Origin of the sequence: Stenotrophomonas maltophilia, assembly GCF_047497515.2 — a bacterium.
GTDB lineage: Bacteria > Pseudomonadota > Gammaproteobacteria > Xanthomonadales > Xanthomonadaceae > Stenotrophomonas.
Genome location: NZ_JAXAXL020000006.1, coordinates 128,693 through 184,393, shown reverse-complemented (window position 1 = coordinate 184,393; position 55,701 = coordinate 128,693). Strand labels below are relative to the sequence as shown.

The window sequence follows — 55,701 nt, the reverse complement described above, 5'->3', positions numbered from 1 at the left end:
GGGGGGGGGGGGGACCGTTGGTCCGCACACCCCTCACCCACGCATGGCGTGGCAGAGCATCCACGCATGGCGTGGATCTACTTCTTTGCGGCGGCCTTCTTTACCGCCTTCTTTGCCGCCTTCTTCACCGCTTTCTTGGCCGGGGCCTTCTTGGCTGCGGCTTTCTTCGGGGCCGCTTCCTTCTTCACCGCGGCCTTCTTGGCCGGTGCCTTCTTTGCGGCGGCCTTCTTGGCACCGAAGCCCTTGCGCACCGGCTTGCCGGTTTCTTCCATCAGCTGCTGTACTTCGGCCAGGGTCAGCGATGCCGGCTCGCGATCCTTGGGGATCTTGCCGTTCATCTTGCCGTCGCTGATGTAGGGGCCGAAGCGGCCGTTCAGCACCTGGATGTCGCTGCCTTCGAATTCCTTGATGATCCGGTTGCGCGCGATCTCTTCCTTCTCTTCGATCAGGAACACGGCGCGGGCCAGGTCGATGGTGTACGGGTCGTCTTCTTTTTTCAGCGACGCATAGGTGCTGCCACGCTTGGCAAACGGGCCGAAGCGGCCGATGCCGACGCTGACCGGCTCGCCCTTGTCCTCACCCAGCGCGCGCGGCATCAGGAACAGTTCCAGCGCGTCTTCCAGGGAGATGGTGTGCATCGACTGGCCGGGGCGCAGCGAAGCGAACTTCGGCTTCTCCTCGGCGTCCTCGGCCGTGCTGCCGATGGCGGCATACGGCCCGAAACGGCCCAGGCGCACGCTCACCGGCTTGCCGGTCTTGGGATCGGTGCCGAGCTCGCGCGCGCCACTGGCCTCGGCGCGGTCGACCGATTCCTTCTTGTCCTCGACCAGTTCCTTGAACGGTTCCCAGAAACGCGACATCAGCGGGATCCACTCTTCCTCGCCACGCGAGACCGCGTCGAGCTCGTCCTCAAGCTTGGCGGTGAAGTCGTAGTCCACGTACTGGGTGAAGTGGCTGGACAGGAACTTGGAGACTGCACGGCCGACGTCGGACGGGCGGAAGCTGCGGCCTTCCATTTCCACGTACTTGCGGAACAACAGGGTCTGGATGATCGAGGCGTAGGTCGAGGGACGGCCGATGCCATACTCTTCCAACGCTTTCACCAGCGCCGCTTCGGTGTAGCGCGGCGGCGGCTGGGTGAAATGCTGCTCGGCCTGGATGCGCTCCAGCGGCACGCGGTCGCCCGGCTTCATCGCCGGCAGCTTGCGGCCTTCGTCCTCGTCTTCGGCGCTCTTGTTGTCCTTGCCTTCCTCGTACACGGCCAGGAAGCCGGGCACGACCACGGTGGTGCCGCTGGCGCGGAACACGTGCTCGCTGCCGGCCGACAGATCGACGCTGACCGTGTTGAGCGTGGCCGGAATCATCTGGCAGGCCACCGCGCGCTTCCAGATCAGCTCGTACAGGCGGCGCTCGTCGTCGGTCAGGAACCGCGCGACCTGGGCCGGGGTACGCAGTGCCGAGGTCGGGCGCACCGCTTCGTGCGCTTCCTGGGCGTTCTTCGACTTGGTCTGGTAGGTGTTGGGCTGGTCCGGCAGCGAGGCGATGCCGTAATCACGGGCGATCACGTCGCGGATCTCGGCCAGCGCATCCTGCGACAGGTTCACCGAGTCGGTACGCATGTACGAGATCAGGCCGACGGTGCCTTCATCGCCGATGGCCACGCCTTCGTACAGCTTCTGCGCGACCTGCATGGTCTTGCGCGTGGTGAAACCGAGCTTGCGCGAGGCTTCCTGCTGCAGGGTGGAGGTGGTGAACGGCGGCGCCGGGCGGCGCTTGCGCTCCTTGCTGGCCACGTCGGTGACGTGCAGCGAACCCTGCGCGGCCTGCTGGATGCGCAGGCGCGCCGCTTCAGCGGTGTCGCCGTCGGTGATGGTGAACTGCTCGAACTTCTGCCCATCCAGCTTGATCAGCTTGGCGTTGAAGTGCTGCGACGGGTGCGCGCACTCGGCAGCGATCGACCAGTACTCGCGGGCGATGAAGGCTTCGATCTCTTCCTCGCGCTCGACGATCATGCGCAGCGCCGGGCTCTGCACGCGGCCGGCGGACAGGCCGCGCTGGACCTTGCGCCACAACACCGGCGACAGGTTGAAGCCGACCAGGTAGTCCAGCGCGCGGCGCGCCTGCTGGGCATCGACCAGGTCGCTGGCGATCGCGCGTGGCTGGCTGATCGCTTCCTTGATGGCGCGCGGGGTGATCTCGGTGAACACCACGCGCTGCATCGGCTTGTCCTTGACCAGCCCGCGTTCCTTCAGGATCTCGGCGATGTGCCAGCTGATCGCCTCGCCCTCGCGGTCCGGGTCGGTCGCCAGCAGGATGTCGTCGGCGCCCTTGGCGGCCTTGGCGATCGCATCGACGTGCTTCTCGTTCTTGTCGATGACGTCGTAGTGCATGGCGAACCCGTTGTCCGGGTCGACCGCGCCTTCCTTCGGAATCAGATCACGCACATGCCCATACGAGGCCAGGACCGTGTAGTCCTTGCCGAGGTATTTGTTGATCGTCTTGGCCTTGGCCGGCGATTCGACGATGAGCAGGTGCTTGGGCATGGCAGGAGGGTCTGTGGGGCGAACCGTGGGGAAGGGGCCGCTAGGGTGGAGCAAACGGCCGCATTAGTGAAGCGGCCACGCGCAAATCCATAAGCTGAACGCCCGGTAATGTGCCGGGCGTTCAGGTTTCACCTTATTAGAGGAATCACGCCCGGCCAGCCCGTGTCAAGCAGCCAGGCGTGAGGATGGCCGTTCAGGAGGCCATCTTGGCAATGAAGCCGACCGCGGCCACCAGCAGCACCAGGCCTGCCAGCGCCAGCAGCGCGGTCACCACCAGCACCAGCACGGTGACCGTGCCCAGCTCGCGGCGCTGCAGCTGCGGCTGGTCGGTGTAGGCCCAGCGATCGACCACCAGGGTGTCGCAGATCATGTCGTGCAGGCCTTGCTTGCGCTCGGTGAAGGCCGCCATCAGGAAGCCGATGCCGAGGGTGAAGCTGCTCAGCAGCATGGCCCAGTAACGTCCAAATGCGCGGCCCAGGGTCAGGCGCTCACCGTTGCTGCGCACGACCTTGATGCCGACCGCCATCTTGCCCAGCGTGGCGCCGCCGCGCGAGGCATGGAACCAGGTGTAGTAGGCCATGCCGATACCGAAGTTGATCAGTGCGCTGGTCACCTGCGCGACCACTTCGATGGCCGATTCCCCGCTGCCTGCCGCGCCCATGCCGGCGCCCAGCAGCACGCCGATGATGGCGCCGATGATGGCGCCGGGGATCACCAGCACGAAGTAGTCGATCATGTAGGCCGCCACGCGCTTCCAGAAGCCGGCGTAGACCACTTCACCGCCCACCACCGGCTGCCCATGGCCAGCGCCACCGGCCGCCGCAGGGGCGCTGTAGGGCGAGCTGCTGAGCGCGCCGGTGCCCGGCAGCGGCGCGGTGCCATTGTCGATGGCGGCATAGTCGCCTCGCAGGTCGAAACCGCCGCTGAGGGTGGCCGTGCTGGCATCGGCCAGGGTCTGCAGGCCGAGCTCGTCGACCACCTGGCGCAATGCCGCCCACTGCGCCATGCCTTCGCGCCAGACCAGGGAGTCCAGGCTCAGCTGGCCGCGCTGGAAGCGCTGGCGGATCTCCTCGACCGGCAAGGGCCCCTGGCGTTGCTGTCCTTCTGCGTAATACCACTCAGTCATCGCATATTCCCTGTTGGATCGTCCTTGGAGTTGCCCGCGTGCCTGCGGCTCAGCCGCGGCAGGCGGTGGGCAGGTACTTGTCGTCGCTTTCGCCGCTGCATTCCCAGCGACCGCTGTCGCGATCGTATTCCAGCCACAGCAGATCGCCGTCAATGCTCTTGCCCGGCATGGCCAGCGTCGCCTCGATGCCGCAGTGGCCGTTGTTGAAACGGCCGATGTTCACCGCCGAAAGGCCGACCTGGGTGAAGTCGCCAGCGGCCGGGAAGCCGGCATCGTTGGCGCCCGGGCAGCGGCCTTGCTCATCGGCGAAATGCTGCACCTGGCCCTGCAGCGGGTGCAGGGCATCGGCTGCGGCGGCGACCTTGGCGCGCACGGTGTAGTCGTTGTAGGCCGGCAGCGCGATCGCGGCAAGGATCGCCATGACCGGCACCAGCACAAGCAACAGGCCGCCGCCGATGATGGCGGTCAGCGCGCAGCCGGACAGTTTCTTCTTCGGTGCCGGCAGGGCGGCCGCCGATGGCGGGGTGGTGTAGGGCGTGGAAGCCGGCAGCACCGGCGGCTGCGGCGGTGGCGGTACCGGCTCGGGTTCCGGCTCACCCGGTGCTGCGGGCACGTCCAGCGCCGGCACGATCAGGCCCAGTTCGTCGACCACCGTGCGCAACGGCTGCCATTGCGCCAGGCCGTCGCGCCAGACCAGGGTATCCAGGGAGATCTGGTTGTTGCGGAACAACTCAACCAACTGTTCCGCCGGCAGCGGGCCTTGCTGCCGGTTGCCTTCTGCATGGAACCACTCGCTCACGGGGACGCTCCTGAATGCGCTATGCCCCCAAGTGTACGGTCAGTGCAGGGGTTCTGGCTCGTCCATGAACATCTGCGTTTCCATCCAGGCATATGCCGCTTCGGAGCCGGGCTGGTTGAACAGCACCATCAGCACGACCCACTTCAGGTCGTCCAGGTCCAGTTCGTCCTGGTCCAGGGCCATGGCCCGGTCCAGCACCAGTTCGCGCTGGTCGGCGTCGAGGATGCCGTGTTGTTCCAGATACAGCAGGAACCCGCGGCATTCCACGTCCAGCTTGTCCAGCTCGGGGCCGTGATAGATGCGCACAGGGCCATCGACCCGGGCCTGGGCCATGCTTGGCCGCTGCGCGGCCAGGGCGTCGAGCCAGTCGAACGCCTTGTTGATCTCGGTTGGGCTGAAACCGGCCTGGATCAGGCCGTTCTGGAGCGAATCGCGGTCACGGATCAGGTCCGCATCTTCGCTGAAATAGTGTTCAAACAGGTACAGCAGTACGTCCAGGATGCTCTCTTTCATTGCCCCTCGGCCTGCGTCGCGCGACGCTGTGGAGGTGAAGAAACTAGGGAGTTCGACAGTAGCGGCCGTGTACGCACACCACGATTCCCGCCAGTTCCATGGCCAGCAGCATGGAGGACACCTGTGACGTCGTCAATCCACAACGCGTGATCAGTGAATCCATACCGCTTGGGTTGTGGTCCAGGGCCCGCCACAAGCACTGGTAGTCAGGGTCGTCGGCCCAGCGCGCCGGCAGGAATGCCGGCGGTGCCTGTTCAGTGGGGGTGGACAGCCGCGATTGCAAGGCCGGCAGCTGGTGGCGCAGCGTGGGGGCCAGCAGCTCCAGCACGTCTTCGGCGCGCTCGACCAGCGCCGCACCCTCGCGGATGAGCCGGTGGCAGCCCGCCGCCCGTGGATTGAGCACCGAGCCGGGCAGGGCGCAGACCTCGCGGCCGGCCTCGGCGGCCAGCCGTGCGGTGATCAGCGCGCCGGAGCGTTGCGCGGCTTCGACCACCACCGTGGCCAGCGCCAGCCCGGCCACCAATCGGTTGCGCGCCGGGAAGTGGCCGGGCCGGGCTGGCGTGCCCGGCAGGTATTCGCTGAGCAGCACGCCCTCGGCGACGATCCGGGCCTGCAGCCGGGCATGACTGTCCGGATACACCCGGTCGGGTCCGGTGCCGATGACCGCCACGGTACAGCCGCCGGCGTCCAGCGTGGCCTGGTGGGCGGCCGCATCGATGCCGGCCGCGAGCCCGCTGGTCACGGCCAGGCCCGCTTCGACGAAGCAGCCGGCAAAGCGCGCCGCCAGCGCCCGGCCGCCCGGCGTCGGCGAGCGGCTGCCGACCAGCGCCACCGACGGCCGCCAGGCCAGGCTGGGGTCGCCGGCCACGAACAGTGCCAGCGGTGGGTTCGGAACATCCAGCAGAGGCGGCGGAAAGGCCGGGTCGGTGCAGGCCAACAGGTGATGGTGGTCGTCCTGCAGCCAGCGCAGCGCGGTTGCCCACGACGCCGGGTCGGGGCGCTGCAGTGCCGCGCACTGTTCCGGCGTACAGCCATGTGCACGCCATCCGGCGACGTCGAGCGCGATGGCCGCCTCGGCATCTTCCCCGCTCTGCAGCAGCGCACGTCGTGGCGCCAGCGCGCCGCCCGCCATCACCAGGCGCAGCAGCGCCTCATCCGCATGTCTGGTCATTCCCCACTATCGGCCGGATACAACGAAGGCGCCCTAGGGCGCCTTCGGATGTGCGTGTCAGGATTTGCCGGAGGCGTCTGCCGGCCAGCGGCCGGCACTACCTGAGGCGGCCGGGGTAGCCCGGCAACCGTTATTTCGCATCCGGATGCAGCGCGTTGTACCCCACCCGCACCGGCTTCACGCCCTGCATCACCAGCGCATAGCTGACGTTGTCGAAGGTGCGGAACACCATCGCATGCGCGGCGTACTCGTCCGGGAGCACGACCCGGCCGACGCTGCCGGCGAGCGCATCGTCGGCGCGCGACGAGGTCGGATACTTCATCCGGTCGGCCACATGGCGGCCCGGCCGCCACAGCGAGAACACGGTGCCGTTGTCCACGCCCTGGGCGCGTCCGGCCGAAATCGCGATGACGTCGCGCGGGCCGCCTGCGGTGAACATGTCGGTCACCGCCAGCACGCGGACGTCGACGCCTTCGATGCTGGCCGCCGGTACATGCGGCACGAACTGCAGGTCGTACGGCCTGGCTTCGACGGGAACCAGCCGGTCACCGACACGGACTTCGCGGCCGCCTTCACTCTTGTCCAGCACCAGGGTCGATGCCTGGACCTTGCCGCTGGTGGTCCGGGTGATGGTGCCGGTGGCGATCTGGGCCAGTTCGTAGCCGAGCACGCCGCGGCGGGCGTTGGGGGCGCTGTAGTCCCGCCACAGATTGCCGCTGCCCGGGGTGACCTCGCCGTTGGCGGTCAGGTCTTCGGTCGGCTTGGGCTGCGCGTAGCGCACGGTCGGGCGGACCACGGCCCAGCGCTGGCCCAGCTGGGCCTCGGCCAGGCGCACGTAGACGGCGTGGCCACTGGTCGCGCGCAGGCGTTCTTCTTCCAGGCCGACCACCTGGGGCAGCTGCTGGACGCTGTCGACCACGCTCAGCTGCTTCAGGAACGGCTCGACCTGGGCCAGCGGAATGGCGTCGATCGGGGCATCCTGGCGCGGGCCGGGCTTCGACGCCACGGTCACCCGGTCCAGATAGGCCAGGCTGAGCACGTCACCGGGATAGATCAGGTGCGGGTTGGCGATCTGCGGATTGGCCTGCCAGATCTCCGGCCACAGCCACGGCTTCTGCAGGAAACGTGCGGCGATATCCCACAACGTATCCCCTTTTCGGACCACATAGGTGTCCGGGTGCCCGCCATTCACTTCCACGGCGGTAGCATAGGCAGCCACGGTCAGCATCGCCGCGGCGACGACCGTACGAAAACGAAGCAACATAGGTGTGAAGCCCTGATTCCCCAACAGGTCAGCGCACTATAGTCCAGAAACCGGGGCGCAAGGCAAGCGTTGGAGCTAGAATCTGCGACGTATGCCGGCGTGCCGGCCCCCTATCCGGAAACAGCCATGGCCCTCCTCCCCATTCTCGAGTTCCCCGATCCGCGCCTGCGTACCAAGGCCGCGTTGATCGAAGCCGCCGAAGTCACCACGCCGGCCTTCCAGGAACTGATCGACAACATGTTCCTGACCATGTACGACGCCCCGGGCATCGGCCTGGCCGCCACCCAGGTGGACGTGCACAAGCGCTTCATGGTCATCGACGTCAGCGAAGGAAAGAATGAACCGCATGTGTTCATCAACCCGGAAATCGTCGCCAAGGACGGGGGCCGGGTGTACCAGGAAGGCTGCCTGTCGGTGCCGGGCATCTTCGCCGACGTGACCCGCGCCGACACCATCACCGTGAAGTACCTGGACCGCAACGGCCAGGAACAGCAGCTGGAAGCCGGCGAAGTGCTGGCGACCTGCATCCAGCACGAGATGGACCACCTGGACGGCAAGCTGTTCATCGATTATCTGTCGCCGCTCAAGCGCGAGATGGTGCGCAAGAAGCTGGCCAAGCAGCGCAAGCACGTGGCGTGATCGCCCATCCGGGCCACCCCTCGGGTGGCCCGTGCCTGCGCGACGCGCGCGGGCTGCACGGCGCCGGCCGACGGCGCCTTTTTTTTTCCTGCACGAATCCATCCTGCAAGTGGGGTAGCCATGAGGATTGTCTTTGCCGGTACGCCGGAATTCGCGGTGTCGTCGCTGCGCGCGGCCGCGCGCCACCATGAGGTTGTGGCGGTCTACACCCAGCCGGACCGCCCGGCCGGGCGAGGCCGGGGCCTGGCGCCCTCACCGGTCAAGCTCGAGGCCGTGGCCCGTGGCATCCCGGTCTTCCAGCCGGAGTCGCTGAAGGACGAAGCCGCCCAGCGGCAGCTGCGCGACCTGCAGCCGGACCTGATGGTGGTGGTGGCCTACGGCCTGATCCTGCCCAAGGCGGTGCTGGCCATTCCGACCCACGGTTGCTGGAACGTGCATGCCTCGCTGCTGCCGCGCTGGCGCGGTGCCGCGCCGATCCAGCGTGCGATCCAGGCCGGTGACGCCAAGACCGGCGTTTGCCTGATGCAGATGGAAGCGGGCCTGGATACCGGCCCGGTGCTGCTGCACCAGGAATTGCCGATTGCCGCCACCGATACCGGCGGCCAGCTGCACGACAAGCTGGCCGAACTGGGCGCGCAGGTGCTGTCCGATGGCCTGGGCCTGCTGCGCGCCGGCATCAAGCCGATCGCGCGGCCTCAGCCGGAGCAGGGCGTGACCTATGCGCACAAGCTGGACAAGGCCGAAGCGAAGCTGGACTGGGCGCAGGACGCTGCTGCGCTGGCGCGCACCGTGCGCGCGTTCAATCCGTGGCCGATCGCCGAGGCGACGCTGGCCGGCGAGCGCGTGCGCATCCATGGTGCGGTGGCGCTGGATGAGGCCCACGGCCGGGCGCCGGGCACGGTGCTGGCCGCTGGTCGCGACGGCATCGACATTGCCTGCGGCCAGGGTGTGCTGCGCCTGCGCGTACTGCAGCGCGAAGGCGGCAAGGCGATCACCGCCGCCGACTACCTCAACGCTCGCCGCGACCTGCGCGTGGGGGCATAAGCGGTGTCGAAGCAGAACGATTTCTCCATCGCCAAGGCGGCGCCGGGTGCGGCCACGCGCATGCTGGCCGCGCGCGTGCTGGCACAGGTATTCACCCGGGGCCGCTCGCTGAAGGCCGAACTGGCCTGGGCGCTGCCGAAGCTGGCCGACAGCCGCGACCGTGCGCTGCTGGAAGCACTGTGTTTCGCCGTGCTGCGTCGTCGCAGTACCTATGACGCGGCATTGCAGGGCTGGATGCAGAAGCCGCTCTCGGCGCGTGATGCCGACCTGCGCACCCTGTTGATGGTCGGCTTCGCCCAGCTGGATGTGCTGGAGCTGCCGGCGCATGCCGCACTCTCGGCCACGGTCGATGCTGCCCGCGCACTGGGCCGCGAGCGTCAGGCTGGCCTGGTCAACGCGATCCTGCGCCGCGCGCAGCGCGAAGGTTTCCCGGAGCAGCCCGCGCGTGATGCATTCCCGGAATGGTTGGCTGATGCGATTGAACGCGACTGGCCCACCCAGGCCGAGGCGATCTTCGCGGCCAGCCTGCAGCCGGCACCGCTGTGGCTGCGCGCCAGCCACCAGCACGGCGGTCGCGACAAGGCGTTGGCGACGCTGGCCGAGGCCGGCATTGCTGCCGAAGCGAGCACGCTCAGCGCCGATGCACTGCGTCTGGCCACCCCTGTCGCCGTGAACCAGCTGCCCGGTTTTGCCGAGGGCGCGCTGTCGGTGCAGGACCTGTCGGCGCAGTGCGCCGCCGATGCGCTGGCACCTGCGGCCGGGTCGCGCGTGCTGGATGCCTGTGCGGCGCCCGGAGGCAAGTCGGCGCACCTGCTGGAGCGGGATCCGAGCCTGCGCCTGCTGGCGCTGGACATCGATGCGCGCCGCCTGGCGCGCGCCCGTGACACCTATGCCCGTACCGGCGTCGGTGAACATGCGCAGACCCTGGTGGCCGATGCCAGTGACCCGGGCGCGTGGTGGGATGGTGTGCCGTTCGACGCGATCCTGCTGGATGCGCCGTGTTCGGCCACCGGCGTGATCCGCCGCCAGCCCGATGTCATGTTCCACCGCCGAGCCGAGGACATCGATGCACTGGTCGGCGTGCAGGCGCGCCTGCTGGAAGCCTGCTGGTCGATGCTGCGCCCAGGCGGCGTGCTGTTGTACGCCACCTGCTCGATCCTGCGCGCCGAGAACATCGACCAGGTGCGCGCGTTCCTGAAGTGGCATCCGGACGCCGTGGCCCAGCCCTTGGGTGACGCATTCGGCGTGGATTGCGAAGGCGTGGCACGCCAGCGACTGCCCGGTGACAACGATGCTGACGGTTTCTTCTACGCGCGTCTGCTAAAAGCAGCCTGACCCCGCTGCCGTTTCGAGCCTCATGCTGAAAACCAACGCGTCGCGCCAGACGTGGTTGTTCGTGGTGATGGCCCTGCTGGTGCTGGGGGCCGGTCTCGGTCTCCGCGATCCGTGGCCGTCTGACGAGCCACGCTTCGCGCTGGTGGCCCGGCAGATGGTCGACAGCGGTTACTGGTTGTTCCCGCATCGCGGCACCGAGCTGTATTCGGACAAGCCCCCGATGCTGATGTGGTGGCAGGCCACGCTTTATGGCGTGGTCGGCCACTGGCGCGTGGCGTTCCTGCTGCCTTCGCTGCTGGCCGCGCTGGGCACGCTGTGGTGCGTGGTCGATCTGGGCCGGCGGCTGTGGACGCGACGGGTCGGGCTCTACGCCGGATGGGCGCTGCTGTTCGCACTGCAGTTCACCTTCCAGGCGAAGAAGGCGCAGATTGATCCGCTGCTGGTGCTGTTCATCACCCTGGCCAACTATGGCCTGCTGCGCCACCTGTTGTTGGGCCCGAGCTGGCGCTGGTGGTGGCTGGGCTGGTTCTTCGCCGGCATCGGGGTGATCACCAAGGGCGTAGGCATGCTCGCCCTGCTGATGATCGTGCCGGCCGCACTGGCGTCGGCGCTGCATTGGCCGCGGGTGCGCCTGAATGTACAGGACGTGCGCTTCTGGCTGGCGCCGCTCGCGTTCCTGCTGGCCGTATCGCTGTGGCTGGTGCCGATGCTGACGGCGGGCTGGGCCACCGGTTCGGACGAGTACCGCGCCTATATGAACGACATCCTGTTCCGGCAGACGGCCCGCCGCTACACCCATTCCTGGGACCACCACCAGCCATGGTGGTATTTCCTCGGGGTCATGCCCGCGATGTGGATCCCGCCATTGCTGGCGCTGCCATGGGCGATTCCCGCCTGGCGCCGGCGCCTGCGCCGCCGCGACCCGCGCTATCTGCTGCCGCTGGCCTGGTGGTTGCTGGTCGTGCTGTTCTTCTCGATTCCGCAGGGCAAGCGCGATGTCTACATCCTGCCAGCGTTGCCGATGTTCTGCCTGGTGCTGGCACCGCTGCTGCCCGGACTGTTGAAGCGGCGCGATGTGCAGGGGCTGCTCGCCGCGCTCAGCGCCGTGCTGGCGGCCGGGTTGGCGCTGGTCGGCGGGCTGGCCCTGCTGGGCGATCCGGGGTTCGAGATCCGCCTGACTCATGGGCGCGGGCTGCTGCCCGGTGCCACCGATGCGCTGGCATGGGCGATCCTGGCGATGGGGCTCTGGGGCGGCGTGAGCCTGATCGTGGCTGGCTGGCGACGCGGCCACCTGGCACTGGTCTCGACCCTGACCATGGCGTGGGTGCTGTATGGCCTGGTCGGGTATCCGCTGCTGAATGATTCAAGCTCCGCGCGCGGCCTGATGCGCGAGGTCGGCACGCGGCTGGGGGCCGACGCCGAGCTGGGGCTGGTGGCCTGGAAGGAGCAGAACCTGCTGATGGCCGACCGCCCGGCAGCGACATTCGGCTTCGACAACCGTTGGCATGCGCAGCTGCAGGCGGCGGTGCGCTGGCAGCGCCTGGTCCCCGAACGGCGCTGGCTGCTGGTGAATGACGATGCCATGCAGGGCTGCATCGACCGTTCGCGTGCCGCGATGGCGGGCATCTCCAATCGACGCCGCTGGTGGCTGGTCCCCGCTGCGGCGGTAAGCGGGACCTGCGTACCCACGCTGGCGGAGCTGCAGCGCGAGTACCGCCTGCAGGGCCCTCCCGAAGAGGACTGAACGGACAAGCGACCACATCACCGGCCTGCACCACTCCGGGACCCGGTCTGCCCTAGAATGAGTAATGCTCCCGGCGCTGTGCCGGTATTCCACTACCGAACTGCTGACCGCACCACGTGATCCCGCTTTCCCCGCCTATCTCCCGCTTGACGGGTCTGCTGGCCGGCGCCTACGTCGTGGTGCTGGGCGCATTGCCGACGCTGCTGATGATCACCATGGAAGGCGGCAGTGCGGGCTTCTATCTGGCGATCCTGCTGTCGATCATCCTGCTGCTGATGCCGTCGGCAACGCCGCCGTTGCTGCCCGGCTCGGCCAGGCGCTATGCCTGGATGGGCGCCGGCATGGCGGTGATGCTGGTGGGCGTGCTGACCAGCCTGGCAGTGCACGGTATCTGGAAGGGATCGGAAGTTGAGAAAGCAGCCCGCCTGCTGTCGACGCTGCTGATCCTGTTCGCGGCGTTGCGGGTGCCGCGCAGGCTGCTGGGGCGCGCGTTGCTGGGCACCCTGCCGGCGGTGTGGGCGGCAGCAGTCATCATCGGCTGGCTGACGCTGGAAACCGGTGTGCGGCCCGCCACCCAGCAGTTCAACGCAGTGACCTATGGTGACCTGACCCTGCTGTTCGGCGCGCTGAGCCTGTTGTCGCTGGGACTGCCGGTGACCCGTTTCCGCCGGATCGAGGCTACGTTGAAGCTGCTGACCGGCATCCTGGGCCTGATTGCCTTCCTGTGGACGCAGACCCGCGGTGGCCTGCTGGCGATTCCCTGTTTCCTGCTGATCGGCCTGCTGGTGATGGGGCGGCGGCTGGGCCGGATGAAGATCGTACTGGGCCTGGTGCTGGCGGCCGGCGTGGGCATCATCGCCACGCACGATGGCGCGCTGCGTGATCGCATCGATGCCGGCGTGAGCGAGTACGGCGACTGCAGTGCCGACCATCTGGCCGACACGTCGGTCTGCATCCGCCTGCAGTTGTGGACGGCAGCCGGTTACATGATCCGTGAGCAGCCGTTGTTCGGTGTCGGGGGCGGCGATCGGTTCCGTCTGGAACTGGAGCGGCTGGCCCAGCAGGGCAAGGTCTCGGCGATGGTCGCGCGCGATTTCGGCGAGACCCACAACGACCTGCTGTACTTCCTGGCGACTTACGGCGTGCTGGGGGGGCTCGGCCTGGTGCTGGTGTACCTTGCCCCCGCGCTGGTGTTGCTGCCGCGGCTGTGGCAGGGCGATGAGCGATCGCGGCTGTATGCGGCGGCGGGGCTGAGCATCTGTGTGGCGTTTGCGGTGTTCGGCTTCACCGAAATGATGCTGCGTGACATGCGTACCGCCGCGTTCTACGCCGCCTGGGTCGCCCTGCTGCTGGCCCTGTCCGAGCCGCGCAGCACGGATCAGGACGCCGCCAGCGCCGCCTCGTAGCTGGCCAGGGTCGCATCGGCAAAGGTCTGCAGGCCGAACTCGGCCAGTGCATGGCGGCGTGCGGCCGCGCCCCGTTCCGGCAGCGACTGGCGTTGCGCGTAGAGGGCCTGCACCTGTGCCGCGATGGCAGGCACATCCCGGGTGGGCACCACCCAACCGTCGACGCCCTGCTCGATGTTTTCCGGCAGGCCGGCGAAATCACTGACCAGCATCGGTTTGCCGCTGGCCATCATTTCGCGGCAGGCGAAGGAAATCGTCTCGACGTCATTGGACAGCACGAAACCAACGTCACCGGCGGCGATCAGCGGCCGCGTATCGGTCAGCAGGCCGGTGAAGTGCACCTGCGCGGCGGTCTCGCCGAGTGCCTGCACCTGCTCGCGCTGCTGCGCGCTGGGCAGGTGGCCGGCCACGGCCATGTGCACATGTGGACGCACCGCATCCGGCAGCAGGGCGATGGCCTGGGCCAGGTCGATCCAGCCCTTGTAGTCGTCGGTACCGGCATTGCTGACCAGCACCAGCGCGTGTGGGTCCTGCGTCCATTGCCGGCGCATCGCCTGCCCGGCCTCGGCCGGCATCGGTGCGTAGTGGGCCAGGTCGACGCCGTTGCGGACCACATCGATCGGGCAGCGCCGGTACGGGCCCTGTTCCAGCAGGCGCCCGGTGTGCGCCGAGACCGCGATCACGCGGTCGGTGGCCCAGCGCGCGCGGAAGGCGTTGCCCAGCGTGTTGGTGGGCTTGCTGTTGTGCTTGGTGAGCACGATCGGGGGGCGACGCATGCCGAACAGGCCCTGCATCACGAAGCGGTGGTCGCGGGCACCGTTGACGTGGACCAGATCGATGCCTTCATCGCGCACCAGCCGGCGCAACGCGCGCTGTTCGGCCAGTTGTTGTGGCAGGGTCGGCAGGCCGCTGCCAAAGGCCATTGGCAGCGCGGTGGCGATCCCCTCCGCGGCAACGGTGCGCAGCAGGCGGCTGTCGGCGGGGGCGGCAACATGCAGGCTGTGCCGGCCATGCAGCGCACGTGCCAGCGAAACGATGTACGTGGTGTGGCCGCCACCGTCGCCGTAGTGGAAGTTGGTGTACAGGATTTTCATGGGGGATCTTCAGGCAACGCGCGGCCAGTGTGACACAGCAGGCTCAGGACCGTTCCGCCGGTGGCGCCGGGTCGGCGACCGCCTGGCCGTTGCCCAGCATCCACAGCATGATGGTCTTTTGCCGCACGTAGTTGGCGCGCACGTAGGCGTAGACCAGGCCGTGCCAACCATCGCGGAAGCCACCGCGGAACACGAAGCCGCGCCAGAACCGCCAGGCGGGCGCCAGCACCAGCTTGCCCAGCGTGGCCCGCTTGCCACGCGCAAACTCGTGCTCGGCCATCATCCGCGCGTACTTCTCGGTCTTGGCCAGTTGCTGCTGCAGTGAGCGGTAGGGGTAGTGGATGAGATCACCACGCAGGGTGCCGACGCTGCCATCGACGCTGGCCGCCTCGTGGATCTCGCGCTTGCCGCGCCAGCCACCCTGGCGGCGGTCGAACAGCCGCATCACCCGGTCCGGGTAGGCGTTGCCGTGGCGCAGGAACCTGCCGAAATACTCCGACAGGCGCGCAAAACGGTAGCCGGCATGGCCTCTGAAGCCACCGTCGCGGGCCTGCTCGATGGCGGTGCGCAGCTCCGGGCTGACGCGCTCGTCGGCATCCAGGCACAGCACCCAGTCGTGGCGGGCCTGCTCGACGCAGAACGCCTTCTGGCTGCGGAAGCCATCGAACGGGCGCTGCAGCACGCGCGCGCCGGCGGCCTCGGCGATGGCCACCGTGGCATCGGTGGACTGCGAATCCACCACCACGATCTCATCGCAGAAGGCCAGCGAGGCCAGGCAGTCGCCGATGCGCCCGGCCTCGTTGAACGCGATAATGCACGCCGAGATGCGAGGCCGTTCGATGGGAGCGGTCGTGGAGGACATGATGGCCGGTTACCTGTTGTTTGCGACGGAGCGTTATGCGCTGCCTATTCTCGCCCCGTTGGCGCAGGCCTTGCACGCCTCAGGGCAGGAGGTGGCCGCCTGGTTCGAAGGCGGTGCCGTCGGCGGCAGCCTGCCGGGGGTGCCCACGGTGGGCCTGAAACAGGCCCTGGCGATGCGCCCGCGGGCGGTGTTCAGCGCCGCCAACTGGGTGCCGACCTTCCTGTCCGGGGCCAAGGTGCAGCTGTTCCACGGCTTCAACGTGGAGAAGCGGGACAGCGCACGCGGCCACTTCCGGGTGCGCGGCATGTTCGACCTGTACTGCACGCAGGGACCGGCCACCACTGCGCCTTTCCGCGAGATCGCCAGGTTGCAGGGCCATTTCGCGGTGGCCGAGACCGGTTGGCCGAAGCTGGACCCGCTGTTCCGCGATGACGGCGGTGAGAGTGCCGCGCTGCGCGCGCCCGCAGGGGATCGCCCGGTAGTCCTGTTCGGTTCAACCTTCACCGAGCGGCTCAGCGCGGCCCCGCACCTGCACGCGCAGATCGCCGCCGACATCGCCGCGGGTGAACGCTACTGGCTGCTCACCCTGCACCCGAAGTGCGCACCGGAACTGTTCGAGCGTTACCGCGCGCTGGCCGGTGCCAATGCGCGCTTCATCGAGCCGGAACAGGTGATGGCCGCGCAGCGTGCCGCCGACGTGCTGGTGTCGGACACCTCGTCGATCGTTTCGGAGTTCATTGTCCAGCACAAGCCGGTGGTGACCTTCCGCAACCGCGTGCCGAAGCCGCACATGATCGATTTCGACGACCCGGCGCAGCTGCCGGCGATGCTGCAACGCGCGCTGCACCCGGATGCCGCGCTGCGGGTGGAGATCGTGCGCTACGCCGATGCCATCCACCCCTACCGTGATGGCCTGTCCAGCGAGCGGGTGATCACCGCCACCGAGGATTTCCTGTCCGGTGAAATGGGCGCGCTGCGGCGCAAACCGTTCGGCAGCTGGGTACGTGATCTGCAGATCCGCAAGGACCTGGGGTACTGGGGGCCGTCGCAACGGTGACGGGGGGGGGCGACGGCGTCGCCCGGGTAGAGTCGACTGTCAGTCGACTGCTCTTCTCTCGGGTCGCGAAAATCCCGCGCTGCGCGCGATAGTCGACTGTCAGTCGACTCTACCGTCGGGCGTCCACGCACACAGTGATGTCCGGTAGATCCACGCCATGCGTGGATGCGCGTGACATGACCGCCTCACCAGCGCAGCTTGCGCCTTGCCAGCGCGGCCGCCAGCTGCTCCATCACCTGCTGCGCCTGGGCCTGTGGCAGGTAATGCAGGGTCAGCGCCACATCGCCATGTGCGCCAGCGGTATCCAACTGCAGGCTGCTGGTGCCCAGCAGCTTGTCCAGCGGCGAACGGTGCAGGCGCAGGCCCTGCACCTTGTCCAGCTCGGCCCAGCGCCACCAGCGCTTCCACCAGCCGCCGCGTACCGCCACATAGTGCGCGTCCAGATACCAGCCCATGCGCGCCATCTGCTGGTGCGCGACCCACAGCGCCATCGGCAACCAGGCCAGCACCACAAGGCCCCACGGTCCCCAGCGCCAGTAGGCTGCAGCGGCCAGCAGTGGCGCCAGCAGCAGTGCACCCAGGCACAACCGCCACCACCCGCGCCGCGGAACGGCCTGCCACTGCGCCGGCGGCCAGTGCAGCTGCGGCAGCAGGTGCTGCACCAGCTGCGTGCAGCGCTCGCCGGTTGCCAGCGGCGCCAGTTCGCGCAGGGCGCGGTCCTCATCGCGCGAGGGGCCGCCGGCAGCGCTGTCGATGCGCAGCTGGCGCAGGCCGAACCAGCGCTGCAGGGTGCCTTCGCGTAATGTCCAAGCCTGGATGCGGCGGCGCGCCACGCTGCTGCGGGTGCGGCTGAGCAGGCCGGCCGAGACCGTCAGGCGTCGTTCCTGCTCGCTCAGGGTGAAGCCGTGGTAGCGCAGCAGGGTCAACACCACCGACAGCATGCGCAGCAGCATCCAGCCCAGCAACAGGGCCGCGGCCAGCAGCAGGGCGCCGCCGGCCACGCCCGGGTGCAGGTCGCTGGCATAGCCGAAGGCTTCGCGGCCGCCGCGCTGGATGGCATCGTCCATCACCGGCCGCGGCACGGTCTGGAACAACACACCGAACGCGGCGATCGCCAGCGCCCAGCCACGGTTGGACAGCAGGCCCATGCGCACCACGTCCCAGCTCGACAGGCGCAGCAGTACCTGTTCGCCGCCCGGGTCGGCGAGGTCGGCCGCAGCGATCGTATCGGCGGCCTGCGGTGCCTGACCGCGCTGTCGCACCAGCCGTTCAAGGGCCAGTGCCTGATCCAGTTTCAGCACCCGCATCTCGGCTTCCGGGCGCGCACCGCCGGCCGATTCCAGGCGCAGTTCGGCCACGCCGAACAGGCGGTGCAACGGGTTCTGCCGCACTTCCACGTTGTGGATGCGCGCGAATGGAATCTCGCGGCGGTTGCGTGCCAGCAGGCCGCTTCGCACCGTGATCGCATCGCTGCCGATGCGGTAGCGGTAGCTCAGGTACTGCAGCACCGAGACCACGACCAGCACGACGATCGCGGACAATGGAATGAGCTGCGCCCACAGCGGATCGCGATCGCCGCGCTGGCCGAACACCAGCAGTGCGACCAGCGGCAGCAGGTAGTGGCGCAGCTGCATCAGCAGCACGAACAGCCACGACCACGGGTGCAGGCGATGGTCCTCGCCATCGGCGGGCGCCGGTGCGGGCAGGGGCGGCGGCTGGCTCACAGGGCGTCGGCGTCCTGGTCCAACTGGTGCGCGAGCGTATCGCGCAGGCGTTCGGCGTCGGCCTGGTCCAGGCCGCTGACGGTGACTGCGCTCATGCGCGTGCCGGCGGTGTGCACGATCAGTGTGGCCAGGCCGGCGCGGCGTTCCAGCGGCCCGCGACGCAGGTCCAGGTGCTGCACGCGCGAGATCGGGATGCGCGTTTCCAGCTGCCACATCAGGTCACGGCGCAGGCCCAGGCCCTGCGCGTCCAGCCGCCAGCGGGTGCGGGTCAAGCGCCGATGGCCGAGCCATGCACCGAAGGTGATACCCAGCAGCAGCCCGGCCGCAGCGATCCACAGGCCACCGGGCAGCTCGAAGAACCATGCGGCCGCGGCCAGCGGCAGGCCCGGTACGAACAGGCCGCCAAAGGCGCCTTCCAGCGCGGCCAGGCGCGCGGCGCGTTGCGGCAGTGCCTGCCACTCGGTGGCAGGCGGTGCAGGAATCGAGGCGTCGGTCACGCGGGCTCCGTCAGGCAGCAGGGCGGGCGGTGGCGGCGGGCGCCGCACCGCGCAGACGGTAGCAGGTCGACCGCGTTACTGGGCAGCCTGGATCAGCGCGTCCACATCCAGCATGTGGCCGGCACGGTCGGCCTTGGTGCGCAGGTAGTGCTCGTTCTCGGCGGTGATCTCGCCGGTGACCGGAATGCAGTCCAGCACTTCGATGCCGGCATTGCGCAGGCGCTGCGCCTTGGTCGGGTTGTTGCTGAGCAGGGCCACGCGGGTGATGCCCAGGCCGCGCAGCATCGCCACCGCGCTGCCATAACGGCGCTCGTCGGCGCCGAAGCCCAGCTGCGCATCGGCGTCGATGGTGTCCAGGCCGTCGTGCTGGTAACCGTAGGCGCGCATCTTGGCCGCGATGCCGGTGCCGCGGCCTTCCTGGTCCAGGTACAGCAGCACGCCGCCGCCCAGTTCCTTCAGCTTGCGCAGGCCGCGCCGCAGCTGGTCGCCGCAGTCGCACTTGAGGGAACCGAACAGGTCGCCGGTCAGGCATGAAGAGTGCACGCGCACCGGCACCACCGCCGACAGGTCCGGCTCGCCGACGATGATCGCGACCTGGTCACGCTGGGCCACGCCGCCGCGGAATACCGCAAAGGTGGTCATGCCGACATCGCGCAGCGGCACGGGCGAACGTGCGACCAGTTCGTAGTCGTGGGCGGCGTGCGCCGCACCCTCGGCCAGATCGCACAGCGCCACCTCGGCGGCACCGTCGAAGGTGGCGTCGCCAGCGTCCAGGCGCACCGCCACCATCGCTGGCAGCAGCAGGCCGAGGCGGGCCAGTTCCACTGCGCCGGCATCGAAGTCGTCGCCCGCGCTCCAGCCTTCCGGCATCGGGCCCGGTTCGCGCAGGTAGCCCAGCGAGGGCAGGGCATCGAAGGCCACGCCGGCCAGCGGCAGGCGCGCACCCTCGGCGGCCTCCACGCCAAGCACGCGGGCCCGGGTGGCGGTCAGGAACAGGTAATGGCGTTCGCGTGCGGCAGCGGCAAAGGCGGCAAAGCTGCTGGCCGTGGCACTGTCCAGTGCGATCACCGCCAGGCGCTGGCCCTGGCCATCGTGGAGCAGCACCGGGCGACCGGCACGCAGTTCGGCCACCGCGCGTTCGCAGCGGATCGCGGCGGGATCGCCGAACAGGGAGGAAGCAGGCATGGCAGGACCGGGGGAGGCGGACATCGCAGTCTCTATGGGGGCGCCAGCGTCGTATTCAACGTGCTGCGGCCAGCGGTCGCAGGCGGCCGTCAGTGCGGATGTTCCTCGGTGGCGTACGGGTCTTCCTCGCCGCTGCCCGGTGGCCGCAGCGTATAGCGCTTGTAGGTCCACTGGTACTGCGCCGGATCGCGGCGGGCGATGCGCTCGATGCCGGCATTGAGCGCGGTGGCCGCTACCTGCGGGTCTGGATCGGCCACGGCCGGGTCGGTCGGCTCGATGTGCAGGGCGAACGCCATGTCTGGCCCGATGCGCTCGCACCAGCCATACAGCACGGTCGCGCCGGTGCGCTCGGCCAGGCGGTTGACCAGGGTCATGGTCAGCGCCTGCACGCCGAAGAACGGCACGAACACGCCGTCGCCGGCCTTGGGCTGCTGGTCGGGCAGGATGCCGGTGGCACCGCCGTCCTTGAGCACCTTGAACAGCTGGCGCACGGCCGGGCCTTCGGCGCGCACCTGCTGCACGTTCTGGCCGCCCCGCACCAGCTGCAGGAAGGCGTCGCTGGCCTCGTCCTCCGGCGGCTTGTAGACGATGGCGATCTGCCCGCGCGAGGCCAGCCACTGGTTCAGCAGCTCCCAGTTGCCGAAGTGCGGGGCGGCCACGATCACGCCCTTGCCGCTGGCCAGCGCCGCGTCGTACAGGGCTTCACCGTGGCGCTGCTTCAGGTGCAGGCGCAGGTTGTCGGCCGGGGTCTGGCTCCACAGCCGCAGGGTCTCGATGGCCTGCAGCGCGGTGGAGCGCAGCAGGTCGCGGTGCAGGCGGTCGCGTGCAGGGCCGTCCAGCTCGGGGTAGGCCAGCTCCAGATTGCGCCGGGTAACACGGCTTTCGCGGGCATCGAGGGCGATCCAGGCCCACGCCAAGGCGCGCGCGAACCCCCGCAGCAGCGGCCAGGGCAGGCGGGCGAAGAGGGTGGTGGCGCGGTAGACCAGCCGGGCTTTGCGGTGCGGATTCATCGCCGCCAGTTTAGCCAAGGGCGCTGCTATCGTGGCTGCCCCTGTTCATTGGAAGCCCGCGATGCTCGTCCTGATCCAGCGTGTCAGCCAGGCCGCCGTCCACGTCGATGCCGTGGCAGTGGGGCAGATCGGCCCCGGCCTGCTGGCCCTGGTCGGCATGGAGCCGGGCGACACCGAGGCCCAGCTGCGGCGGATGGCCGAGCGCCTGCTGGGCTACCGGGTGTTCGCCGACGAGGCCGGGAAAATGAACCGCTCGCTGCGCGACACCGGTGGTGGCCTGCTGCTGGTCAGCCAGTTCACCCTGGCTGCCGACACCCGTTCGGGCATGCGGCCGAGTTTCACCACGGCGGCGCCGCCGGACGAGGCTGAACGCGGGTTCAATCGATTTGTCGAGATCTGCCGTGAAAATCACGCCCCGGGGGTGGAAACGGGCCGATTTGGTGCCCATATGGTCGTCAGCCTGGTCAATGACGGTCCCGTGACCTTCCTTCTCAGGCCCTGAGCCTGCGGGACCACCGCCCGGCAGGCGGGGCCCCGGGCTGGTATAATGCTACGTTCCCTATTTCTCCCTAGCCGGTGGCGCGAGCACTACATGGCCAACGAACGTCCTGCCCAATCCGAAATCAAGCAACTGATCAGCAAGGGCCTGGAACAGGGCTACCTGACCTACGCCGAAGTCAATGACCATCTGCCGGACGACATGGTCGACCCGGAACAGATCGAAGACATCATCGGCATGATCAACGGCATGGGCATTGATGTCCATGAAGTTGCGCCGGATGTGGAAACCCTGCTTCTCAACGACGGCAACACGGGCAACCGTGAGGTCGACGACACCGCGGCCGAAGAAGCCGCCGCCGCGCTGAGCGCGCTCGACACCGAAGGTGGCCGTACCACCGACCCGGTGCGCATGTACATGCGCGAAATGGGTACCGTCGAGCTGCTGACCCGCGAAGGCGAAATCGCCATCGCCAAGCGCATCGAGGAAGGCCTTTCGCAGGTCCAGGCCGCGCTGGGCCAGTTCCCGGTCTCGGTCGAATCGCTGCTGACCGATTACGAAGCCCACAAGGAAGGCAAGAAGCGCCTGGCCGAAGTGATCGTCGGCTTCAATGACCTGACGGACGAAGCCCCGGCGCCGGCCGCGGCTGCCACTGATGACAGCGACGATGCCGACGCCGATGGCGACGAGGACGAGGACGATGATGTCGAGGGTGGCGATGAAGAAGCCGCACCGACCGGTCCGGACCCGGAGGAAGTCGCCGCGCGCATGCAGGCGCTGAGCGATGCCTTCAACGCCTTCAAGAAGGCGGCGACCAAGGGCGACAAGAAGAACCTGCCGCGCCTGCGCGAAGAGATGTCGGCGGTGTTCGTCACCCTGAAGCTGCCGCTGCCGCTGACCGACGTGCTGACCAAGCAGCTGCGCGACACCATGGCCGACATCAAGTCGCATGAGCGCCGCGTGCTGAACCTGGCCACCGTTACCGCCCGCATGCCGCGCAAGGACTTCATCCGTTCCTGGGAAGGCAACCAGACCAACCTGGAATGGGTGGAAGACGCACTGAAGCGCAAGCAGAAGTGGTCTTCGGCGCTGCGCGAAGTGAAGGACCAGATCATCGCCGAACAGCAGGCGACGATCGACATCGAGAAGCTGACCCAGCTGGACCTGGAAGAGCTGAAGGAAATCAGCCGTGCCATGGCCTACGGTGAAGCCAAGGCGCGCAAGGCCAAGAAGGAAATGGTCGAGGCCAACCTGCGCCTGGTGATCTCGATCGCCAAGAAGTACACCAACCGCGGCCTGCAGTTCCTCGACCTGATCCAGGAAGGCAACATCGGCCTGATGAAGGCCGTGGACAAGTTCGAGTACCGCCGCGGTTACAAGTTCTCGACCTATGCCACCTGGTGGATCCGCCAGGCGATCACCCGCTCGATTGCCGACCAGGCGCGCACCATCCGTATTCCGGTGCACATGATCGAGACGATCAACAAGTTGAACCGCATTTCCCGCCAGATGCTCCAGCAGTACGGCCGCGAGGCCACGCCGGAGGAGCTGGCCAAGGAAATGGACATGCCGGAAGACAAGATCCGCAAGGTGATGAAGATCGCCAAGGAGCCGATCTCGATGGAAACCCCGATCGGCGACGACGAGGATTCCCATCTGGGCGACTTCATCGAGGACACCAACGTGGAGTCCCCGATCGAGAACACCACCAACATCAACCTGTCTGAAACCGTGCGTGACGTGCTGGCCGGCCTCACCCCGAGGGAAGCCAAGGTGCTGCGCATGCGCTTCGGCATCGACATGAACACCGACCACACGCTGGAAGAGGTCGGCAAGCAGTTCGACGTGACCCGCGAGCGCATCCGCCAGATCGAAGCGAAGGCCCTGCGCAAGCTGCGTCACCCGAGCCGCTCGGAGCAGCTGCGCAGCTTCCTGGATATCGATTGATTTCCAGCGGCTGTTGAAGCGTTGAGAGAAACCCCGCCTGGTGCGGGGTTTTTCTTTGGTGGGCGCCTGTGCGTTCTGTAGCAACTGTCTTGTCAGGCGGAGGCCATCTGGGCCTCCGCTTCCCGTTTGCGGGCGTTGAGGATCACCAGCATCTTGCGCATTACCGCGACCAAAGCGACCTTGCCCGGCTTGCCTTGGTTGACGAGGGATTCAAAGAATTCCTTGAGCCGGGGCTCATAGCGTTTGGCGGTCAGCGCCGCCATGTAGAGCGCTTCGCGTACAACGGCGCGGCCACCGGTGATGCTCCGTCGTCCTTTCCAAGTGCCGCTTTCGCGGCTCATGGGGGCAACCCCCACCAAGGCCGAGATTGCTTTCCCACTGAGCTTTCCCAGCTCCGGTAGCTCGCAGGCCAGGGTTGCCAACAGCACCGGGCCAGCGCCTTTGAGCTTGGCAAAGTCACGCCATCCATCCTGCTCGGCAAGGAGCGCTGCGATGATGGAATCGAGCTGCTTGATGTTCCTCTGGATTTCGCGCAGATGCTGATTCAGCATGGAAATCAGGCTGGGTTCGCTGAACGCGCGCATGCGCTGATGCTCGCTCACGCGCATCTGCACCAGATGTCGCCGACGCTGGCAGAGCTCACCCAGACGGCGCTGCCAGGCCGCTGGCGGGACGTAACGGGTCAGTTTGAGAGCGTCGGCCATGTGAGCCAGAACCATGGCGTCCATGCGATCGGTCTTGGCCTGCTTCCCGGTGGCTGAGGCGAAGCTGCGGCCACGGCCCGGGTTGATCCGCACCATCGGCAATCCAGCTCCGTGCAAGGCGTCCAGCGCCTTCTGTTCATAGCCGCCGCTGGCCTCCAGCACGACCTGCTTGGCTGGCCACTGCTGCAGCCACCTGATCAGACTGGCCCAGCCCCGCTTGTTGTTCTTGAACTGACGGAAGGCCTGTTCATGGACGGCCACATCCAGATTCTCGCCGCTGACATCGATCCCGATCCCAAACATGAGGCAACTCCGCTAGGCTGACAGGGTCGAGAGCTCCCCCCGCTTGCCCAGTCTTATCAGTACGAGTGCCAGCTCGATCAACTGTTCGGGCGGATCAGGGAGAAACCGGCGCGGAGATCCTTGCTACAGAGCGATCGAAAAGACCTAGAGCCGAACGGTCGTCCGCGCCGGGCTCTCGGCACCTAAGGTGCCAGAGTCGGAAGAGATAAGAGCCGAGCCATGCTCGGCTGCTGTTCGCGATGACGTATCCGGAAGATCTTCTCAATGAGTGTCGGTTGCTTGCTGCACCTTGTGACGCAACTGGCCTGAGGATTGTTGAGGACTGCGCTGCGAAGCAGGAGACCATCCAGCGGAAATCCAGGTGGCTCAATGCTGTGTGCTTCCTGCTGTGTGTGACTGGCATGGCCATGTCGCATTCGCCAATTGAAACCACTACCTTCGCTTCCACACAGTCCCCCTCAGGTGCTCAACACACCTTCGTAGGCGGACTGTCTGCCGCAACAGCAGGCAATCCAAGGTCAAACCGCATCACTCGCCATCCCGGTGAGCCCAAGGGTTTCTGGCCGGGTGGCGCGCAGCCATACAAGACCCCGCAAGGGGAAAAGCTGCGGGCGGCCCTACGACCGTGTTGAAGCACCCGGTCGCCTCTCTCAACAGGAGGCGCAACAGGTTCGACAAATCGTAGGAGAGTGAGCATGGAACTGAAGATGGTTGTCGATGCGTGCGGCAGGGGTGGATCGGATGCGCAGGACTGCAACTTCCCGCCGTTGTTGGACTGGGACGACGTGATGCGCGATGAGCGCGATGACCCGCTGGGATTCGCCCGGCGAGCAACACTGGCGTTGCTGACGCAGTCGGGGGCTGGATTGCTTGCCGGCTTGAGTGGCGGCAACCAGAAGGCGCTGGAAGAGGCCAGGAGGACGGTGGGGTTGTTTCACGCCCACCTGCGGCGACAGGCGTGGCTCGCGGAAGCGGCGGAGAAGCGGTTGGGGCGTGTTGCTGAGGCTCTTGCTGCTGCCGGGTAGCCGATTAAGCGCGGCGTCCACTACACTGTGGCGCTGCGCCGGGCCTATAGCTCAACGGTTAGAGCAGGGGACTCATAATCCCTTGGTTCCAGGTTCGAATCCTGGTGGGCCCACCATTGCACTTAATGACTTACGCCATTTCAAAGGCAACGGCATCCTGTGCCTTTCACATTTGGTGCCTACTTGGTGCATACATTTCACTAGGTACCTGCGCCCGTGCCTGAGCAGGCCATTCGTTGCGCACCCACTGCTGCACTTCCGAGTTCCGCCAGCGCACGCTGCGGCCTGCGCGCTTGGCCGGCTTGGGAAAAGTTCTTCGATTCATCATCCGGCAGATGCTCGTCTTGGAGAAGCCGCACTTCTTCTCGACCTTGGCAAGCGGAATCAGGACGTCGTCAGATTGCGTGGCGCTGTCGTTGTTGGTGCTGATCTTCATGGTTAAGGGCGGAGGGCGGGATCCGCTGGAGCTGATCGCACGCATGGCGTTGGAGAGCGCCAGTCATGGATCTCCGAGGGCACCTGGTTGTGGGGCGAGTACCAGGTCTGGCTGAAAGAGCGCAACACGCCCATGCCAATCGGGCCGAGCTATGCGCGCCACGCGCCGGAGCACTTCCGCGCCATCCGCGACCAGGCGTTCTCATGGATGCGAGGCGAGGCGAGGCGAGGCGAGGCGAGGCCGTCGCCCGCGGTTATGACAGCATCGAATCGTGCGCCAGCTACTACAACAGCAGCGTCAGCTTGTATCGGCTGGAGGCACGCGCGATCGTGGCCTGGCGCCATGCCGTGAACCAGCAGCTGGAGCAGCTGGTGCTGGCTCCGCCGGCGGGCATTGGAGACCTGGGGCCAAGTGCGAGCGCTGCTGCCCCAGCCGGGGGCCTCCGCCTGGCCCGAAAAGGCCGAGCTGCCACTTGATTCAGGCGAGAAGGCAATTGTGGGTTAGGGCTCGGCCCACCAAAAGATGTGAGCCCCGCCGCCATAACGACGGAAGGGCTCAGTGCTCAGAAGGGTGCGACCGAAAGAATGAGCCCCACTGCGCAGGCGATCCAAGACAGAGTAAGCAGGGACAGCGTTCGTGGCTTATTGGTGAACCATCCCGCATTCCGCACTCTCGCTCTATAGGCAACGATGAGCGCGATGAAGACCAGGGATGGAATGATGTACGGCCAGACAAGAGCGCCCTTGGCGCCCCTTCCAATCGAAAGTCCGGCCAGCATCCAAATGGCAGAGCTCATCGTAAGGATCAAGAATGCCCGGAAGAGAATGGCGTTTCCGTGGATCGGACGCTCAGATTCTCGCTCTACGGGGCGAGGGAGTTCACTTGGCATTGTGCACCTGTAGGAGTGTAGGAACAGCCGATTCGGAAGCCGACATACACCGGCGGAGAGTTGGAGCCGATCCAGCGTACGCCCAAGTTGTTGAGGTGTCCGAGCATTTCACCACCCGGACCAGACGCAAGTGCGCCAGTCGGATAGATGTAGGCTTGGTAACCTTGATCGGGGCTCACGATATCCTTCTGCGCGTCGGGGATAACGTTTCCTGCAGCGTCTCGCCCAGATCCAGGGATGTACGTGTAGCCGTGGTCTTGGTAGGTATATTTGACGAGAATATACGAACCATCGGGGAAGGGAATTGTGCTTACGATGCTGAAGGGACTCGGAAGCTTCGCGATGTTTACGGCTTGGGAAAAGCCGGTAACTAGAACGCGAAGGGTCTCTCCTACGAATCGGATAGGCCCGAGATTGTCGTAAGACAGGGTTTTCGTAATAGCCGCCTCACGCCAGGCTGGTGTTGTCACAGCATCCATGGCATTCATCGGATAAGTCGCTGGTGGATCTGCGAGTGGAGCCGCCTGGATGGACGCTGCCGAGATCATTGCACTGAAAGAGGTGGGCGCGACGCGGCTGTCGTACACGGGCGTCCGAACTTGCACAGTCGGCGACCCGCCATTCGTGTCATAGAGCTGCATGCCGGCATTGAACATAGCCTGTTCGTCTGCGGTCAGCATGATCTCTCCGACTTTCGCGCCAGCTGCAGCAGCCACTGCGCGAAGAGGGGGGCCGCCGCCCGAGACCTTCATGTGGTACATGCGTCGGTTCTTGAAATCCCAGAAATAGTAGTCGCCGTTGCCGCGCTCTTGTGATTGCGTTTGCCGCTTTGTCAGCGTGCAGTCATTGCAAGTGATCGCCTGGACTGCGTGTGCAGACAGCGCGCTTGTGAGAAGTGAGATCCCGAGGATTGCCTGTGTGATTTTGAAACGCATCTGAGTTCCTTCCTGGAGTCATAAGATCGGCCGTGAAGATAAACGCGACGTGAACTCTCCGGCGTTCCAACTTATATCCGCTAGCTTGGCGTGGCGGTTTGCTGATTCTGGCGGGAGCAATGCTTCGATCAAACTGCATACTTCTTAGGCAAGGAGAGCATTCCCCATCGTTGCTGACTCTAGGGCTCCTCCGTGGGGGCAATGATCACCAGTGTTGCCTGATCGTGGACGAATCGTTCCCCAGTCGAGTGGTTCACGTCACTGCGATGATGGTTGGTGTCAGATCTCGACCTGTGCTACTCCGCCCAGATCACTGCCGCCTACCAGAAGCTGGTCAGGATGATCGGCGCCACCCCGTCGCTGCAGGAGTTCGCCGCGCTCTACACCCATGATGCGGGGAAGAAATGCCCCAAGATCCCGAAGGCCTTGGACGATGCCTTCCGTGCAGGCGGGAGCCCGGGTTCTCCCCCGTTTTCACGGACACGTAGGCCGGGTATGGCCGTTGGTGCCAGCGATGCTTATGGCTATATTCTGGGCAGTTCTGCTATCGACCCAGAAGCAGGCATTTGTTTCTGACGGCCGTTCTGGCCCTGAACGCCATGAAGGATGGCTCAACCACGATGGCAACGATTCACCTTGTCGAAGGACCCGTTGGTGCGGGCAAATCCACGTTTGTTGCCGAGCTGCGGAATCGTCATAACGCCGCAGGATTCATTCTGGATGCGTGGTTCGTACGGCTGTACAGCCCGGACCGTCCCGCCGCCAACCTGATGGAGTGGTATGCGGCAAGGAAGGCGCGCTGCCTGGATCAGATATGGGTCACGGCCCGCGAAGTACTCGATACGGGGCGCGACGTTGTGCTTGAGCTGGGTCTGGTGGAGAAGGCCAGCCGCGAGAATTTCTACGCGCAGGCCAGGGAGGCGGGTTGCGATCTGGTCGTGTATCTCCTGGATGCGCCGCGTGACATTCGTCGGGATCGCGTCCGCCAGCGCAATCGGGAGAAAGGCGCAACGTTCTCCATGGAGGTACCCGATGCCTTCTTTGAGCTGGCGAGCGACCACTGGGAACCCATGGACGAAACCGAATGCGAGATCTACGACGTTCAGGTCATCACCTGGAATCCAGGCTCTGCTTCTGACTGACGCCATTGCGCTGGCCGACATCGGCAATGCAGATTCCAGCATTGCCACCGTGTTTGCTGGCGGCCATCAGTCGCGCGGAACCGTAGCTGTCCGGCACGAACTTCGCCTCGGGCGCGCAGGCGTCGGATCGGCGCCTACCCGCGCCGCCCGCGCCCATCAATGCTGTAACGCCCGGCGCCGGTGCAGGCCAGCAACAGGAAGCCGCCGGCCAACCCCAGGTTCTTCAGGAACATGATCTGCTGGGTCGGGTCGGCAAGGTTGTGGTGGAAGATGAAGGCGGTGACCAGGCTGAAACCCACCAGCACGATCGACACCAGCCGGGTCTGGAAGCCGAACAGGATGCACAGGCCGCTGCCGATCTCGAAGGCGATGGTCGGCCACAGCAGGATGCCGGGCACGCCCATCGCTTCCATGTAGCCCTGGGTGCCGCTGAGATCGCCAAGCTTGCCCAGGCCGGAGACCAGGAACAGCGCCATCAGCAGGATGCGCGCAAGCAGGTAGGCAAGCGAATGCGATGAAGTGCTCACATCAACGTCCTCGGGAATGGCCAGCGAAGGCGATCGGAGCCCAGCGACGGTGAAGCCGGTGTGTAGGCCGGCCGCCGGAACCGCTTGACAGCCGCTACGCCGCAGTAGACCTTTCCCGCCATGACGATCGATATTGAATCGCTCAGCCTTCGCGAGCTGGGCGCCCTGGTGGTTGCCGCTGAACAGCGGAAACAGCTGGTTTCCAGCCGCCGTCCGGCCAGTGCGGTGCGGCGGATGCTGAAGGCTGCGGCGGCCGAAGCCGGTTACACCCTCGAAGAACTCTTCGGTGACGAAGCGTCGGAAGCACCTGCGCGGGCCCGCAAAACCGCCCGCCGTAAATCCGGCAGAGTCGCGCCCAAGTATCGCGATCCGGAGTACAAGCGCCTGACCTGGACCGGTCGCGGACGCATGCCGCGCTGGTTGGCGTCCAAGGTGTCGATGGGCCACAAGGCCACCGATTTCCTGATTCCTGGCCTGGCCAAGCCGACCGCTGGCAAGACCAGCACCATCGGCAAGCGGACCGTTATCAAGAAGGGATGAGGCCTGCCTGCGCCTGCGTCTGAATCGATCTACCATGCTCCCATCCATCCAGCACGGGAGCGCAGGGCATGGCGTTGGGCACGTGGATGATGGCCGCCTGCATGGCAGCGGCACTGGCAACGGGCGCGCAGGCCGCGCCGCCGGCCACCTCGGGTAATCCAATCCTGAAGGGGTGGTATGCCGACCCGGAAGCAGCGGTGTTCGGCAACCGCTACTGGATCTTCCCGACCACCTCGGCGGACTACGATGCGCAGATCACCTTCGATGCATTTTCCTCGCCTGATCTGCTGCATTGGACCAAGCACGCCGACGTATTGAACGCCAGGAACGTGCCCTGGGCCAGGCGCGCGATGTGGGCGCCGTCGGTGGTGGAAAACAAGGGCAAGTACTACTTCTTCTTCGCCGCCAACGACATCAAGACCAATAGCGAGCTGGGTGGTATCGGCGTGGCCGTGGCCGACCGCCCGGAAGGGCCGTACAAGGACCTGCTGGGCAAGCCGCTGGTGGGTGCCTTCCATAATGGCGCACAACCCATCGACCAGTTCGTGTTCAAGGATGACGATGGCGCCTGGTACATGATCTACGGCGGTTGGAAACACGCCAATATCGTGCGCCTGAAAGATGATTTCACCGGCGTGCTGCCGCTGGCCGACGGCACGCTGTTCAAGGAAATTACCCCGGCGCCGGAATACGTCGAGGGCCCGCTGATGTTCAAGCGTGGCGGTCGCTATTACTTCATGTGGTCCGAAGGTGGCTGGGGTGGCCCGGATTACTCGGTGGCGTATGCCATGGCCGACGCGCCGACCGGACCATTCAAGCGCGTGGGCAAGGTGCTGCAGCAGGACGCGTCCATCGCGACCAGTGCCGGCCACAACTCGGTCATCCAGGTGCCGGGTACCGATCGCTGGTACATCGTCTACCACCGTCGCCCGCACGGTGACAGCGCCCGCGACCATCGCGAAACCGCCATCGAGCGCATGGAATTCGGTGCGCAGGGCCATATCCTGCCGGTGAGGATCACCCATGAGGGCGTGTCTGCCGATCCGCTGCACTGAGCTTGCCCGGCGGGGTCACAACCGCGCTACCCTGCACCGATCGACCGGGGAGGGAGGCAGGACATGGCATACAGCGGCACCACCACCATTGCACCCAGAGTCCTGTACATCGCAGGCGCCGTGAGTGTGCTGATCAGCCTTCTGGCGTGGACAGTGGAATGGAGCGGAATGGCCTATGTCTGCCCGTACTGCCGCGTGCAGCGCAGCGTGATCGGGTTGCTGGGCGTGCTGCTGCTGTTCGCACGACCGGGACGCATCGTGGTGCCGTGGCTTGCGTATACCGCGGGTGGCTTCGCCTTCGTGGTCGCGGCGATGCAGCACTTCAACGGCTGGAAGCGCATCTCCGCCGGCGAGTTCAGCCTCAACGCGCAGTGGTATATCGATCCATGGCTGCTGTCCGGATGCGCGATGCTGATCCTGATGGCACAACTGATGCTGGTGCAGGCGGCCTGCCAGCGCCCGGCGCGGTCTCACCCGGAGACCCTGTGATGCGCAGTGCCTGCCTGCTGATGGCGCTCTTCGTCTGCCCCGCTGCCGCGGTCGCTGCGTCCGAAGGCGCCGCACAACCCAAGCGCCCGTCGGTGGAAACGCTGCAGCGCCTGATCGTGGACAAGGCCCCACAGACCCGCGTGGAAGCGCCCGAAAGCGATCGCATCACCGCGCGCCGCATCGACATCGTCGACGACAAAGGCGTGATCCGCATGACGCTGTCCGGCAAGACGCCGGCGCCGATCATCGACGGGATCCAGTACAAGCGCGCGTTCAACGTGGCCGGCATGGTGCTGTACGACGACAACGGCAGCGAGCGCGGCGGCTTTGGTACCGCCGACGTTGATGGTGGCATGGCGGTGCTGGCGCTGGATCATCCGGCGATGGATGCGATCGGTTGGCGGGTGTCGCCCGATGGGCAGGTGAGCTTTTCGATCAACCAGGCGCCGAAACTGATCCGCGAGCCGGCGCTCGACAACAAGCTGATTCCCGGTGTGCAGGCGCCTACCCGTATCGGCCTGGTCGTGGCTGCAGACGGCACGCCGGCGATCGCATTGAATGACCAGGCAGACCGCACCCGGTTGCGGTTGACGGTGACAGCGGAAGGCTACGGCGCGATCGAGTTCCTTGATGCGCAGGGAAAGGTGATCCATACCCTGGCACCTGAGGCCGAACTGCGCCGCTGACGGCGTGAAAGGGATGGTCGGCGTCCAGGCGCGCAGGGTGCGGCCACGCAGGTAGGCAAGCGATCGCGATGAGCGGCTCACGGGAGCTGCCCGTTCTGGAATACCGCCCGCTGCGCGTCGAAGGCGTGCTGGTAGGCCGGCCGCTGCGTCGCACGTGCGACGTATGCGACCAGCGTTGGTTAATCATCGACAATGCCACTGCTTTTCAGGCGCAACAGTACCGAGGCCATCATCAGGTCGCCCGCGCTGAATTCGCCATCCAACCAGTGGGCGTCCCCCAGCGCTGCCGACAACTGCGCCAGTCGCGTCCGCACCCGCTCGTCGAGCATCGGCAGCCGCTGTGCATACCAGGGCTGCCCGCGCTCCAGTACCCAGGCCATCGAGCGTTCAACAATCGGTGGCTCCACGGTGTTCAGCGCGGCGAACATCCACATGATCGCGCGCATGCGCGCATCCGCATTGCGCGGCAGCAGGCCCGGGTGCTGTTCGGCCAGGTGCAGGACGATGGCGCCGGATTCGAACAGGCCCTGGTCGCCGTCCTGCCAGGTGGGAATCTGCCCGAACGGGTTCCGCGCCAGGTGGGCGGGCTGCTTCATCTCGGCAAAGGTGAGCAGCTGCACGTCGTAGGCCACGCCCAGTTCTTCCAGCGCCCAGCGCACGCGCATGTCGCGGGCCAGCCCCTGGCCACGGTCGGGCGAGGTGGCGAAGGCAGTGAGGATGGGGGACATCGGGAGGCTCCTGCAGGCCGACAGGCCTGGCTTCCAGTGTTCCGACGAACGACAGCGCCTGGAATCGACATCGGCTCCAGCGGCATGCACGTCGCTTGCACGTGCCCTCTACGCAGGCACTGATGCAGATCCATCAGGCTGGCGGGGTCATCCGCAGAAACAGGTGTGAATCCCATGAATACTCCAGGAAAACCGAAGCCCAGCTGGCGCCAGCGGAATGTGCTGATGGGGGCGCTGGCCGCGGTACTCGTCATCGTTCTGGTCATTCTCTTCGTCCCTTGGTGAGGCCAATGCGGGAAACGCCGCGTGAACGCCTTTCCAGCGTGGCGTGAAGTGGTCAGTGCGGGTTGGGTGAGGTGATGCATGCATCAATCAATGCTCACCCGCGAAGCACGCGGCCCTGTCCACAGTGGTCTCGCAGGCAGCATCCAAGCTGCCTCTTCCCCACGGAATCGACTACACAGGAGCAATGACATGAGCACCCAGTCCACCATCGAACATCGCCTCAACGACCTGATCGAGATCGCCCGTGATGGCAAGTCGTTCTACGAAGAAGCCGCGACCAAGGTGAAGGATGCCGAGCTGTCGGCACTGTTCACCCGTATTGCCGGCGTCAAGGGCCGCATCGTCGCTGCACTGAGCGGCTCGGTTGCTGCCAGCGGTGGCAAGCCGGCCGAGCACGGTACTGTCGTCGGCTCGATGCAGCAGTTCTACGGCAAGGTGCGCGCTGCCTTCGGTGACACCAATTACGGCTACGTGGCCGAGCTGGAAGAATCCGAAGATCGCCTGCTCGGTGCGTTCAAGGATGTGCTGAAGGAGAACGATCTGCCGCCGGCCGTGCGCCAGGAAGTGACCCAGCTGCTGCCGGACGTGCAGGAATGCCACAACGTCATGCGCGCGCGCAAGCACGCGATGAAGGCGGCCTGACGCTTGAAGGCGGCCTTCTCCCCAGGGCCGCCGCGGCCGGGGCAGTGTACTGCCCCGGCCACCTGCCGCCGGCCTGAGCGGCGCAGGGCAATGTTCCTGGCCTGATTGTCGTGGTTATACTTGGCTGAGTCCAAGGAACAGGCACGGCATGACGAAGGGGGCTTCGTCCATCATCCAGCTCAACCGATAACCGGGCGCAGCCGCGTCCGGTTGTTCGCGTGCGCGCTGTTTTCCTTGAATGAGTGCGGGCCCGGTCATTCTGGCCCGATCCAGGTTGTTCCATCGTCGTCCACTGCGAACAGGCCGATTGAGTATGCGTCGAGTTGCTGCACTTTCCGCGATGATTCTGCTGGGCACCGTGGCAGGTAGCGCCAAGGCTCAGTCTTACAGCAAGACGGACGTCATCACCTATTACGATGATCTGTCGAAATGGGTGCTGGGCCAGGTACGCACGACAGTCAACCAGGACACGGGCCGTATCGAGTCGCAGATCGACTATGACCCGGCGACCGCCAAGCCGCAGCGGATCCATGCTTTCGGGGTTCTGCAGCAGACCATTTACTACAACGGCGACGGTACCGTTCGCACCGTGTTGGACGGGCGTGGCAATGCAGTGAATCTGTCCGGCTGGAAGCGGGGCATCCCCGGGAGCATCCAGTATCCAGATGGTTCATCCCAGTCTGCGGGGGTGGATGACAACGGCTGGATACGGTGGATCACCGACGGCCGGGGCAACACCACGCGCTACGACTACGATGCGGTGGGGCGCATGTCGCTGATCGACTATCCCGACGGTGACACGGTGGACTGGGCATCCACCACGACCCAGTTCGCCCAGGTGGGCAGCGCCGAGTACGGCATTCCTGCAGGCCATTGGCGGCAGACGGTCAGCACCGGCAATGCGCGCAAGGTCACCTACTACGACGCGCTGTGGCGCCCACTGCTGGTGCGCGAGTACGACGCCGCCAATGAAGCCGGCACGCAGCGGGCTTCGGTGACCGCCTATGACACGCAAGGGCGGGTCACCTTCCAGTCTTACCCCGTTGCGGGGATCGGTGCGGTCCAGGACGCCGGTACGGGCGTCCGTACGACGTACGACGCATTGGGACGGGCGGTCCAGGTCAGCCAGGACTCCGAGATCGGCGCACTGGTCAGCAGGACCGAGTACCTGGCGGGCCGGCGCGTGCGCACGACCAATGCCAGGGGCGTTCCGACCGTGGTGACCTACACCGGTGCCGATGCTGCAAAGCTCGACTGGCCGGTGCGTATCGAACTGGCGGAGGGCGCGGTGCTGGACATCCCGCGGGACGTCTTCGGCAAGCCGACGTCAATCACCCGCAGGGCCAGCAATGGCGCGGTCACCTCAACCCGACGCTACGTCTACGACGCGGCGCAGCGGCTGTGCAAGACGATCGAGCCGGAAACCGGTGCGACCGTACTTGATTACGATGCCGCATCCAATCCGGTTGGAAGCACCCAGGGCCTGGACCTGTCCGATGCTGGCAACTGCAACCAGGATGTCGCCGCCGCCAGCGGCCGCCGGGTCGTGCGTTCCTACAACGCACGCAATCGGCTGGCATCGCTGCAGTTTCCTGACGGCAATGGCAACCAGCGCTGGAGCTACTGGCCCGATGGCCTGGTCAAGCAGGTCACCACGTTGAATGCCGGGGTGGAGACGCACAACAGCTATGCGTACAACCGTCGCGGGCTGCTCATCGGTGAGGTGCAGAGCCCGGCGGACGGGGAAGCGCTGGCAATGGGCTACGCCTACGACGCACTGGGCAATCTGTCTGCCCATCGCTATCCCTCCGGAAGCGTCGTGGCGTATGCGCCGAACGCACTTGGGCAGTCCGGGCAGGCCGGTTCCTACGCCGTCGGCGTGGGGTACTACCCCAACGGCGCAATCCGCCAGTTCACTTATGGCAACGGTATCGTCCACACCATGGTGCAGAACGCGCGCCAGCTGCCGGATGTAAGCCAGGATGCGCTTGGCGCAACCCGGATCCTCAGCGATGGCTACGACTACGATGCGGTCGGCAACGTGATGGCAATCACCGACGGGGCTACGGGTCGCAACCAGCGTGGCAACCGTAATCTGGGCTATGACGCGCTGGATCGACTCGTTTCGGCCTCCTCGCCGATGTTTGGCGCGGCGAGCTACAGCTATGACGCGTTGGACAACCTCACGCGCGTGACGATTCTCGGGCGTGACCAACACTACTGCTATGACAACGCATGGCGCCTGACCAACGTGAAGGTCAACGGGTGCGGAGGGGCGACCGTGGTCGGCCTGGCCTACGATGCGCAGGGAAATCTGAGGCTGAAGAACGGACAGCCGTTCGGTTTCGACTTCGGCAATCGTCTGCGCACGGCGGCCGGTTCCGAGAGCTACCGTTACGATGCCCATGGACGCCGCACGCAGACGGATTCGCCGCTCGGCCGGATCACATCGATGTACGACCAGAGCGGCGTCCTGCGCTACCAGGCGAGCGAGCGCGAGGGCAAGCGGACCGACTACATCACGCTGGGCGGGAGCTTGGTCGCCAAGACAGCGGTTCCGATGAGCCGCTCACCGGCCGCGAAGGATTTTGTCGGCTGGTCGCCGGTGGCCTCTGCTGTCCGCTACGTTGTCGAGGAAAGCGTGGACGGAGTGACCTGGACCACGGTCTATGAAGGTGACGCAGCAAGTTGGACTTCGGGCGCACGTCCGGCGACCAGCTACTCCTACCGTGTGCTTGCCTGCAGCGCCGCGGGGAGTTGTGCCGCGGTGTCCGATGTCTCACATGTCCAGCGCCCACAGGGCGACATTGTGCCGCTGCTGTACCAGCTGCTGCTTGGCTGATCTGCGCTGAGCACCGGCTGGGCATTGGCAACAACGAACCATGAACAGGGGAATCAGGAGCATGAGCGAAGTGCGCGTTCGATCGCGTTTGCGTGCTGCCTTTGGCAGCAGGTTGTTGACCACGGCGATGGCCGTGCTTGCGACCGGATTGGCTTCAACGGTCAGCGCAGAGCCTCTCAACCTTGACGGCCTGCGGATTGTCTCCATCTCAACCGGCTGGGGTGGTGAAGGCACCTACGTGAATACCCAGGGCGCGGTTCCGTCCTCGGTGAACTGCGGTCAGGGGAATCGTTTCATCTTGAGCAACGACCATCCGATGCAAAAGGAAATGATCTCGATGCTGTTGATGGCGCTGCAGAACAAGCAGGTGGTCCACCTGCGCGTGGACGGATGCAACTCGGGGACCTTCACGCTCAAGGCTATCACACTGAACGCGCCTTGATCCGGCTTTATCTCTGCGCCACCCACTACATGAATGGAGAAACCATGCTTGCGCGAATCCGTGGCACGCTCGCTTGTGCGGTGACCTTGGCATTGGCCCTGTCCCTTTCCGCTCCTCTGAAGGCTGAACCGACCAGCGACCAGCTGACGATTCTGTCGCTACGCCCTTACATGGATGGCCCTGCGGGAATCGTGTACGTGCACGTTTCGAGTACCGCCTTCTGCAACACCGATACCTTTGCGATTGACATGTCCCGGCCCGGGGCGAAACCGATACCTTTGCGATTGACATGTCCCGGCCCGGGGCGAAGGAAGCATACGCGGCGGCGTTGGCAGCGCTGACATCGGGCAAGAACGTTCGGCTCGAGGCGTTCAACTCCACCGGGTGCAACGGGTGGGCGACGCGACTTCAATCGATCTTCATTCACGCATGAGCGACTGGCGTTCTGCAAACGGGTTAAGGATCTGTGATGCGGATGTTCACCTGGTCTCCCGGGGGCCCCGCTACGGTGGGCCGGCCTGGGCTCACCAGGCTTATCAGGGAGTGATGACGATGCGTGCATTGAAGAAGATGGTCGCCGGTGCGGTGTTCGCGCTGGCCTGCACCGGTTCGGTGGCAGTGGCAGGGCCGGTCGAGCCGTGCGACAAGCCGTGCTGGCGGGCTTACCAGATGTGCCTGGCCAGCGGTGTTGATGCCGGTGAATGCCAACAGGCGTACAACACCTGCGTAGTCGACCTGTGCATGGGCGTGTGAGTCGCGCCGTTTGAGCCGTACGTGGAGCCCCGTCATCGACGGGGCTCTTCTGTTTCAGGACGTAATGCCGGAATGGATACGGTAATCTCGACCCGTTATCGGGAGCAGTGAAGAACCATGGCCGTCAAACGCGTCGTTGCCAACATCGCCACGCCCAATCCGCAACGCGCCGCTGCGTTCTATGGCGACCTGCTCGGCATGCCGGTGGTGATGGACCACGGCTGGATCGTCACCTACGGCGGGCAGGGCAATGCCCTGGCGCAGGTCAGTTTTGCCAGTGAAGGCGGTTCCGGCACCGCCGTGCCGGACCTGTCGATCGAGGTGGACAATCTGCAGGAAGTGCTGGATCGCATGCGCGCGGCCGGCATTGCAGTGGAGTACGGACCGGCCGACGAGCCCTGGGGTGTGCGCCGCTTCTTCGTGCGCGATACGTTCGGCCGGTTGCTCAACATCCTCGCTCACGCCTGAGCGAAGTGCAGGACCTCAGCGCTTCCGCGCGCCCCGTGCCGAACTGGGCGACACACCAACCATGCGCAGGCAATCGGTCACTACGGCTGCGATGAAGCGGTCCGCATCCTGCGCCGGTGAGGCGATCAGGTCATCGGTCGCGCCATGCACGCCGGCATAGATCAGCGATGCCGTCACCTGCGGCGTGGGCAGCGTCCACAGGCCCGCACTGATGCCCGCTTCGAGGATGTCCAGCAGCTGCTGCTGGATCGCATTGCGTTCGGCATTGCCGCGCTGATGATGGTGGTGGTGGGCAAACACCACATCGTGCAGGGCATGGGTACGCACGTAGCATTCGATATTGGCGCGGATCCAGGCGCGTAGGCGCGCCACGCCGTCGGCGGCCGGCTGCCGTTGCACGGCGTCATCGACCGCATCGATGAACTGCCGGGTGTAGCGCTGCGCCAGTGCCTGCAGGATCTCGTTGCGGGAGGCGAAATAGGTATAGAAAGTGCCCTTTGCCACGTCAGCCGCCGCGACGATCTCGCTGATGGTGGTGGCTTCCACGCCCTGCGCCAGGAACAGCGCCTGTGCGGCGTCCATCAGTTCCTCCTGGCGGGTTTCAGCGGGCTTGGTGCGAGGCCTGGCGACGGCTGGGGTCTGCATGGGGCGTGATCCGGATGAGGCGGGACCATTCTAGCCAACCCGGCGTGTCGACTGACCGCCGGTCATTGACCGACGGTCAGTCAATGGCTAGGATGCGTGCACTCCTTACCCGGGGCTCTGCACATGCATCGCTTCCAACGGCCGGCGCTGGTGCTGGCGGCCTATCTGGGCACGTTCCTGGCCTCGCTTGATATCAGCATCGTCAACGTGGCCCTGCCGACCCTGCAGCAGGCACTGCAGACCGACATGGCCGGCCTGCAGTGGGTGATCAACGCCTACGCGATCGCGCTATCGGCGCTGATGCTGTCGGCCGGACCACTCGGCGACCGGCATGGCCACCGGCGGATGTGGTTGATCAGCGTCGCCACCTTCACCGGGGGCTCGCTGTTGTGCGCCTGCGCCGGCACGTTGTCGACGCTGGTGGCCGGGCGCGCGGTGCAGGGCGTGGCCGGTGCCTTGCTGATTCCCAGCGCGATGCCGATCCTGAGTCACGCCTTCCCCGATCCACGCCAACGCGCGCGCGTGATCGGTGGCTGGTCGGCGTTCAGTGCGCTGGCGCTGGTGCTGGGCCCCCTGCTGGGTGGCGTGCTGGTGCAGCGGGCCGGGTGGCCCAGCATCTTCCTGATCAACCTGCCGCTGGGGGTGATCGCTCTCGCACTCGGCGCCTGGGGAATCCCGGAGCGTCGGCATCCGCAGCATGCCGCGCTGGATCCGGCCGGGCAACTGCTCAGCATCCTCGCGCTGGGCGCGTTGAGCTACGGCCTGATTTCGATCGGCGAACGCGGCCTGCTGGCTTCGGTAACGCTGCTCGCGCTGGGCATCGCCAGCATCAGCCTGCTTCTGTTCGGCATGGTTGAACGGCGCGTGGCATGCCCTCTGCTGCCGCTGGACCTGTTCGCCGATCGCCGCTTCGGCATGCTCAACCTGGCATCGTTCGTGTTGGGCTTCACCGCGTATGCGAGCCTTTTCTTCCTGTCGATGTTCTTCCAGCAGGCCCAAGGACACAGCGCCGCGCTGGCCGGCTCGCAGCTGGTGCCGCAGTTCGTGATGATGGGCGGGGTGTCGCTGCTGTTCGGTCGCCTGGTGGCAGGCACCGGCCTGCGCCGCGCGCTGGTGCTGGGTTACGCGCTGGTCGGGGTGGCGCTGTGCGCGATGGCCACATTCACGCCGGCCACCTCGCCCGCATACGCAAGCGTGCTGCTGATGCTGCTGGGTGCTGGCATGGGATGTGCGGTGCCGGCCACCGGGATGGCGGTGATGGCATGCGCGCCCGCCGAGCGCGCCGGCATCGCGTCGGCCACCATGAACGCGTTGCGCCAGGCCGGCATGAGCCTGGGCATCGCGCTGCTGGGAAGCCTGATGAGCCTGCGTGCGGTGCAGGCATTCACCGCCACGGCGCAGGGCGCGGGGCAGGCGGGACTGGCCGCGCAGGCCCGCGCGCTGATCCTGCATCCCGCCTCGGCACACGCGGTGCCGCAGGTCGCGGGCTGGTACCGAAGTGCGATGGCCAGCGGCTTCGGGAGTGCGATGGCCATCGCCGGCCTGCTCGCGTTGCTGGCAGCCGTCGCCTTGCATCGGCTGCGCGTGGCGGCCTGATTGCGCGGGCTCAGCCCTGCTGGCGTTGCGGATCGCTGGCGGAGCCTGCGTTGTCCTGCTGCTGCTGCAGGCGAGCGTTGCTGTGGCGCGCATGGCCACCCTCGCGCCCGATCGCGGCCATGTGTTCGCGATCGCGGCTGATCGCCTCGCCCCCCTTGCGGCCCGCGACACGTGCTTCGTCCGGACTGAATTCATGCGCATTGCCGGAGGCATGTGCGGCGCGTCCGCCCTTGGCGGCGATCGCGCGCTGTTTCTCCTGGTCCATCGAAGCGAAACCGCGTTGGGAGGTGCCGCGCTGTCGGTCAGCCATATGTAGTCTCCAGTAGGGTGGGCATCGCCGTCTCCGACGACAGCGCCATGCTTGGGCATGGCGCGCTAAGCCCAGGTCGCCATCGCGGCGATTGTCTTCACATGGCCTGCGCATGCGATCGACGCCTGCGGCCATTCAGATGCGGACATGCGCAGCGGTTGGAGCCGACCGGCAATCGCGCGCTGTCCGACTCAGCCGGGATCGACCGGCGCGTCGCCGTGGCGCGCCTCGCGCAGGCGCTGCGCGAACGGTCGCTGTTCAAGCGCCCGCAGTGCGTCGCGCAGCACCTGCTCGAGCGGTTGCCCGAGGTCGGCGTCGAGGCTGCGCGCGGCGCGCGCGGTGGCCTGCCATTGCGCCTGCAATGCCGGCACGGCCTGCAACGCGTGCGGGCTCAGCTGCAGGATGCGTTCGCGGCCATCTTCGCCGACCGCGGCGTGCAGCCAGCCATCACGCGCCATCGCCGTCACCGTCTGGCTGAGCGCGGAATGGCTGAGCCCGCAGGCCAGCGCCAGGTCCTTGATCCGGCACGGTCCCTGCGTCATCAGCGTGCGTACTACCGGCGTGTAGCGCGGGCGGAAATCCAGCTGCAGCTCGCGGTAGGCCTGCTCGACGGCCGGATCAAGCTGATCCAGCAGGGCGCGCAGCAGGGTGCCGAGGGTGGCGTGTTTGAGATCCATGCGCGGATGATATATAAGCGCTTACATATCATCAACGCGAGGTGCGGTCATGGCGGTTTCGTGGATGCTGGGCGCGTTGCTGGCGGCGTCCTGTCCGGCCCAGGACGCCGTGCTGCAGGCGGCGGCCACGGCGGTGCAGGCGCAGTACCTGGACGTGGCCGAAGGCGCGCGCATTGCCGAGGCCCTGCGTGACTGGTCAAGGCGGCAGCGCTACGCGGACAGTTGCGCGGACCCGCAGGCCTTCAGCGCCCGGTTGAACCAGGATCTGGATGTGTTCGACGGCCATTTCCATGTGGAACGCGTGGACGCCGCTGCCGGCCAGGACGACTGGCTGATGGCCTGGCGTGCGGATGCACGCGGCACCGCTGCGGGCGTGCGCGAGGTACGGGTGCTGGAGGGCAACGTCGGCTATCTGCGCCTGAGCACCTTCTACCCGCTCGACCTGGCCCGGCCCAAACTGGCCGCAGCGTTCGCCCTGCTGGCCGATACCGATGCGCTGGTGCTGGACCTGCGCCAGAACGGCGGCGGAGATGATGGCAGCGCGGATCTGCTGGTGCGCACGCTGCTGGAACCCGGTGTCACCGGGGTGCAGGTGCTGGAGCAGCGCGGCCGGCGCACCCCGGTGCCATTGCCGCCGCCCAGCCTGCCGTCGTACCTGAAGCCGTTGGTGGTGCTGATCGATCGCCGCACCGGTTCCGCAGCCGAGTTCGTGGCGTACTCGCTGCAGGCGCTGGGGCGTGCGCGCATCGTCGGCGGCCGCAGTGGCGGCGCCGCGCATATGTTCGATGATCCTGTGCAACTGCCGGACGGTTATCAGATCAGCATTCCGGACCGGCGACCGATCAATCTGCGTACCGGCGGCAACTGGGAGCGCACCGGTGTTACGCCTGATGTACCGGGCGGCGATGATCCGCTGTTCATCGCGCGGCAGTTGCTGGCGACGCCAAGGTCGTCGCGATGAACGCATATTTGCAACGCCGTCCTATCGCAGACGACAGGCGGCACGCCTAGAATCGAATCATCCCGGTAGTTCCCGGGCGCTTCGAGTGAATGGACTCAATGAAGATCCTGTTGACCGGCAGTTCCGGGCGGATCGGGCGCGCGATCTTCGGCGCGCTGGCGGCTGCGCATGAAGTGGTGGGGCTGGATCGCAGCCCGTTCGCGACCACCCGCATCGTTGCCGATGTCACCGATCATCAGGCCGTGGCGCGCGCCATGCGGGGCGTCGATGCGGTGATCCATACTGCGGCGCTGCATGCGCCGCACGTCGGGCTGGTGCCGGATGCGGTGTTCCAGCAGATCAACGTGGACGCGACAGCGCAGCTGCTGCGGGCCGCGCGCGAGGCCGGTGCCCGCCGCTTCGTGCTGACCAGTACCACGGCGTTGTATGGCCATGCCGTGGTAGCAGGCGGTTGCCGCTGGATCGACGAAGACACCGAGCCGTTGCCGCGCACGATCTACCACCGCAGCAAGCTGCAGGCCGAGGCGCTGGCCGAAGCAGCGGCCAGCACGGCGTTCCAGGTGCGCGTGCTGCGCATGGGCCGTTGCTTTCCTGAGCCGCCCGAGCGGATGGCGATGTTCCGGCTGCACCGTGGCATCGACGCGCGTGACGTGGCCAGTGCGCATGCGGCGCTGCTGTACGACCAGGGCGCGGCGTTCGCGCGCTACATCGCCTGTGCGCCAACCCCGTTCCGGCGCGAGGACTGCCTGCAGCTGGCGACCCAGCCACGCAGCGTACTGGCGCGGCGCGTGCCGCAGTTGCTGGCCGAGTTCGAACGGCGCGGCTGGCCGCTGCCGTTGAGCATCGATCGCGTCTACGACAGTGCCCGCATCCGCAGCGAGCTGGGCTGGCAGCCGCGCTTCGGCCCGGACGATGTGCTGCAGCAGTACGCCGCCGGCAGCATCGAAGTGCTGCCGCGGGCGCAGTGGATCAAGGACCGGGTGGCGGAGTAGGCCGGTATCGGGGGCGGTTGCTGACCCCTCCCTGAGCAGATTCAGGAATGTGCGCGCCGGTCGCCTCAACCTCGTTGGCGGCCGGCCGCTAACCCGGTGCGCTTCCAGCGCCGGGCGTGGCCCGGCGGCCGGCGGCCTGCGCGACGGATCGCGCGCCTGCCCGGTGCCCTCGCGGTGCCGGTCGTCCTGAACTGCCTTGCGGACCCTTCCATGCCTCCTTCCCGCTCCGCCGCTGCCCACCGCCCGGGCAGCATCGCCCACAAGTTGATGCTGGGCACTGCCGTGATCGCGCTGCTGTGCTTCGGCCTGACCGCGTTCCTGATCTACCGCCAGGCCAGTGCCAGCCTGATCGATGCCTCGCGCCAGACCATGACCAGCGAAGCCAACGCCGAGGCGCGCCAGGTGGCGGCCGACCTGGGAACGGCCTTCGCCAGCAACGACGCCATGGTTGAGGCCGTGCTTGCGCAGCGTGCACGTGGCGATGCGCCAAACCGCGCCAGCCTGGCCGCCGTGCTTGGCGAGCAGCTGCGTACCCATCCCGAGTGGCTGGGCAAGAGCACCATGTGGGAAGCCGATGCCTTCGATGGCAAGGACGCCGAGTTCGTCAACACCGAGGCGCACGACGCCACCGGCCGCTACATGAGCTATTGGGCCTGGCAGGACGGAACGCCGCAGCAGTCGGCCATGACCGATTACACGGCCGCTGCCGATGGTTCTGCCGATTGGTACATGGGCCCCAGCCGCGACAAGCTGCCGAAGGTCAGCGAACCCTATGCGTATGACATCGGCGGCCAGCGGGTGCTGATGAGCACGCTGAGCACGCCGATCATCGAGAACGGCAACTTCCTCGGTGTGTTCACCGTCGACTTCTCGCTGGCGGCGCTGCAGAAGCACCTGGCCACGCTGGCGCCGATGGGCGCTGGCCGCGTCGAGCTGCTGTCGCCCAAGGGCGTGGTGCTGGCGTCGGCGAACCCGGCTGAAATCGGCAAGCCGCGCAGCGATGCGGCGACCCGCAGCATGCTGGCCGACATCGCCGCCGACCGCCGGTTTGAAGCCTTCACCCCGGATGCCGCCGGCAACGTGCGTGTGTACGTGCCGCTGCGCGTGGGCGATGCCCCGCAGCGCTTCGCGTTGGGCGTGGTGATGCCGCATGCGGTGATCGTCGCCGAGGCGCGCCAGCTGCTGTGGCTGACGCTGCTGGTTGGCGTGGTGGCCGCCTTGACCCTCAGCGCAGGCGTCTACGTGCTGCTGCGCCGCCTGGCGATCCGGCCGCTGGCCGAAGCCGTGCGGGTGGCCGGAGATGTGGCCGCAGGCAGGCTGGACAGCACGCTGCCGGCGCGCAGCAACGACGAAGTGGGCCGCTTGCTGGAGGCGATGCAGGGCATGCGCGGGCAGCTGCAGGCGGTGATGGCCGCACAGGCGGAAATGGCACGCCGCCACGATGCCGGCGAGCTCAGCTACCGCATGGATGCCACCGCCTTCCCCGGCGAGTACGGGCGGATGGTGGCCGACAGCAACCAGCTGGTGGCCTCCAGCAACGCCGTCACCCAGCGCCTGGTGGAAGTGATGCAGCGCTACGCCGTGGGCGATCTCAGCGTGGACATGGAGGCCCTGCCGGGCGAGAAGGCGGTGTTCACCGCGGCGATGGCCACGACCAAGCACAACCTGGCCGCGATCAACGAGCAGATCCAGCAGCTGGCCGCTGCGGCCGCCGCCGGTGACTTCGCGGTGCGGGGCGATGCGCTGCGCTTCGACCATGATTTCCGCCGCATGGTGGAAACGCTCAACACGATGATGCAGGTCAGCGACCACAACCTGGCGGCACTGTCGACCCTGCTGCGGGCGATCGCCGCCGGCGACCTGAGCACGCGCATGCACGGTGACTTCCATGGCGTGTTCGCCGTGATGCGCGACGATGCCAACAGCACCGTGCAGCAGCTGACCCAGATCGTCGGGCAGATCCAGCAGTCGGCGTCCAGCATCCGCCTGGCGGCGGGCGAGATCGCCGCCGGCAACAGCGACCTGTCGCGGCGTACCGAGCAGCAGGCCGCCAACCTGGAGGAGACCGCCGCGTCGATGGAGGAACTGACCTCCACCGTGCGCCAGAACGCCGACCACGCACTGCAGGCCAACACCCTGGCCGGCTCCGCGGCCGGTGTGGCCAGCGAGGGCGGACAGGTGGTCAGCCAGGTGGTGCAGACCATGGAGCAGATCGAGGCCTCCTCGCAGCGCATCGCCGAGATCATTTCGGTGATCGATGGCATCGCCTTCCAGACCAACATCCTGGCGCTGAACGCGGCGGTCGAAGCGGCGCGTGCCGGTGAGCAGGGCCGCGGTTTCGCCGTGGTCGCCAGCGAAGTGCGTGCGCTGGCCCAGCGCTCGGCGGGCGCGGCCAAGGAGATCAAGGAACTGATCGACGCTTCGGTGGCTCAGGTGGGCGCCGGTGCGCAGCTGGTGCATGGTGCCGGCCGTACCATGCAGGAGATCGTCGGCCAGGTCGGCCGGGTCAACGAGATCATGGCTGAAATCTCGGCCGCCTCGCGCGAACAGTCGGCGGGCATCGAACAGGTCAACCAGACCGTGGTGCAGATGGACGAGACCACCCAGCAGAACGCCGCGCTGGTGGAGGAAGCCAGCGCCGCCGCGCGCGCGATGGAAGAACAGGCCGAACAGCTGGCGGTGGCGGTCTCGCGCTTCCGCCTGCAGGCCGAACCGGTGGCCGCTGCCCGCCGCGCGGCCTGAGGTTGCGGCATGTGCAAATGACGACGCCCGGCCAAGGCCGGGCGTCGTCGTTTCCGTGCGCAGGCCGGATCAGCTCCGGCCCAGGCAACCGCTCAGAACATGCCTTCGAAGGGATTCCAGCTGGCCTGGCCCTTCACCTGCTCCAGGTAGTAGCTGTAGTTGGTGCTGGCGGCGACCAGGAAGTTCATGGCAACGAACAGCGCGCGTGCCACGAAGTCAGGCAGGAACAGGCTGATGATCACCAGCGCGACGTTGATGCCGATCACCACCAGCGCCTTGCGCCACATGCCCAGGATGAACAGGTAGATGGCGCCGAAGAAGAAAGCGAAGACATTGACGTTGATCTTCAGGCGGTCGCCGAAGGAAAGTGCCTTCCAGGCCTGCTTGAAGCCCGGCTCCTTGGGGGCGCCGTGCTGCTGGAAGAAGGTGAAGCGGAACTGCCACTTCGGGCTGAAGCGGGAGAGGTCGACTGCATTCATTGACGTACACGTCCTTGTTGGAAAACGATTACATGGTACTGGCGGTCCGGTTCAGGAAACCAGCCATTAGCGTCAAATTTGTGACGCGCAGAGCCCTGTTGGCCTGCGGCCCCGTGCCGCACCGTCACCCGCCCGCCTTGTTTTTAGGATAGGGTGCGCAGTTCCGCTGCCGCCCCAGCTGAATCCGAGCGGCGGCGGGATGTCCATGGAGGTTGCATGACCACACCTGCTACACCGGAAAACGCACCGGGACCGGTGCTCCTGCCGACACCTGAAGTGGTGCAGGCACAACAACTGCTCGCACGCCAGCAACTGGCGGTGGCCATGGACCGTGCACGCACGGCGGCCACGCGGGACGCGGCACCGGCCGCACTGGAAAGCGAGTAACCCGCAACACCGCCGATCGCGCTGGCCTGCCGCCAGCGCGATCGCCGCGCGCGCTCGGTCAGAACCGCGCGGTCATGCTCAGGAAGTAGCTGCGCCCGGCCACGAAGTAGTCGGTGGAGCCTTCGGCATACAGCTTCTTGTCGGCCAGGTTGCTGACACCGCCGCGAAGGGTCAGCACCTCGTTGACGTTCCATGCAGCGGTCAGGTCGTACAGCGTGTACGCCTTGAGGAAGGTCGTGGCCACGCCGTCCTGCTTGCCGGTGTACTGCGCCGACAGGCTGCTGGAGAACGCCGCGTTGGGCGTCCAGTCCAGCGACGAATAGCCCGAGAACTCCGGCGTGTCGATCAGGTTGCGGCCGGTGGTCAGGTTCTTGGCTTCCTTCATCCAGGTCGCCGAGGTGCGCCAGCGCCAGTGCTGGCCGAAGCGGAAATTGAGGTTGCCTTCCATGCCGCTGGTGCGTGCGCGCTGCACGTTGCTCATGCGCGTCCACCAGATGCCGTTGAACCTGCCCAGCGGGGCGTACTCGATCTTGTTCCTGAAGTCGGTGTGGAAGTAGGTCAGGCCGGCATCCACCCGGTCGTTGTCGAAGCTGATGCCGATCTCGCGGTTGGTGCTGGTTTCCGGATCCAGGTCCGGGTTGCCGGCCATGTAGCAACCGCCGCGGGTGTAGCCCAGCGGGATCAGCGAGGTGCAGCCGCGACCGCCCGACTGGGTGGCCGCGGTCGCCGAATTCTCGGTCAGGCTGGGCGCACGGAAGCCCTTGGAGACGCCGCCACGGATCGTCCACTGTTCGGCCGGGTGCCAGACCAGGTAGGCGCGCGGGCTGACATGGCCGCCGAACTTCTCATGGTGGTCCAGGCGCGCGCCCAGGGTCAGTGCCAGGGTGCGGTGCAGCTTCAGTTCGTCCTCGACGAACAGTGCCCAGGTATCGACCTCCAGATCGGAGCCGCTGACTGCATTGCCGGCGTAGTCGATTGGTGCGCGGCCGATGGTGTCGGTGTTGGTCAGCTCCTGGCGCTTCCACTGCCCACCCACGGCGAACTGGTGTTCAACGCCGAGGGTGAAGGGTGTGGTCAGGCTGCCTTCGATGATGGTGTCGGTCGCCTCGGAGCGGCCGGTGGCGCCGATGTCGTTCTTGTACTCGGTCCAGTACGCGCTGATCTTCGAGTTGCCGAAGCGCCACTTGCCATCGTGGTTGAGCGCCAGCGAGCTGCGCTTGAGCTCGGTGGCGCCCCAGGCACCTTCGTCCTGTTTTTCCAGCGCGGCATCGATGAAGGCCTGCTGCACGCCGTGGCCGGCTTCCAGCGACAGTTCCTGCGCGTCGCTGAGCGTCCACTGCAGCAGCGCATCGACGTTGCGGTCCTTCTCGCCGGCGTAGGCATTGCCGTAGACACCGCCATTGGACTGGTCCGAGTCGCGGCGCATGCTGTTGGCACCGATGCGCAGGCCGAAGCGCTCGCCCAGCGGGCCGGAGAACGTGGCGCCGATCTGCTGGGTGTCGCCGCGCTTGTCGTCGCCCGGTCGCGTGTAGCTGTGGGTGGCGCTGCCGTTCCAGTCATCACCGATGCGCTTGGTGATGATGTTGATCACCCCGCCCATGGCGTCGGAGCCATACAGCGAGGACATCGGCCCGCGCACCACTTCGATGCGCTCGATCTGGTCCGGCGAAATCCAGTTCAGGTCCTGGCGGCCCAGATCGGGGCGGTAGTTGGTCGAGGCCGAGCTGCCCATGCGCTTGCCGTCCACCAGCACCAGCGTGTAGTTGGACGGCATGCCGCGCAGCTTGATCTTGGACTGCTCGCCGGCCGCACTGAGGCCGCCGGTCACGCCCGGCACGCGGCTGAGCAGGGTGGCCAGGTCGTGCACCGGCTGGCGCTCGATGTCCTCGCGGCTGATCACGCTGATGCTGGCAGGCGCATCCTTGATCCATTGCTGGTTGCCCGAGGCGGTCACCACCACGGTATCGAGATCCTTGGTGGAGGCGTCGGCGCTGGCCTCGGCGGCGGCCAGGCCGGGCAGGGCCAGCAGGCAGGCGCTGGCCAGGCGGGTGCGCGGCAGGCGCGCGGAACGGGAACGGGACGGCAGGGTCATGACGGCTTCCATGGGAGAGAGGAGGGACCCGGTGGAAGCGCAGGCGCAGGCAGACAGCAGGCAGCCCCCTTCCGTGGGTCGTTGGCGCGCGGTCAGGACCGGCGCAGCTGGGTGGGTCGCGGCCGTACGGGAGACGGTGACCTGCCTGGTTGATGAAATGATAACCGTTCGCGTTTGTTACGATCCAGTACCGGGCGCAACGCAACGACATCGACCGAATGGCGGGCGTGTTCGCCTGCTACTTGCTGAATGGGGATAAATCCCGGCGTAGGCCTTCGCGCGCGGCTTACATCCGGCCCCATAAACTGGGCCGCATTTTCGATTCCGCCCCGTTGGAGATCGTGTGGGTTCCGGTAGTGACAGACATCGACTGTGCGGCCAAGGGCCGGCACAGCCAGGACAAGTGCGGGCGCCGGGAAGGCGCGCCGGGAACCTTCGTGCATGCGGCCCGGCCGGGATGGCCGGCCATGCCGACCGTGGGGAGTAAGCGGTGATGGGGGGTCAAACCATCCACGCGGAAGCGGAAGCGCCCCGGCTCGACGCCGGCTGGGCGTTGCTGCCCGCCGAATCGCCGCTGCCGATGCCCGAGCAGACCCTGCGCGACGGTGAGCTGAAGGTCCGCCGGCACCGTACCTCACCGCGCCTGATCGGCCTGCGCCGGTTCTATATCTTCGGTGGCACGCTGGCCATGACTGCCGTTGCCACCCGCATGATGTGGCGGGTGCTGTCGGCCAATGGCATCAGCGTGCTGGAAGCCTGCCTGCTGGTGCTGTTCGTCGGCCTGTTCGCCTGGATCGCGCTGTCCTTCGCCAGTGCCCTGGCCGGCTTCCTGACCGCCGTGTTCGACCGCGGCTACCGCCTCGGCATCGACCCGGACAAGCCGCTGCCGACCGTGCACAGCCGCACCGCGCTGCTGATGCCGACCTACAACGAAGACCCGCGCCGCCTGCTGGCGGGCCTGCAGGCGATCTATGAATCGGTGGCCGCGACCGGCCAGCTCGAGCGCTTCGACTTCTTCGTGCTGAGCGATACCCGCCGCGAAGACATCGCCGCTGCCGAGGAACAGGTGTTTGCCGAACTGCGTGAGCGGGTGCCCGATGGCATGACGCGGCTGTTCTATCGCCGCCGTGGCGACAACACCGGGCGCAAGGCCGGCAACATCGCCGACTGGGTGCGCCGCTTCGGCGGCGCCTACCCGCAGATGCTGATCCTCGATGCCGACAGCCTGATGACCGGCGACAGCATCGTGCGCCTGGTGGCCGGCATGGAGCACAACGCCGACGTTGGCCTGATCCAGACCCTGCCGTCGGTGATCGGCGGCCGCACCCTGTTCGCGCGCATGCAGCAGTTCGGCGGCCGCGTGTACGGGCCGGTGATCGCCCGTGGCGTGGCCTGGTGGCATGGCGCCGAGAGCAACTACTGGGGCCACAACGCGATCATCCGCACCCGCGCCTTCGCCGACCACGCGGGCCTGCCGGCGCTGCCGGGGCGCAAGCCGTTCGGCGGCCACGTGCTCAGCCACGATTTCGTCGAAGCGGCGCTGATGCGCCGTGGCGGCTGGGCTGCGCACATGGTGCCGTACCTGGGCGGCAGCTACGAAGAAGGCCCGCCGACGCTGACCGACCTGCTGGTGCGCGACCGCCGCTGGTGCCAGGGCAACCTGCAGCACGGCAAGGTGGTTGGCAGCCGCGGCCTGCACTGGATCAGCCGTACCCACATGCTGATCGGCATCGGCCATTACTTCACCGCGCCGATGTGGGCGATGCTGATGCTGATCGGCATCGCGATTCCGCTGTTCCAGGAGGGCATCGACTTCAACGCCCTGCTGCACCTGTCGCCCAGCGTGTACTGGCGCGCCCAGGACGAGGAGCAGGTGGTGCGCCTGTTCGCCGCCACCATGGCGGTGCTGCTGCTGCCCAAGGTGCTGGGCTACCTGGCGATGCTGCTGGACCCGGTCGACCGCCGCGGCTGTGGCGGCGCGATCCGTGCGTTCGTGTCGATGCTGGTGGAAACCGTGCTGGCCGCGCTGATGGCGCCGGTGGTGATGTACGTGCAGTCGCGCGGCGTGGCCGAAGTGCTGTCCGGCCGCGATTCCGGCTGGGACGCACAGCAGCGTGACGACGGCGGCATCTCGTGGATGGCGCTGATCCGCGGCTACGGCGGCCTCGGCGTGTTCGGCGCCTTCATGGGCGTGCTGGCGTGGGCGGTGTCGCCGTCGCTGGCGGCCTGGATGGCGCCGGTGGTGATCGGCATGGTGCTGGCCGTTCCGGTGGTGGCGCTGACCTCTTCGCGTGGCCCCGGCGCCTTCCTGCATCGCCTCGGCCTGCTCGACATCCCCGAAGAGAACATCCCGCCGACCGTGCTGGTACGGGCTGCGCAACTGCGCCGGGAAGCCGCCGAGCAACCGGCGCTGTACTGATCGCCGCAGGCCAGCGGCATAATGCGGCTCGAACTTGAAGGAGCCGCATCATGCTGCAAACGGTGGAACAGGAAACCGGCGCTTCGCCGCAGTGGTCGGTGATCTGGCTGCACGGCCTGGGTGCCGACGGCCACGATTTCGCGCCGATCGTGCCGGAACTGGTGCGGCCGCATTGGCCGGCCCTGCGCTTCGTGTTCCCGCACGCTCCGGTGCGGCCGATCACGATCAACAACGGCGTGCCGATGCGTGGCTGGTACGACATCGTCGGCATGGACTTCCGTTCGCGTGCCGACATGGCCGGCGTGCAGGAATCGGTGCAGCAGCTGGATGCGCTGATTGCCCGCGAGATCGAGCGCGGTATTGCGCCGGAGAAGATCTTTCTGGCGGGCTTCTCGCAGGGTGGCGCGATCATCCTGACCGCCGCGCTGTCGCGCAGCGCACCGCTGGCGGGCCTGATCGCACTGTCCACCTACCTGCCCGAGGCGGAAGGCGCCACGCGCATTGACGGTGCCGTGCAGGCGCCGGTATTCATGGCCCATGGCAGCAGCGACCCGGTGATTCCGCAGGCAGTGGCCGCGCACAGCGCGCAGGCGCTGCGCACGCTGGGCCTGGACGTGGAATGGCACAGCTATCCGATGGCCCACCAGGTCTGCGCTGAAGAGATCCAGGCGCTGGGTGACTGGTTGCAGGTACGGCTGGACGCCGCCTGAGCCATGTCCCCGGCCAGCACACCGCCATGGATGCCGGAACTGTGCCGCTTGCCGCGGCTGGCGGCGATGCTTGGCCTGGCCGAACTGGTGGTGGTGGTGCTGGCGCTGGCGCCCGATGGCAGCCGGCATTGGACCCTCGGCGAGCTGCTGTCGGCCAGCGGCTTCGCGCTGTGGCTGGCGCTGGCCGTGACCGCCAGCCTGTGCCTGCTGCGGCAGGCACTGTCGAGGTTGCCGCAGTTGCTGGGCGCAGCGGCGGCGATCGTGTTGGCGGCCCTCATTGCGGTGCTCTGTGCCGGCATCGTGCATGCGCTGTACGCGGTGCTGGGTGACAACTTCACCGGCAGCATCAGCTTCTGGCGCTTCACCCTCGGCAGCGCGGCCACCACCGCGTTGATCACCGCGCTGGCGCTGCGCTACTTCTATGTCAGCGATCGCTGGGCGGCGCAGGTGCAGGCCAACGCGCGCGCCCAGGCCGATGCGCTGCAGGCGCGGATCCGCCCGCACTTCCTGTTCAACAGCATGAACCTGATCGCCAGTCTGCTGCATCGCGATCCGGCCGTGGCCGAGCGTGCAGTGCTCGATCTCTCGGATCTGTTCCGCGCTGCCCTGGGTGCGGGCGAGGGTGATTCGACCCTGCGCGACGAGTGCGAGCTGGCCGAACGCTATCTGTCCATCGAATCGCTGCGCCTGGGCGAACGCCTGCAGGTGCGTTGGCAGCGCGATGAACCGCTGCCATGGGACCTGCCATTGCCGAGGCTGGTATTGCAGCCGCTGGTGGAAAACGCCGTGCTGCACGGCATTTCACGGCTGCCGGAGGGCGGTACCGTCGAGCTGCGGTTGCTCCGGGTCGGCGATGAACTGCAGATCCATGTGCACAATCCTGCGCCCGATCCACAGGCACCCGGTCTGGCGCTGGCGCGTGGCGCCGGGCATGCCCAGCACAGCATCGGCCATCGGCTGGCCTGGCGTTTCGGCAGTGCCGCGCGGATGACGGCCGGCTGGAGCGAAGGCTACTATGCCTGCCAGGTGACAGTGCCGATCCAGTGAGGGAGCGATCGTGAGGGTAGTCATCGCCGATGACGAACCGCTGGCGCGCGAGCGCCTGCGCAGCCTGCTGGCCGCGCAGGAGGGCGTGGACGTAGTGGCCGAGGCCGGCAACGGCGAGCAGGCCCTGCACGCGTGCGCGGAACTGCAGCCGGACCTGGTCCTGCTGGATATCGCGATGCCGGGGCTGGATGGCCTGGAAGCGGCCCGCCACCTGGCCAGCTTCGAGCCGCGGCCGGCGGTGGTGTTCTGCACCGCCTATGACGCGCATGCCCTGTCGGCATTTGAAGCGGCAGCGATCGATTACCTGATGAAGCCGGTCCGCGCCGAACGCCTGGCGGCGGCGATCGCACGTGCGCGCACCTTCCTGGCCGGCCGCGGTGGCCAGCCCCAGGAGCGCGGCGCCCAGCAGGCGCGCAGCATGCTGTGTGCCCGCCTGCGCGGCAGCCTGCGGCTGATTGCGCTGGACGATATCCACTACCTGCAGGCCGAAGAGAAGTACGTGGTGGTGCACCACGCGCGCGGCGAAGACCTGATCGAGGAATCGTTGAAGTCGCTGGAGGAAGAATTCGCCAGCCGCTTCATCCGCATCCATCGCAACTGCCTGGTGGCACGCCACGAACTGGTGGAACTGCGTCGCGGTTCCGGTGGGCAGGTGCAGGCCGTACTGCGGCATGGCAAGCAGCCGCTGGAAGTCAGCCGCCGCTGCGTGGCGACCCTGAAGCAGGAATTGCGGCACCTGTGAGGGTTCCGCGCGGCCTGCGGCCGCGACTGCTTGCGAGCAACGTCTGAAGCAACAGCAACAGCAACAGCGGGTTGGTCGGCTCTGTATTGCTGCGCGTATGGCGCAACGGTGTGGACATGCAGGGGACGCCGTGAACCCATCCCTGGGGGCTTGGTCGCCGCATCCATGCGGCTCACACCCCTGCATGCCCACACCGTTCCGCCTTCGACAGATTTCAGCGTCGGACGGCAAAGGCATTGTTGTTATCGGGTGGGAAAGAGGGGTCAGATCCCTCTTCCTGCGGAAAAGGGATCTGACCCCGGAAGCCGCCGGCTGTTGCCTTTGCTTCTGCTCTTTTCTTTTGATCTTCCGTGGCTGGCGCACACGGAAACTGTCAGAGGCCGGGCGGGGTGGGCTGCGCAGGGGCGTGAGCCGCATGGATGCGGCGACCGAGCTTACATGGACGTACTTGCAGCGGCCCCTGCGCAGTCCATCCCGCCCGGCCAAGCACGGCTGTTGCTTCAACCGTATCCCCCGCCAGCCACGAGGGGCTCCGCCGTTGGCCGTATCCCCGCCGAAGGCGCGATAATGCCCGGATGGAAACCGTCCGCATCGCCACCCGCAAGAGCCCGCTCGCCCTCTGGCAGAGCGAACACGTCGCCGACCGCCTGCGCCAGGCCCACCCCGGCCTGCATGTGGAACTGGTGCCGATGAGCACCCGCGGCGACGAGGTGCTGGACCGCTCGCTGGCCGCCATCGGTGGCAAGGGCCTGTTCCTGAAGGAACTGGAGCTGGCCATGCTGCGCGGTGAGGCCGACTGCGCCGTGCACTCGCTGAAAGATGTGCCGATGGAGCTGGACGCGCCGTTCGCGTTGCCGGCCATGCTGCCCCGCCATGATCCGGCTGACGGCTTCGTCTCCAACCTGTATGCGTCGCTGGAGGCGCTGCCGATCGGTGCACGCGTCGGCACCTCGTCGCTGCGCCGCCAGGCCCAGCTGCGCGCGCTGCGCCCGGATCTGGAACTGCTGGACCTGCGCGGCAACGTCAACACCCGCCTGGCCAAGCTCGACAACGGTGGCTACGACGCCATCGTGCTGGCCGTGGCCGGGCTGGAACGGCTGGGCCTGGGCGATCGCATCGTCGCGCGCCTGCAGCCGCCGCAGTGGTTGCCGGCACCGGCACAGGGGGCGGTGGCGGTGGAGTGCGACGGCAGCAATGCGCGCCTGATGGCGCTGTTCGCTGGCCTGGATGATGCAGCGACGCGTGCCTGCGTCGAGGCGGAGCGGGCGATGAACCGGGCGCTGCATGGCAGTTGCCATGTGCCGGTCGCGGCGATCGCGCAGTGGCAGGGCCAGGACCTGCACCTGCAGGGGCTGGTCGGCAGTGCCAGTGACGGCCGTGCAGTGCGTGCCGAAGCGGTTGGACCGGCCAGCGACCCGGATGCGCTGGGCCAGCAGGTGGCGAAGCTGCTGCTGGATGCAGGTGCCGGTGAACTGCTCAACGTCTGAGCCACCCTAGGTAGTGCCGGCCGCTGGCCGGCAACTGCATCCAACAGGGAGCACCAGGTTGCCGG

At 66.8% G+C, this 55,701-nt stretch carries 51 protein-coding genes, 1 tRNA gene and 1 pseudogene; 31 read left to right on the top strand and 22 right to left on the bottom strand.

The features are described from left to right. Positions 1-77: 77 nt before the first annotated feature. The 6 genes from ACMZPQ_RS11495 to ACMZPQ_RS11470 all read right to left on the bottom strand — a co-directional run bounded on the left by ACMZPQ_RS11495 (position 78) and on the right by ACMZPQ_RS11470 (position 7,416). Positions 78-2,543 carry a DNA topoisomerase I gene (locus ACMZPQ_RS11495; protein ID WP_197582608.1) on the bottom strand — a complete coding sequence of 822 codons (2,466 nt, stop codon included), beginning with the start codon at positions 2,541-2,543 and terminating at the stop codon, positions 78-80. A gap of 193 nt (positions 2,544-2,736) precedes the next feature. After that, a complete protein-coding gene (locus tag ACMZPQ_RS11490; protein WP_197582607.1) occupies positions 2,737-3,669 on the bottom strand; it encodes an RDD family protein in 933 nt (310 codons plus the stop codon). Between the two features lie 49 nt (positions 3,670-3,718). Further along, the gene (locus ACMZPQ_RS11485; RefSeq protein WP_197582606.1) at positions 3,719-4,468 is read right to left on the bottom strand and encodes a pilin; all 750 of its coding nucleotides are present in this window, start codon (positions 4,466-4,468) and stop codon (positions 3,719-3,721) included. A gap of 39 nt (positions 4,469-4,507) precedes the next feature. Next, positions 4,508-4,981 (bottom strand): DUF494 family protein, encoded by a 474-nt coding sequence (locus tag ACMZPQ_RS11480; RefSeq protein WP_197582605.1) that lies wholly within the window; start codon positions 4,979-4,981, stop codon positions 4,508-4,510. Positions 4,982-5,024: 43 nt separating this feature from the next. Then, the gene (dprA, locus tag ACMZPQ_RS11475; RefSeq protein WP_197582604.1) at positions 5,025-6,152 is read right to left on the bottom strand and encodes a DNA-processing protein DprA; all 1,128 of its coding nucleotides are present in this window, start codon (positions 6,150-6,152) and stop codon (positions 5,025-5,027) included. A gap of 130 nt (positions 6,153-6,282) precedes the next feature. Further along, entirely contained in the window at positions 6,283-7,416 is a 1,134-nt protein-coding gene (locus ACMZPQ_RS11470; RefSeq protein WP_197582603.1) for a LysM peptidoglycan-binding domain-containing protein, read from the bottom strand. Positions 7,417-7,542: 126 nt separating this feature from the next. Here ACMZPQ_RS11470 and def point away from each other — a divergent pair, with 126 nt between their 5' ends. The 5 genes from def (at position 7,543) to ACMZPQ_RS11445 (ending at position 13,584) form a co-directional block, all read left to right on the top strand. Further along, complete coding sequence (gene def / locus ACMZPQ_RS11465) at positions 7,543-8,055, top strand: peptide deformylase (RefSeq protein ID WP_197582602.1); 513 nt, start codon at positions 7,543-7,545, stop codon at positions 8,053-8,055. A 120-nt stretch (positions 8,056-8,175) separates the two neighbouring features. Next, positions 8,176-9,099: a methionyl-tRNA formyltransferase gene (fmt, locus tag ACMZPQ_RS11460; protein WP_197582601.1), complete on the top strand. Its 924-nt coding sequence runs from the start codon at positions 8,176-8,178 to the stop codon at positions 9,097-9,099. A gap of 3 nt (positions 9,100-9,102) precedes the next feature. Next, complete coding sequence (gene rsmB, locus ACMZPQ_RS11455) at positions 9,103-10,434, top strand: 16S rRNA (cytosine(967)-C(5))-methyltransferase RsmB (RefSeq protein WP_197582600.1); 1,332 nt, start codon at positions 9,103-9,105, stop codon at positions 10,432-10,434. 22 nt (positions 10,435-10,456) lie between these two features. Next, positions 10,457-12,178, top strand: a complete 1,722-nt coding sequence (locus ACMZPQ_RS11450; protein WP_197582599.1) for a glycosyltransferase family 39 protein — start codon at positions 10,457-10,459, stop codon at positions 12,176-12,178. A gap of 146 nt (positions 12,179-12,324) precedes the next feature. Then, positions 12,325-13,584: an O-antigen ligase family protein gene (locus ACMZPQ_RS11445; RefSeq protein WP_312647195.1), complete on the top strand. Its 1,260-nt coding sequence runs from the start codon at positions 12,325-12,327 to the stop codon at positions 13,582-13,584. Here ACMZPQ_RS11445 and ACMZPQ_RS11440 read toward each other — a convergent pair. Both ACMZPQ_RS11440 and ACMZPQ_RS11435 read right to left on the bottom strand, forming a co-directional pair. Further along, the gene (locus ACMZPQ_RS11440) at positions 13,557-14,678 is read right to left on the bottom strand and encodes a glycosyltransferase family 4 protein (protein WP_197582597.1); all 1,122 of its coding nucleotides are present in this window, start codon (positions 14,676-14,678) and stop codon (positions 13,557-13,559) included. The genes ACMZPQ_RS11445 and ACMZPQ_RS11440 overlap by 28 nt on opposite strands. A 43-nt stretch (positions 14,679-14,721) precedes the next feature. Continuing rightward, complete coding sequence (locus ACMZPQ_RS11435) at positions 14,722-15,540, bottom strand: glycosyltransferase (protein ID WP_197582596.1); 819 nt, start codon at positions 15,538-15,540, stop codon at positions 14,722-14,724. Between ACMZPQ_RS11435 and ACMZPQ_RS11430 the strand changes: the two genes are divergently transcribed. Then, the gene (locus ACMZPQ_RS11430; RefSeq protein ID WP_197582610.1) at positions 15,539-16,597 is read left to right on the top strand and encodes a CDP-glycerol glycerophosphotransferase family protein; all 1,059 of its coding nucleotides are present in this window, start codon (positions 15,539-15,541) and stop codon (positions 16,595-16,597) included. The genes ACMZPQ_RS11435 and ACMZPQ_RS11430 overlap by 2 nt on opposite strands. 185 nt (positions 16,598-16,782) lie before the next feature. Here ACMZPQ_RS11430 and ACMZPQ_RS11425 read toward each other — a convergent pair whose 3' ends face one another. The 4 genes from ACMZPQ_RS11425 to ACMZPQ_RS11410 form a co-directional block, all read right to left on the bottom strand. After that, on the bottom strand, positions 16,783-18,321 hold the full coding sequence (locus ACMZPQ_RS11425) for a PH domain-containing protein (protein ID WP_197582595.1): 1,539 nt from the start codon (positions 18,319-18,321) through the stop codon (positions 16,783-16,785). Then, complete coding sequence (locus ACMZPQ_RS11420; RefSeq protein ID WP_197582594.1) at positions 18,318-18,818, bottom strand: PH domain-containing protein; 501 nt, start codon at positions 18,816-18,818, stop codon at positions 18,318-18,320. Before ACMZPQ_RS11420 ends, ACMZPQ_RS11425 begins: the two co-directional genes overlap by 4 nt. Positions 18,819-18,893: 75 nt before the next feature. Further along, the gene (gene ribA / locus ACMZPQ_RS11415) at positions 18,894-20,027 is read right to left on the bottom strand and encodes a GTP cyclohydrolase II RibA (RefSeq protein ID WP_197582593.1); all 1,134 of its coding nucleotides are present in this window, start codon (positions 20,025-20,027) and stop codon (positions 18,894-18,896) included. A gap of 65 nt (positions 20,028-20,092) precedes the next feature. Next, the gene (locus ACMZPQ_RS11410; protein WP_197582592.1) at positions 20,093-21,013 is read right to left on the bottom strand and encodes a lauroyl acyltransferase; all 921 of its coding nucleotides are present in this window, start codon (positions 21,011-21,013) and stop codon (positions 20,093-20,095) included. A gap of 61 nt (positions 21,014-21,074) precedes the next feature. Between ACMZPQ_RS11410 and dtd the strand changes: the two genes are divergently transcribed. Then, positions 21,075-21,515 carry a D-aminoacyl-tRNA deacylase gene (dtd, locus tag ACMZPQ_RS11405; RefSeq protein WP_197582591.1) on the top strand — a complete coding sequence of 147 codons (441 nt, stop codon included), beginning with the start codon at positions 21,075-21,077 and terminating at the stop codon, positions 21,513-21,515. A gap of 90 nt (positions 21,516-21,605) precedes the next feature. Next, the gene (rpoD, locus tag ACMZPQ_RS11400; protein WP_197582590.1) at positions 21,606-23,459 is read left to right on the top strand and encodes an RNA polymerase sigma factor RpoD; all 1,854 of its coding nucleotides are present in this window, start codon (positions 21,606-21,608) and stop codon (positions 23,457-23,459) included. Between the two features lie 92 nt (positions 23,460-23,551). On the opposite strand, the gene ACMZPQ_RS11395 is transcribed toward rpoD, so the two are convergent. Next, positions 23,552-24,466, bottom strand: coding sequence for an IS110 family transposase (locus ACMZPQ_RS11395; RefSeq protein ID WP_197584472.1), 915 nt, complete (start codon positions 24,464-24,466; stop codon positions 23,552-23,554). Positions 24,467-25,161: 695 nt separating this feature from the next. Between ACMZPQ_RS11395 and ACMZPQ_RS11390 the strand changes: the two genes are divergently transcribed. Both ACMZPQ_RS11390 and ACMZPQ_RS11385 read left to right on the top strand, forming a co-directional pair. Next, positions 25,162-25,491 (top strand): hypothetical protein, encoded by a 330-nt coding sequence (locus ACMZPQ_RS11390; RefSeq protein ID WP_312646615.1) that lies wholly within the window; start codon positions 25,162-25,164, stop codon positions 25,489-25,491. A 40-nt stretch (positions 25,492-25,531) separates the two neighbouring features. Next, positions 25,532-25,607: transfer RNA gene (locus ACMZPQ_RS11385), tRNA-Ile, on the top strand. 50 nt (positions 25,608-25,657) lie between these two features. On the opposite strand, the gene ACMZPQ_RS11380 is transcribed toward ACMZPQ_RS11385, so the two are convergent. Both ACMZPQ_RS11380 and ACMZPQ_RS11375 read right to left on the bottom strand, forming a co-directional pair. Beyond that, the gene (locus tag ACMZPQ_RS11380; RefSeq protein ID WP_197582860.1) at positions 25,658-25,927 is read right to left on the bottom strand and encodes a helix-turn-helix transcriptional regulator; all 270 of its coding nucleotides are present in this window, start codon (positions 25,925-25,927) and stop codon (positions 25,658-25,660) included. 861 nt (positions 25,928-26,788) lie between these two features. Continuing rightward, positions 26,789-27,751, bottom strand: coding sequence for a hypothetical protein (locus ACMZPQ_RS11375; RefSeq protein WP_197582861.1), 963 nt, complete (start codon positions 27,749-27,751; stop codon positions 26,789-26,791). 276 nt (positions 27,752-28,027) lie between these two features. On the opposite strand from ACMZPQ_RS11375, the gene ACMZPQ_RS11370 reads away from it, so the two are divergent. Continuing rightward, on the top strand, positions 28,028-28,327 hold the full coding sequence (locus ACMZPQ_RS11370; RefSeq protein WP_197582880.1) for a hypothetical protein: 300 nt from the start codon (positions 28,028-28,030) through the stop codon (positions 28,325-28,327). After that, complete coding sequence (locus ACMZPQ_RS11365) at positions 28,318-28,893, top strand: P-loop nucleotide/nucleoside kinase family protein (protein ID WP_312646617.1); 576 nt, start codon at positions 28,318-28,320, stop codon at positions 28,891-28,893. Before ACMZPQ_RS11370 ends, ACMZPQ_RS11365 begins: the two co-directional genes overlap by 10 nt. Before the next feature lie 134 nt (positions 28,894-29,027). Here ACMZPQ_RS11365 and ACMZPQ_RS11360 read toward each other — a convergent pair whose 3' ends face one another. Continuing rightward, a complete protein-coding gene (locus tag ACMZPQ_RS11360; protein ID WP_197582863.1) occupies positions 29,028-29,420 on the bottom strand; it encodes a DoxX family protein in 393 nt (130 codons plus the stop codon). 120 nt (positions 29,421-29,540) lie between these two features. Here ACMZPQ_RS11360 and ACMZPQ_RS11355 point away from each other — a divergent pair, with 120 nt between their 5' ends. The 4 genes from ACMZPQ_RS11355 (at position 29,541) to ACMZPQ_RS11340 (ending at position 32,190) form a co-directional block, all read left to right on the top strand. Further along, positions 29,541-29,960 carry an H-NS histone family protein gene (locus ACMZPQ_RS11355; RefSeq protein WP_197582864.1) on the top strand — a complete coding sequence of 140 codons (420 nt, stop codon included), beginning with the start codon at positions 29,541-29,543 and terminating at the stop codon, positions 29,958-29,960. A 68-nt stretch (positions 29,961-30,028) separates the two neighbouring features. Further along, positions 30,029-31,015 carry a glycoside hydrolase family 43 protein gene (locus ACMZPQ_RS11350; RefSeq protein ID WP_197582865.1) on the top strand — a complete coding sequence of 329 codons (987 nt, stop codon included), beginning with the start codon at positions 30,029-30,031 and terminating at the stop codon, positions 31,013-31,015. A 63-nt stretch (positions 31,016-31,078) separates the two neighbouring features. Continuing rightward, positions 31,079-31,504, top strand: a complete 426-nt coding sequence (locus ACMZPQ_RS11345) for a hypothetical protein (protein ID WP_197582866.1) — start codon at positions 31,079-31,081, stop codon at positions 31,502-31,504. Next, positions 31,504-32,190 (top strand): hypothetical protein, encoded by a 687-nt coding sequence (locus ACMZPQ_RS11340; protein ID WP_197582867.1) that lies wholly within the window; start codon positions 31,504-31,506, stop codon positions 32,188-32,190. The genes ACMZPQ_RS11345 and ACMZPQ_RS11340 overlap by 1 nt, the downstream gene beginning before the upstream one ends. Positions 32,191-32,267: 77 nt before the next feature. On the opposite strand, the pseudogene ACMZPQ_RS11335 reads toward ACMZPQ_RS11340, so the two are convergent. Then, positions 32,268-32,918 (bottom strand): annotated as a pseudogene (locus ACMZPQ_RS11335) (glutathione S-transferase family protein). A 474-nt stretch (positions 32,919-33,392) separates the two neighbouring features. On the opposite strand from ACMZPQ_RS11335, the gene ACMZPQ_RS11330 reads away from it, so the two are divergent. The 5 genes from ACMZPQ_RS11330 (at position 33,393) to ACMZPQ_RS11310 (ending at position 38,350) form a co-directional block, all read left to right on the top strand. Further along, entirely contained in the window at positions 33,393-33,845 is a 453-nt protein-coding gene (locus tag ACMZPQ_RS11330; RefSeq protein WP_008267995.1) for a PA2169 family four-helix-bundle protein, read from the top strand. 340 nt (positions 33,846-34,185) lie between these two features. Next, positions 34,186-36,687, top strand: a complete 2,502-nt coding sequence (locus ACMZPQ_RS11325; RefSeq protein WP_312646621.1) for an RHS repeat protein — start codon at positions 34,186-34,188, stop codon at positions 36,685-36,687. 61 nt (positions 36,688-36,748) lie between these two features. Beyond that, entirely contained in the window at positions 36,749-37,129 is a 381-nt protein-coding gene (locus tag ACMZPQ_RS11320) for a hypothetical protein (RefSeq protein ID WP_197582869.1), read from the top strand. A 552-nt stretch (positions 37,130-37,681) separates the two neighbouring features. Further along, positions 37,682-37,882 carry a hypothetical protein gene (locus ACMZPQ_RS11315; RefSeq protein WP_006472022.1) on the top strand — a complete coding sequence of 67 codons (201 nt, stop codon included), beginning with the start codon at positions 37,682-37,684 and terminating at the stop codon, positions 37,880-37,882. Between the two features lie 117 nt (positions 37,883-37,999). Then, positions 38,000-38,350, top strand: coding sequence for a VOC family protein (locus ACMZPQ_RS11310; RefSeq protein WP_197582870.1), 351 nt, complete (start codon positions 38,000-38,002; stop codon positions 38,348-38,350). Positions 38,351-38,365: 15 nt separating this feature from the next. Here ACMZPQ_RS11310 and ACMZPQ_RS11305 read toward each other — a convergent pair whose 3' ends face one another. Next, positions 38,366-38,995 carry a TetR family transcriptional regulator gene (locus ACMZPQ_RS11305; RefSeq protein ID WP_197582871.1) on the bottom strand — a complete coding sequence of 210 codons (630 nt, stop codon included), beginning with the start codon at positions 38,993-38,995 and terminating at the stop codon, positions 38,366-38,368. 123 nt (positions 38,996-39,118) lie between these two features. Here ACMZPQ_RS11305 and ACMZPQ_RS11300 point away from each other — a divergent pair, with 123 nt between their 5' ends. Beyond that, the gene (locus ACMZPQ_RS11300; RefSeq protein ID WP_197582872.1) at positions 39,119-40,591 is read left to right on the top strand and encodes a DHA2 family efflux MFS transporter permease subunit; all 1,473 of its coding nucleotides are present in this window, start codon (positions 39,119-39,121) and stop codon (positions 40,589-40,591) included. A gap of 10 nt (positions 40,592-40,601) precedes the next feature. On the opposite strand, the gene ACMZPQ_RS11295 is transcribed toward ACMZPQ_RS11300, so the two are convergent. Further along, a complete protein-coding gene (locus ACMZPQ_RS11295) occupies positions 40,602-40,901 on the bottom strand; it encodes a KGG domain-containing protein (protein WP_197582873.1) in 300 nt (99 codons plus the stop codon). Between the two features lie 191 nt (positions 40,902-41,092). After that, entirely contained in the window at positions 41,093-41,578 is a 486-nt protein-coding gene (locus ACMZPQ_RS11290; protein ID WP_197582874.1) for a MarR family winged helix-turn-helix transcriptional regulator, read from the bottom strand. Positions 41,579-41,627: 49 nt separating this feature from the next. Here ACMZPQ_RS11290 and ACMZPQ_RS11285 point away from each other — a divergent pair, with 49 nt between their 5' ends. The 3 genes from ACMZPQ_RS11285 (at position 41,628) to ACMZPQ_RS11275 (ending at position 46,273) form a co-directional block, all read left to right on the top strand. Further along, positions 41,628-42,539 carry a S41 family peptidase gene (locus ACMZPQ_RS11285; RefSeq protein WP_197582875.1) on the top strand — a complete coding sequence of 304 codons (912 nt, stop codon included), beginning with the start codon at positions 41,628-41,630 and terminating at the stop codon, positions 42,537-42,539. Positions 42,540-42,637: 98 nt separating this feature from the next. Further along, on the top strand, positions 42,638-43,531 hold the full coding sequence (locus ACMZPQ_RS11280) for an NAD-dependent epimerase/dehydratase family protein (protein WP_197582876.1): 894 nt from the start codon (positions 42,638-42,640) through the stop codon (positions 43,529-43,531). A 210-nt stretch (positions 43,532-43,741) separates the two neighbouring features. Continuing rightward, positions 43,742-46,273 (top strand): methyl-accepting chemotaxis protein, encoded by a 2,532-nt coding sequence (locus ACMZPQ_RS11275; protein WP_197582877.1) that lies wholly within the window; start codon positions 43,742-43,744, stop codon positions 46,271-46,273. Between the two features lie 92 nt (positions 46,274-46,365). Here ACMZPQ_RS11275 and ACMZPQ_RS11270 read toward each other — a convergent pair whose 3' ends face one another. Then, positions 46,366-46,752 (bottom strand): DUF2628 domain-containing protein, encoded by a 387-nt coding sequence (locus tag ACMZPQ_RS11270; RefSeq protein WP_312647951.1) that lies wholly within the window; start codon positions 46,750-46,752, stop codon positions 46,366-46,368. Between the two features lie 216 nt (positions 46,753-46,968). Here ACMZPQ_RS11270 and ACMZPQ_RS11265 point away from each other — a divergent pair, with 216 nt between their 5' ends. Beyond that, complete coding sequence (locus ACMZPQ_RS11265; RefSeq protein WP_005419553.1) at positions 46,969-47,139, top strand: hypothetical protein; 171 nt, start codon at positions 46,969-46,971, stop codon at positions 47,137-47,139. Positions 47,140-47,197: 58 nt separating this feature from the next. On the opposite strand, the gene ACMZPQ_RS11260 is transcribed toward ACMZPQ_RS11265, so the two are convergent. Beyond that, positions 47,198-49,231, bottom strand: coding sequence for a TonB-dependent receptor domain-containing protein (locus ACMZPQ_RS11260; RefSeq protein ID WP_197583945.1), 2,034 nt, complete (start codon positions 49,229-49,231; stop codon positions 47,198-47,200). Between the two features lie 493 nt (positions 49,232-49,724). Here ACMZPQ_RS11260 and mdoH point away from each other — a divergent pair, with 493 nt between their 5' ends. From mdoH to hemC, 5 genes are all read left to right on the top strand, one after another. Next, a complete protein-coding gene (gene mdoH / locus ACMZPQ_RS11255) occupies positions 49,725-51,650 on the top strand; it encodes a glucans biosynthesis glucosyltransferase MdoH (RefSeq protein WP_197583947.1) in 1,926 nt (641 codons plus the stop codon). 50 nt (positions 51,651-51,700) lie between these two features. After that, positions 51,701-52,360, top strand: a complete 660-nt coding sequence (locus ACMZPQ_RS11250) for an alpha/beta hydrolase (protein ID WP_312647576.1) — start codon at positions 51,701-51,703, stop codon at positions 52,358-52,360. A 3-nt stretch (positions 52,361-52,363) separates the two neighbouring features. Beyond that, positions 52,364-53,407, top strand: a complete 1,044-nt coding sequence (locus ACMZPQ_RS11245; RefSeq protein ID WP_197583950.1) for a sensor histidine kinase — start codon at positions 52,364-52,366, stop codon at positions 53,405-53,407. Between the two features lie 10 nt (positions 53,408-53,417). Beyond that, a complete protein-coding gene (locus tag ACMZPQ_RS11240; RefSeq protein ID WP_197583951.1) occupies positions 53,418-54,149 on the top strand; it encodes a LytR/AlgR family response regulator transcription factor in 732 nt (243 codons plus the stop codon). A gap of 575 nt (positions 54,150-54,724) precedes the next feature. Beyond that, a complete protein-coding gene (gene hemC / locus ACMZPQ_RS11235) occupies positions 54,725-55,636 on the top strand; it encodes a hydroxymethylbilane synthase (protein ID WP_312647888.1) in 912 nt (303 codons plus the stop codon). The last annotated feature ends 65 nt before the right edge of the window (positions 55,637-55,701 follow it).

Excerpts from the sequence above, each read along its gene's own strand:
- ACMZPQ_RS11495 (WP_197582608.1), bottom strand. The coding sequence starts at position 2,543 with ATGCCCAAGCACCTGCTCATCGTCGAATCGCCGGCCAAGGCCAAGACG.
- ACMZPQ_RS11490 (WP_197582607.1), bottom strand. The coding sequence starts at position 3,669 with ATGACTGAGTGGTATTACGCAGAAGGACAGCAACGCCAGGGGCCCTTG.
- ACMZPQ_RS11480 (WP_197582605.1), bottom strand. The coding sequence starts at position 4,981 with ATGAAAGAGAGCATCCTGGACGTACTGCTGTACCTGTTTGAACACTAT.
- dprA (WP_197582604.1), bottom strand. The coding sequence starts at position 6,152 with ATGACCAGACATGCGGATGAGGCGCTGCTGCGCCTGGTGATGGCGGGC.
- ACMZPQ_RS11470 (WP_197582603.1), bottom strand. The coding sequence starts at position 7,416 with ATGTTGCTTCGTTTTCGTACGGTCGTCGCCGCGGCGATGCTGACCGTG.
- def (WP_197582602.1), top strand. The coding sequence starts at position 7,543 with ATGGCCCTCCTCCCCATTCTCGAGTTCCCCGATCCGCGCCTGCGTACC.
- fmt (WP_197582601.1), top strand. The coding sequence starts at position 8,176 with ATGAGGATTGTCTTTGCCGGTACGCCGGAATTCGCGGTGTCGTCGCTG.
- ACMZPQ_RS11450 (WP_197582599.1), top strand. The coding sequence starts at position 10,457 with ATGCTGAAAACCAACGCGTCGCGCCAGACGTGGTTGTTCGTGGTGATG.
- ACMZPQ_RS11440 (WP_197582597.1), bottom strand. The coding sequence starts at position 14,678 with ATGAAAATCCTGTACACCAACTTCCACTACGGCGACGGTGGCGGCCAC.
- ACMZPQ_RS11430 (WP_197582610.1), top strand. The coding sequence starts at position 15,539 with ATGATGGCCGGTTACCTGTTGTTTGCGACGGAGCGTTATGCGCTGCCT.
- ACMZPQ_RS11435 (WP_197582596.1), bottom strand. The coding sequence starts at position 15,540 with ATGTCCTCCACGACCGCTCCCATCGAACGGCCTCGCATCTCGGCGTGC.
- ribA (WP_197582593.1), bottom strand. The coding sequence starts at position 20,027 with ATGTCCGCCTCCCCCGGTCCTGCCATGCCTGCTTCCTCCCTGTTCGGC.
- ACMZPQ_RS11410 (WP_197582592.1), bottom strand. The coding sequence starts at position 21,013 with ATGAATCCGCACCGCAAAGCCCGGCTGGTCTACCGCGCCACCACCCTC.
- dtd (WP_197582591.1), top strand. The coding sequence starts at position 21,075 with ATGCTCGTCCTGATCCAGCGTGTCAGCCAGGCCGCCGTCCACGTCGAT.
- rpoD (WP_197582590.1), top strand. The coding sequence starts at position 21,606 with ATGGCCAACGAACGTCCTGCCCAATCCGAAATCAAGCAACTGATCAGC.
- ACMZPQ_RS11395 (WP_197584472.1), bottom strand. The coding sequence starts at position 24,466 with ATGTTTGGGATCGGGATCGATGTCAGCGGCGAGAATCTGGATGTGGCC.
- ACMZPQ_RS11390 (WP_312646615.1), top strand. The coding sequence starts at position 25,162 with ATGGAACTGAAGATGGTTGTCGATGCGTGCGGCAGGGGTGGATCGGAT.
- ACMZPQ_RS11380 (WP_197582860.1), bottom strand. The coding sequence starts at position 25,927 with ATGAAGATCAGCACCAACAACGACAGCGCCACGCAATCTGACGACGTC.
- ACMZPQ_RS11375 (WP_197582861.1), bottom strand. The coding sequence starts at position 27,751 with ATGCGTTTCAAAATCACACAGGCAATCCTCGGGATCTCACTTCTCACA.
- ACMZPQ_RS11355 (WP_197582864.1), top strand. The coding sequence starts at position 29,541 with ATGACGATCGATATTGAATCGCTCAGCCTTCGCGAGCTGGGCGCCCTG.
- ACMZPQ_RS11350 (WP_197582865.1), top strand. The coding sequence starts at position 30,029 with ATGGCGTTGGGCACGTGGATGATGGCCGCCTGCATGGCAGCGGCACTG.
- ACMZPQ_RS11345 (WP_197582866.1), top strand. The coding sequence starts at position 31,079 with ATGGCATACAGCGGCACCACCACCATTGCACCCAGAGTCCTGTACATC.
- ACMZPQ_RS11340 (WP_197582867.1), top strand. The coding sequence starts at position 31,504 with ATGCGCAGTGCCTGCCTGCTGATGGCGCTCTTCGTCTGCCCCGCTGCC.
- ACMZPQ_RS11330 (WP_008267995.1), top strand. The coding sequence starts at position 33,393 with ATGAGCACCCAGTCCACCATCGAACATCGCCTCAACGACCTGATCGAG.
- ACMZPQ_RS11325 (WP_312646621.1), top strand. The coding sequence starts at position 34,186 with ATGATTCTGCTGGGCACCGTGGCAGGTAGCGCCAAGGCTCAGTCTTAC.
- ACMZPQ_RS11320 (WP_197582869.1), top strand. The coding sequence starts at position 36,749 with ATGAGCGAAGTGCGCGTTCGATCGCGTTTGCGTGCTGCCTTTGGCAGC.
- ACMZPQ_RS11315 (WP_006472022.1), top strand. The coding sequence starts at position 37,682 with ATGCGTGCATTGAAGAAGATGGTCGCCGGTGCGGTGTTCGCGCTGGCC.
- ACMZPQ_RS11310 (WP_197582870.1), top strand. The coding sequence starts at position 38,000 with ATGGCCGTCAAACGCGTCGTTGCCAACATCGCCACGCCCAATCCGCAA.
- ACMZPQ_RS11305 (WP_197582871.1), bottom strand. The coding sequence starts at position 38,995 with ATGCAGACCCCAGCCGTCGCCAGGCCTCGCACCAAGCCCGCTGAAACC.
- ACMZPQ_RS11300 (WP_197582872.1), top strand. The coding sequence starts at position 39,119 with ATGCATCGCTTCCAACGGCCGGCGCTGGTGCTGGCGGCCTATCTGGGC.
- ACMZPQ_RS11295 (WP_197582873.1), bottom strand. The coding sequence starts at position 40,901 with ATGGCTGACCGACAGCGCGGCACCTCCCAACGCGGTTTCGCTTCGATG.
- ACMZPQ_RS11290 (WP_197582874.1), bottom strand. The coding sequence starts at position 41,578 with ATGGATCTCAAACACGCCACCCTCGGCACCCTGCTGCGCGCCCTGCTG.
- ACMZPQ_RS11285 (WP_197582875.1), top strand. The coding sequence starts at position 41,628 with ATGGCGGTTTCGTGGATGCTGGGCGCGTTGCTGGCGGCGTCCTGTCCG.
- ACMZPQ_RS11280 (WP_197582876.1), top strand. The coding sequence starts at position 42,638 with ATGAAGATCCTGTTGACCGGCAGTTCCGGGCGGATCGGGCGCGCGATC.
- ACMZPQ_RS11275 (WP_197582877.1), top strand. The coding sequence starts at position 43,742 with ATGCCTCCTTCCCGCTCCGCCGCTGCCCACCGCCCGGGCAGCATCGCC.
- ACMZPQ_RS11270 (WP_312647951.1), bottom strand. The coding sequence starts at position 46,752 with ATGAATGCAGTCGACCTCTCCCGCTTCAGCCCGAAGTGGCAGTTCCGC.
- ACMZPQ_RS11265 (WP_005419553.1), top strand. The coding sequence starts at position 46,969 with ATGACCACACCTGCTACACCGGAAAACGCACCGGGACCGGTGCTCCTG.
- ACMZPQ_RS11260 (WP_197583945.1), bottom strand. The coding sequence starts at position 49,231 with ATGACCCTGCCGTCCCGTTCCCGTTCCGCGCGCCTGCCGCGCACCCGC.
- mdoH (WP_197583947.1), top strand. The coding sequence starts at position 49,725 with ATGGGGGGTCAAACCATCCACGCGGAAGCGGAAGCGCCCCGGCTCGAC.
- ACMZPQ_RS11250 (WP_312647576.1), top strand. The coding sequence starts at position 51,701 with ATGCTGCAAACGGTGGAACAGGAAACCGGCGCTTCGCCGCAGTGGTCG.
- ACMZPQ_RS11245 (WP_197583950.1), top strand. The coding sequence starts at position 52,364 with ATGTCCCCGGCCAGCACACCGCCATGGATGCCGGAACTGTGCCGCTTG.
- hemC (WP_312647888.1), top strand. The coding sequence starts at position 54,725 with ATGGAAACCGTCCGCATCGCCACCCGCAAGAGCCCGCTCGCCCTCTGG.